This window comes from Sphingomonas sp. (genome assembly GCF_048594985.1).
GTDB lineage: Bacteria > Pseudomonadota > Alphaproteobacteria > Sphingomonadales > Sphingomonadaceae > Sphingomonas_I.
Window position 1 is genome coordinate 1 of the sequence record NZ_JBMDXG010000222.1, and the last position, 45,535, is coordinate 45,535.

Consider the following 45,535-nt stretch of genomic DNA (forward strand, 5'->3'; position numbering starts at 1 on the left):
GCCCGCCGCCATCGAACAGGCGACGCCGATTTCGCCCTGGCAACCCATTTCGGCGGCGGACACCGACGCGTTGCGCTTGTAGAGCAGGCCGATGGCGCCCGCCGCGTAGAGCAGCCGGCGGCTGCCGTCGCGATCCGCGCCCTGCACGAACGTTTCATAATAACGGAGAACGGCGGGGATGACCCCCGCCGCCCCGTTGGTCGGCGCGGTGACGACGCGCCCGCCGGCGGCGTTCTCCTCGTTGACGGCCAGCGCCCACAGGCTGACCCATGCGAACACCATCGAGGGATCGGCCCGATCGCCCAGCGCGAGCAGGCGGGTGTGTAGCGCACTTGCCCGCCGGCGGACGTTCAGGCCACCCGGCAGAACCCCGCTTGCCCCGAGTCCGCGGTCCATGCAGGCCTGCATCGCGGCGCGGATATGATCGACGAAGCGATCCGGATCGGCGTCGGGCCAGGCGGCCTCGTTACGGCGCGCGATCTCGGCGATCGACAAGCCGGTGTCCCGCCCGACGACCAGCAATTCGGCAGCGGAGCGATAGGGAAAGGGAATTGCGACGTTGGCGCGGGACGGCGCCACGCCTTCGATCCGGATCGAGCCGCCGCCGACCGAATAATAACGCCGCGCGTGCCGCCCGCCGTCGGCGGCCCAGGCGACGAATTCGAGTGCGTTGGGGTGCCCCGGCAGCACCGTATCGCGATGCCAGATCAGGTCCGTCGGCTCCACGAAACCGATGGCCTCGTGTCCGCCGAGGCGCAGGGTAGCGTTCGTCCGGATCGCAGCAAGCAAATCGGGCACGCGATTCGGATCCGTCGTTTCGGGACACCAGCCAGACAGACCGAGCAGGACGGCGGTATTGGTGGCATGCCCAAGGCCGGTCAGCGCGAGCGATCCGTAAAGATGGCATTCGACCCGCGCGACCGGCACCGCGCGTTCGTGGACCCACAACGCGAAGTCGCGCGCGGCGCGCATCGGACCGACTGTGTGCGAACTCGATGGGCCAATGCCGATCGCGAACAATTCGGTAAGACTGACCGGCGTCTCATGCGCGGTTGTGACTGACGAGCACATGGTGTTCCTTCCCCGGCTGCGCCGGACCATATGCCCCTTCTGTCCGCTTGCCTGAGATCGCTATCCCGTCGGCGGGCGCGCGAGGCGCCACTCTCCAGAAGTTGATGTCGCCAGCATGGTCCTTCTGCCTGAGAGTTTCCGGGGCGGTTGCTCCTTCGGCGCCGGCGAAAAACCGGTCTCTCCCACGCTGGCAGGCTCCCCGTCGCGGGCGCCCTGAAAATCAGGGATCCGCCGAAAGGTAGAGCGAAGATAAATCGGTATCTCTTACGCCATTGCGACGCTCCGCGTTGGAGGGCGGTGTTTTCCGTTCAGCCGGCCGATCGAATCAGGCGGTCAGGCTATTGCCGGGATAGCCGGGGTCAAGGCGGGTCCCGCGCCGGATTGCTTCTTTCACGCTCCGACGTGGCGCGCCCACCACGAATCGCCTCACAAAAGCGAAACAAAAACCTTTTGAAGCGCTGTCTCGGCCGCTCCGTCTCCATCACGGACGACGTTTTTCCTCACGAAAACGGCAAAACTTGCCGGAATTCGCAACTTAGGGCGCGCGATCGTCCGCATTTTGATCAGATACCCTTAATCTTTTCGTATACGATGCCTTCACAACAAGATCGCCGGAAAAGGGGCCGGCAAGCAATATTAATGCGTCAAAGCGGCGCACAAAGATCTTATAATTATAAAGTGAAGGAAGAGGACCGCCGGAGGCTGTGTTGATCTGCCAGGGGGGTCGTAATGCCAGTTTTCACGAGTGCGCGAACCGTTTCAAAGCCGTCCAGAGGCGGCTTGCTGGCTGCCACGAGTGTGTTGACGCTGTGCATCTTCGCGCAGGCCGCGCACGCTCAGGACGCGGCGGTCGCATCCGCCAGCGAAGAGGCCGCTCTGCTGCAGGTCGCGTCTTCGACCTCGACCGGAGCCGCTGACGCAGAGGTCACGGTCACGGGGTCACGCATCGTTCGCGACGGTTACAGCGCGCCGACGCCGGTGAGCGTAATCAGCACCGAAGAGATCAATCGCGAAGCACCCGCCAACATTTCCGACTTCGTGAACACGTTGCCCGCCGTGCGCGGATCGGCGACGGCGGCCAATTCGAACGGCGCGCTGTCGAACGGGCAGGCGGGCGTGGCGACGGTGAACCTGCGCAATCTGGGCGCCAACCGCACGCTCGTCCTGCTCGACGGCCAACGTTCGGTTGCCTCGACCACCGACGGCACATTCGACGTGAACACGATCCCGCAGGCATTGATCGAGCGGGTCGAGGTGGTGACGGGTGGCGCCTCCTCCGCCTACGGATCGGACGCCGTATCGGGCGTGGTCAACTTCATTCTCAACAAGAAGTTCACCGGCATCAAAGCCGAATATGAATATGGCGTCACCACCTATGGCGATGGCGACAATCACAAGGCATCGCTATCGGCCGGGACCAGCTTCGCCGAGGGGCGCGGACACGTCATCGTCAGCGGCGAATATTTCACGCAGGACGGCATCCAGTCGATCGACCGCGACTGGAACGACAGCGGCTTCTTCCAGATCGACAACCCTGCCTACAGCGCCGCCGCGTGCACCGATAACAATCCCGCGACGGCCTGCGTCAATGCACGCCTGATCCAGAAAGGCATCGGGTCGGGCAACTTCACGCCCGGCGGCCTGATTACCGGAGCGCGCAACGCGGCGGGCCAGACGGTCGCCATACCGTCCGCTCTGACCAACCGCTATTTCGGCACGATCGATCCGGCGACCGGACGCGCGACGGTCAACCAGCTCGCGGTCGGCCCGCGCAGCAGCCAATGGATGATCGGCGGCGATTACAAGCTTGCCAGCCAGGACCATGTCGGCAGCGCGACCCTGCTGCCGTCGGAAAAGCGCAAGAGCGCCTTTGCCCGCGCGAGCTGGGAATTCGCGCCCTGGCTCAATGTCTATGGCCAGTTCGGGTACAGCTATTATCGCGGCGAAAGCTATTATCAGCTGACGCCCTCGCAAGGCACGACCGCCGGCAACACCAGCGGCGTCCCCATCGCGATCGACAATCCCTATCTGCCGGACTCGGTGCGCGCGGCGATGGTCGCGAACAACCTGAGCTCGATCGTGATCAGCACGGGCAATACCGGGCTCCCGCCGCAGGGCAGCGACATGAAGCGGGAGGTCTATCGCTACGTCGCCGGCGCCGATGGCGACTTCGAAGCGCTCGGCCGCGATTGGCACTGGCAAGGCTATTACCAGAAAGGCATCACAAAGACCGACGAGCTGCTGACCAACGCCTGGAATTATGACCGGCTGGCCAAGGCGACCGACGCGGTTTCGGTCAACGGCACCATCTCCTGCCGCGTGAACGTGGACGCCAACGCCGCCAATGACGATCCCGCCTGCCGGCCGCTCAACCGTATCGGTACGGGCGGGATGGATCCGGCCGCGATCGATTACGTGCTTTACAACGGCCAGCAGCCGCTGCGCGAACAGAAGCTTCAGCAGGACATCGTCGCGGTCAGCTTCGCGACCAGCAACCTGTTCGAAAACTGGGCGGGGCCGATCAGCCTCGCCTTCGGCGCGGAGTATCGCAAGGAGCAGGTGAGCGGCACGGTCGACCCGCTGTTCGCGCCCGTGCAGAGCGCGCCCGATGCGAACGGGATCATCAGCCTGACGCCGACATGGCGCTACGGCAATTTCATCCCGACGGTCGGCTCCTACAACGTGAAGGAAGCGTTCGTCGAAACGGTCGTGCCGCTGATGCGCGGCATGGACCTGAACGGCGCGCTGCGCGTCACCGATTATTCGACCTCGGGCCAGGTCGAGACGTGGAAGGTCGGCCTGACCTGGCAGGCGATCGACGACCTCAAGCTGCGCGGTACGATAAGCCGCGACATCCGCGCGCCCAATTTGGGCGAGTTGTTCAATGCCGGCGGCGGCGCCACCAACGCCGTCATCCGCCCCACCGGGACCGGCGGGACGATCTCCGACACATATATCAACTCGCTGATCGGCAACGCCAATCTCGATCCCGAAGTCGCGCGGACGTACGGCGCGGGCGCGGTGTTCACGCCGACGTTCCTGCCCGGCTTCGCCGCGTCGGTCGATTATTACCGGATCAAACTGTCCGGCGCGATAGCGACGCTCACCGCGCAGACGCTGGTCGATCAATGCTATCTGCAGAACGTCCTGGACTCGTGCAATTACGTCGTCACCACGGCCGGCCGTGGCGACCCGACGCCTGGCCTCGACATCACCAGCGTGATCATCCAGCCGCGCAACTTCGTCGAGCGCAAGGCCGAGGGCATCGATTTCGAGGCGAGCTATCGCAGCCGCCTCGGCCCCGGCACGGTGCAGCTGCGGGCGCTCGCCAATTATGCGATGAAGCTGACGACCAACAACGGCGTCGATCCCGTCACCGACATGGCGGGCGAAAATTCCGGCAACCTGCCCGATTGGACATTCCGCCTGTCGGCCGCCTACAACATGGACAACGGATTTTCCGTCCAGGCGATCGCCCGCGGCGTTTCGTCGGGCAAATATAACAATAGCTACATCGTCTGCACCGTCGACTGCCCGCTGTCGACCGTCGCCAACCGTACCGTCAACACCAACCATATCGACGGGGCGTGGTTCTTCGACCTGAACGCCGATTACAAATTCGAGGTCGCGAGCGTGAAGGGCACGGCGTTCGTGTCGATCCGCAACGTCCTGAACAAGGATCCGGTGCTGGTCGCCAACGGCCCGACCGGCGACAACACCGAGGCGTATCCCCAGACCAACCGCAGCCTTTACGACGTCCTCGGACGCGTTTTCCGAATGGGGCTTCGCTTCGATTACTGAGACATGCGGCCGGGCGGGACACCGTCCGGCCGCACCAACATTGGGGCATCTCGCGCCGATACGACACCACGGGCAGATTTGACGTCAGACACGCAATTTTCGGGGGCGGATATCATGCGATCGAAGACTTTGGCTGGCCTACCCATCCTGGCGGTTCTGCTGGCGACGCTGGCGGGATGCGGCGACAAGACCGAGACCACTGCGGCAAAGTCGGGACCGTCGTCGCCGACCGCGAAGTTGGGCATCCGTCCGGGCGGCGACGAGACGGTCAAGGTCGACATGAGCAAGATCCGCAATGCCGATCTGCCCAAGGTGTTCGCCTATATCGACCAGCATATCGACGATCACGTCGTCAATCTGCAGAAGTGGATCCAGCAGCCGTCCATCTCGAACACCGGCGAGGGGATCCAGGAATCGGCCGAGATGGTGAAGGGCTTCTTCGACCAGCTCGGCTGCCAGAAGACGCAGGTCTACGACGTCGGCAAGACCAAGTGGGGCCAGCAGGGCAATCCGGTGGTCTATGCCAAATGCGACGAAGGCGCGGAAAAGACGCTCATCGTCTATTGGCAATATGACACGATGCCGGTCACGCAGCCGGATCTGTGGAAGGCCCCGCCGTTCGAGGGGCGGCTGGTCGAGCAGGCCCCCTACAAGAAGGTTCTGATCGGGCGCGGCGCGGTCAATTCCAAGGGTCCGGAAATGACCTTCCTGAATGCCGTCATGTCGATCAAGGCGGTGACGGGCAAGCTGCCCGTCAACCTGATCTTCGTCGCGGAGGGCGACGAGGAGCGGATGGACATCGGGCTGAACAAGTTCATGTCCGAGCATCAGGACCTGTTCAAGGGCGCGACCGGCGTCTGGGGGCCGGGCGGCTCCGAAGGATGTGTGTTCGTCGAGCTGACCACCAGCGGAAACAAATGGGGCCGCGGCCCCGATTATTCCGACATCCACGGCGCCTTCAAACTGTCGGTCGACGCGCCCGCCTGGCGGCATATCAAGATGCTGTCGAAACTCGTGTCGGACGACGGCAACGAGATTCTGATCCCGGGCTTCTACGAAAATCTGTTGCCGCTCACCAAGGAGCAGGAAGCGGGCCTGCGCAAGGCGGCCGAAACCTACGACCTCAAGAAGGCGGCGCAGAATCTCGGCATCACGCGCTTCCGTTCGGACGATCCGTATGAAGTGCTCAAGATGATGCGCAACGGCACGTCGATGAATCTGGACGGCATCTGGGGCGGAAACATGTTCGCCGGCGGATCGGGCGCGATCCTGCCCAACAAAGTCACGTCGAAGCACAATTTCCGCTACCGCCCGAACATGACGGGGCCCGAGATCGTCGACAAGCTGCGCGCCTATCTCGACAAGCTCGGCTACAAGGATGTCGAGATCAACGTCGTCGGCGATGTGCCCTGGGCCATCCGCGACAATGACAACGATCTCGCGCGATCGAACGCCTACACCCAGCAGATCTTCGGCGTCGGCAGCGGCGTGCCCTTCGCCGGCGGCGGCGGCGGATATTGGCCGGCCTACGTCTTTTCCGGCAAGGAAACCAACATCGACCTGCCGATCAATTCGGCGCGCGGCGGCACCGGCGGCAACGCGCACGCCGCCAACGAATGGTATGTGATCGAGGGGTCGGGCAACCAGCTCGGCATGGCGAGCGCCGAGAAGCTCGTCGCGACCGCGCTCTACAATTATGCTGGCCGCAACGGCCCGATCGAACAGAAACCCGCCAAGCCGGCGGGCGCGGCAGGGAACCCGGGCTCATGAAAATCGCCTCGCTGATTTCGATTCTGTCCTTGTCGATCGCGCTGGCCGCCTGCGGCGAAAAGCAAGCCGACAACACGACAGCGGCCGCGACCGCATCGTCGGGGCCCAAGCTCGGTATCCGTCCCGACGGCGATACCACGCTCAAGATCGACAAGAGCATGATCCACAATGCGGATCTGACGAAGATCTACGATTATATCGACCAGCATATCGACGATCACGTCGTCAACCTGCAGAAATGGATCCAGCAGCCGTCGATCTCGAACACCGGCGAGGGGATCCAGGAATCGGCCGAGATGGTGAAGGGCTTCTTCGACCAGCTCGGCTGCCAGAAGACGCAGGTCTACGACGTCGGCAAGACCAAATGGGGTCAGCAGGGCAATCCGGTGGTCTATGCCAAGTGCGACGAGGGCGCGAAGAAGACGCTCGTCATCTACTGGATGTATGACACGATGCCGGTCACGCAGCCGGATCGGTGGAAGGCCCCGCCGTTCGAGGGGCGACTGGTCGAGCAGGCCCCGTACAAGAAGGTGCTGATCGGGCGCGGCGCGGTCAATTCGAAGGGCCCGCAGATGGCGATGCTCAACGCGCTCATGTCGATCAAGGCGGTGACGGGCAAACTCCCCGTCAACCTGATCTTCGTCGCTGAGGGTGACGAGGAGCGCATGTCGATGGGCTATAACAAGTTCGTCACGTCGCATCCCGAGCTGCTGAAGGATGCCGACGCGATGTACACGTTCGGTTTCCAGCAGGGCGGTTCGGCCGGCCCGCTGTCCGGCTCTGAAGGATGCGTGTTCGTCGAACTGACGACCAGCGGCGAGAAATGGGGGCGCGGGCCGACATATTCCGACATCCATGGCGGCAACAAGCGCTCGGTCGATGCGCCCGCCTGGCGCCACATCATGATGCTGTCCAAGCTGGTCACGCCAGACGGCAATCACGTCCTGATCCCCGGCTTCTACGACAATATGGAGCCGCTCTCGCCCGAAAAGGATGCGCAGCTCCGCGCGCAGGCCAAGGGTATGGACCTCAAGAAGGCGGCCGAGGGCCTGGGCGTCGCGCGCTACATTTCCGACGATCCGTACGAAGTGCTGAAAATGGCACGCTACGGCACGTCGATGAACATCGACGGCATCTGGGGCGGCAACATGTTCGCCGGCGGATCGGGTGCGATCCTGCCCAACAAGATCACGTCGAAGCACAATTTCCGGTACATCCCCAACATGACGGGGCCCGACATCGTCAAGAAGCTGCGCGCCTATCTCGACAAGCTCGGCTACCAGGATGTCGAGATCAACGTCGTCGGTGACGTGCCGTGGGCCAAGCGCAACACCGATAACGAGATCGGCCACGCGGTCTATGCGGCTTTCGACCAGTTCGGCGTCAAGCATGCGCCGATCAGCTCGATTGACAGCATCATGGGCGGCTATTGGCCCGCTTACCTGTTCGCCGGGAACGGCGCGCCGTTCGACATTCCGGTGGTCGGCGGCATGCTGGGCAATGGCGGCAACGCGCACGCCGCCAACGAATATTACGTCATCGAGGGCGCCGGGCCGGTCTACGGCATGGCCGGCGCTGAAAAGTCGGTGGTGGCCGTGCTCTACAATTATGCCGGGCTCAACGGCCCGACGACCAAGCCCGCCAAGCCCGCCAAGCCGGACTGAGCCACCCCGCCCCCTCCCGCACGCGAGACGCCGATGTCGATCATCTCACTGCAAGGCCTGACGAAAACCTACAAGCTCGGCGACAATGTCGTGCACGCGCTGGCCGGGGTCAGCCTCGACATCGAACAGGGTGAATTCGTCGCGATCACCGGCCCTTCCGGCTCAGGCAAATCGACCATGATGCACATCCTGGGCTGCCTGGACCGGCCGACCGACGGCAAATTCCTGCTCAACGGCAAGGACGTGTCGGCGCTCCCGCGCGACGAACTGGCGGACATCCGCAACAAGCAGATCGGCTTCGTCTTCCAGGGCTTCAATCTCCTACCCCGAACCACGGCGGTCGAGAATGTCGAAGTGCCGTTGCTGTACACGCGGCCGGTGATGGCGGCGTCCGAACGCCGCGAACGCGCGATGAAGGCGCTCGCCGCGATGGGACTGGAGAACCGGTACGACCACCATCCCAACCAGCTTTCGGGCGGCCAGCAGCAGCGCGTCGCGATCGCGCGCGCGCTCGTCAACGAACCGACGTTGATCCTGGCGGACGAACCGACGGGCAATCTGGATACGAAGACCTCGATCGAGGTGATGCGCATCCTGCAGGAGTTGCGCGAACGGCGGAACATCACGATCGTGCTGATCACGCACGAAGCGGACATCGCCGCGTACGGCACGCGCATCATCGCGGTGCGCGACGGCAAGATCCTGAGCGACACGCCCAACACGCCGCGCGACACGCTGCAGGAGGAACTCACGCACACGATGGCGACGGTGGGCTGACCGCGCGCCATGATCCTCCGCCACTTCCTGACGATGGCGTTCCAGGCGTTGGTCCGTAACCGGATGCAGACCGCGCTGGCGATGCTGGGCGTGATGGTCGGGGTGGGGGCGCTGGTGACGAGCATCGCTCTCGGCCGGGGCGCACAGCAATCGGTCGAGGATCAGCTGCGCGCGGCGGGCGCCAACCTGATCGTGGTCACGGCCGGCAACTATGCCAAGGGCCGCGAGGAAATGAGCGATCCGGATGGCAATATCGGCCATACCGCGATCGAGCCCGGCGATCTGGCCCCGCGCATCCCCGGCATCGGCGGCGGTCCGATCATGCATGTCGCCTGGGCAGCGGATGGCGAAGCCGCGCCCGGGCTTTATTACCCCATGCCCTATGGCAACGTTCCCGCCGACGGCTCGCGGGTCGAGGCGCCGGCACCTTCGGCAGCGCGCCTGCGGCTTGCGCATTTCGAGGACGATCCGCTCGCGATGCACGATCACCCGACCGCCAAGGACCGGCTGGGCGACGTGACGGCGGGGCTCGGATCGGCCGCCACGCTGACGCGCGATGACGCTGCCGCGATCAGAGGGATGGCGGGTGTCCAGCATGTCGTGTCCGGCGTGCACGAAAATGCGCACATCTTCGTCGCAAACGATCCGAAGAAAACGCAATGGTTCACGCGGCTCCACGGCACCGAATGGGCGCTGCCGGAAATACGCAGTGGCTGGACGATCACCCACGGCCGCTTCCTCAATGCCGCCGACGCGACCGACAGTGCGCAGGTGATGGTGCTCGGCCGGGTTGCCGCCGACAAGCTGTTCGGCGAAGGCGTCGATCCGGTCGGCCGCACCACGACCCTGTGGAACCAGCCGTTCAAGGTGATCGGCGTCGTCGGCAGCCGCAGCTGGGCAACGCAGCCCGAGCCCGGCGACGACCAGTTCGACGCGGTCTATGTGCCCGTCACGACCATCAATCGCCTGCTCAACCTCAGCAAGCTCAACACCATCGCGATCACCGCCCAGTCGGCGGGGGACGTCAGCCGGCTGTCGAAAGAGATCAAGCTGCTGCTGCGCAAACGGCACAAGATCGGCGAGGAAGCGCCCGACGACTTTACCGTGGCGACGATCGCGCAGCAGGCGATCGGCAAGGGCATTCCACCCCAGCTCGCGCGGATCATCAGTGGCAATCTTGAGCGTGTCGACCAGCTCACGATCGAGCAGCTGTCCTCCTCGCTGCGGCGGACCAACGTCATCATGCTGGCGTTGCTCGCCAGCGTCGCGGCGGTGTCGCTGCTGGTCGGCGGCATCGGCGTGATGAACCTGCTGCTGCTGTCGGTCACGCAGCGCACGCGCGAAGTGGGCCTGCGCATCGCGCTCGGCGCGCGGCGCAGCGACATCGCGCTACAGTTCGTGCTCGAAGCACTGCTGCTGTGCGTGATCGGCGGCGTGCTCGGCATCGTCTGCGGCGTGGTGGCATCGGGCAGCCTGCAGCGCTTCTTCCAATGGTCGACCGTGATTTCGCCCTGGTCGGCGCTGGCTGCGCTGATCGTGGCCGCGCTGCTCGGTATCGCGTTCAGCGTCTATCCCGCCCGTCGTGCCGCGCTGCTCGACCCCATCGAGGCCCTTCGCCATGAATAAGCTTGCCTTCGTCGCCTGCTCCTTCCTCGCGCTCGCCGCCCCCGCGCTCGGCCACAACGGCGTGATCCACGAGGCGCCGCACGGCGGCATCATGAAGGCGGTCAAGAACGCCGATCTGGAAATCGTGCTCGCGCCGGCCGGCGGGGTCCGCATCTACCTCGTCGATCCGGCGGGCCGGCCGCTGCCGGCCTCGGCCGCGACCGACCTGAGCGTCGAGATCGACCGGCCGGGCGCCAAGACCGAATATGTGACGATGCGCCCCGATCCGACGGGCACGTTGTGGACCGGCGCCAGCAAGCCTGTACCCGATCCCAAGAGCGTCATTCGCGTCGGGACGGTCATTCGTGGCGCCTCCGCGCTGATCGAAACGCCGCGCGCGCAATTCCCGGTCTACGGCAAGCCCGCCGCGAAGGGGAAGGCGCATGCTCACTAACATCCGCATGGCGCTGAAGGCGCTGGCGCAGAACAAGCTGCAGGCGCTGCTCACCCTGCTCGGCATGAGCGTCGGGGTCGCGATGGTGGTGATCGTCTCGGGGCTCGGGCGCGGCGCGCAGCTTCGGATCGAATCGCAGATCGAGAGCGCCGGCCCGACCCGCATCACCGTCCGCTCGGGCAATTTCGTGCCGTCGGCGATCGATACCGGCGGCCAGCAGGACAGCGGCGGCGGTGAGCCTTCCGAGGGCAGCATGCCCGCCGGCGGGGGCGAGGACGGCATGGACATGCCCGACGTCGAAAAGGACGCGGCCGCATCGGATGCGCGCCGGCGGATTCGCGCGGTGCGGCGGACGCAGTACAAGTCGCCACCGACTCCCTTGAGCAGCGCTGAGATCACGCTGATCCGGAACATGCCGGGCGTCCGCGCGGCGGCGGGCGAGGTGAGCGGCAATGCCAGCCTAGACCCCGCCGCCAATCTGCCCGTCGCGACGCTGCGTCTGGCGGGGTTCGATCCCGCATGGCCCGACATGACGGGGTGGAAGCTGGTCGAGGGGCGCCTGCCCAGCACGCGCGAGCATGAGAGCGGCGCGCTGGTAATGCTCGTCACGCGCGCGGTCGGCCATCAGCTCTGGCCATCGGCAGCGACGCCGGTCGGCCAGACCGCGGCCCTGGGCGGAAGCATGGTTCGCGTGGTCGGGCTCATCGATGCGGCGGGGGATACAGGCGCCGGCACGATCGTCCCGACCGTCCACGTGCCCAACGGCATCGCGCAGCGCCTGCTCCGTCGCAACGCCTATGATGCGATTACCGTCCGCACCGCGTCGATCGGCGTGACGAGCGGCGTCGCCCGCGATCTGGGCGAACGGCTGCGCGTCCTCCACCGCCTGCCCGAGAACATGGCGAACGACTTCCGCATCGAAACGCAGAGCAATGCGGCGCTGCCAATGATGGGATCAGACCCGCGACTGGCGCGCGCGGTCCATTCCAATTCGAAGGAATTCGAGCAGGCGTCGTGGGAGGAGATGGCCAAGAGCCTTCGCCGCGCGGGCCGGACCTTCACCTATCTGCTCGCCAGCGCCGCCGCTGTCTCGCTGCTGGTCGGCGGGATCGGCGTGATGAACATCATGCTCGTGTCGGTCGCGGCGCGCACGCGCGAGATCGGGCTGCGCATGGCGCTCGGCGCGCGCACGCGCGACGTGATGCTGCAATTTCTCGTGGAGGCAGTGACGCTGGCCGCGCTCGGCGGGCTGATCGGTCTCGTCCTCGGCGGCGTGGGCCTGTTCGTCACCGAACATGGCTTCCACTGGGCGACGGCGGTGTCGCCGGTCATGCTGGTCGTCGCGGTCGCGATGGCCGCGATCACCGGCGTCGTGTTCGGGCTGGGTCCGGCACGCCGCGCCGCGCAGCTCGATCCCGTGATCGCGCTCCGCTCCGAATGATCCGCCCCCCGCTTCCCTTCGCCGACCGACACCCTGACTGGAGGTTCCCATGTTCGCGCTGATGCCGGTCAACATCCGCCTCGCGCTCCGTTCGTTGAGCCGCAACCGGCTGCGGACCTTGCTCACCATGCTGGGCATGATCATCGGCGTCGCGGCCGTGCTGACGATGGTCGCGCTCGGCACCGGCGCGCGCGCCTCGGTCGAGGGCGAGGTCGGGTCGGCGGGCACCAAGCTCGTCTTCGTCAAATCGGGCAATTACACGCGCGGCGGCGAAAGCGTCGGCATCGATTCGGGCATGGGGTCGGCCGACACGCTGACCGTGGCGGATATGAACGCGATCGCGGACGAGGTGTCGGGCATCAAGCATGTCAGCCCGCGCCTCGGCACGCGCACCAGCATCGCCGCCGGCGCCAAGAAAGCCTTCGCCAAGGTCGAAGGCGTCGCCCCTTCTTTTGCCGAGGCCTATTCGTGGGATCTGACCGGCAAGATGTTTGCCGATGGGGCGGCCGAAGCCGTCATCGGCCGCGCGCTGGCCGACCAATTGTTCGGCCCAGGCATCGATCCCGTAGGCAAGACGATCGAGATACGCGGCGAGAATTTCGCGATCGCGGGGCTGACGCCGGGCGGGTCCGACGGACAGACCGAGACGGCCTTCGTGCCCTACACGAAGCTTCAGACGATGCTGGGCAAGCGCAACATCGACGGCATCGTGATCGCGGCGGAAAAAGCGGGTGACGCGTCGCGCATCGCCGAGGACGTGAAGAAACTGCTCCGCACGCGCCACGGCCGGGGCGGTGGGGCCGCGAACAATTATCTGAGCGCGCAGGCCGGCGCCGGCGGATCGCCCGACGACTTCACGGTCGAGACGCAGGCGGCGCAGGCGCTGACGCAGGGACTCTACACGCCGGCCGCCGCCTTCGCACTGGCCAACCTTCCCAAGCTCGACGAGGTCAATCTCGAGGAGATGGCCGACACGCTCGACCATGCCAGCGACACGATGACCGCGCTGCTCGCCAGTATCGCGGGCGTGTCGCTGATCGTCGGCGGGATCGGCATCATGAACATCATGCTCGTTTCGGTGACCGAGCGAACGCGCGAGATCGGCCTGCGTGTCGCGTCGGGCGCGCGCTCCGGCGATGTCGCGATGCAGTTCCTGATCGAAGCCGTCACGCTCAGCGTGATCGGCGGGATCATCGGCCTGATCCTGGGGCTGATCTCCTCCCGGATCATCGGCTGGGCGTTGGCCTGGCCGGTGTCGGTATCACCCGGCGCAATGGCGCTCGCGATGGGGATCGCGACGGCGGTCGGCCTGGTCTTCGGCAGCTATCCCGCGCGTCGCGCGTCGCTGCTCGATCCGATCGATGCGCTGCGCACCGAATAATCGACGGGATGGCTCCGCGCGATCCTGCACGGTCGGGCATATCGCGCCGATGGATCGGGACTGGCGCGATCGTGGCGGCAGCGATCCTGCTGGGTATGTGGATATGGGGGGCGCCCCACATCCATGCGGGCTCCTCCGACGATGGCCTGGAGCAGTCGGCGCGTCGCTTCGTCCGGCTTGGATTGGCGCTGCGGCAGATCGCGCCGGAGGAGATCGACGGATATTTCGGCTCCCCGCCCAACGAGGCGCCGGCCGACGAGTCCACGCCAAGGCTTGCCACCATGGATGGCAAGATCGGACAGCTGATGGAGACGCTGCGGCAGCTTCCCGCCAGCGCGCGACGCGACCGGCTGCTCCTCCGTTCGCAAGGGCTCCGCACGCTCGTGGGCTTGATCGAGCGTCCGGGGTCGATGCCGTTCGAGGAGGAGCAACGACGGCTGTACGGCATCGCCACGCCCCCACTGGATCAGGCGGCGTTCGCGCGCGTGCGCGCCGAGCTGAACCGGCTGCTGCCCGGGGAAGGATCGCTCGGTCGTCGGATCGAGGCTTATCGCCGGTCGCTGATCGTACCGGAGGCTGCGCGCCCGGCGCTGTTCGCGCGCGCGCTGGCCGAATGCCGCCGCCGCACGCGGCAGCATTGGTCGCTGCCCGCCAACGAGCAGACCGACGTCGAATGGACCGGAGCGGTGGACGCCGCCTGGCACAATTATCAGGGCGAGTATCGCAGCACGCTGCGCGTCAATCCGCAGGCCGTCGCCTTCATCGGCTCGGCGGTCGATGTCGCGTGTCACGAGGGATATCCGGGCCATCACACCCAGTTCGTCCTGGCCGAGATGGGCGGGCTGCATGTCGAGGATCGCCTCGTCTTCCTTCGCTCGGCGGGGTCGGCGCTGCGCGAGGGCGCGGCCGAATATGGCGTTTCTCTGGTCTTTCCGCCCGACGAACGGCTGGGATTCGAGCGCGACGTGCTGTTTCCCATGGCGGGGCTGCCCCCGGCCGAAGCCGCGCGGTTCGAACGCGTGCGCCAGCTTTCCTATGCGCTTGCGCCCGCCGCGCTGCCGATCCTGCGCGCTTATCGTGACGGCCGGATCGACAGGGACGAGGCGGCGGACGCGCTGGAACATGACGCGCTGATCGCCAGCCCGCGCGCACTGATCGCGTTCGTCGACTCACTCGGCGCGTACTCCGCCGGCTACACTGCCGCGCGCGTGCGGGTGCAAAGCGCGGTAGAGCGCGGCGCCCCGACCCTGGCCGCACGATGGGATCGACTGGCCTGCCTGATCCGCGCGGCCGACGATGCGCCCCTGCGCCGCCCCACCGCCATACCCTGTTCTCCCGCCGTCACCGGCGGCCCCACCATCAAGGAGGTCGGATAATGCCGCCATTCCATCGCCACGTATTTCCCGCCCTCATTGCATTGCTGCACGCAACGGCGTCGAGCGGAGCCGGCGCGGCACCGCCGGCCAAGCCGGACCCGAACGCCGCCGCCTTCCTCAGGGAAAACGCCGTCGCGATGGACCGGATGATGGCCGAAATGCACGTGCCCCCAACCGGCGATGTCGATCGTGATTTCGCCGTCATGATGATCCCGCATCATCAAGGCGCAGTCGACATGGCGCGGGCGCTGCTCCGGCACGGCAGCAACCCCGAGCTCAAGGCGCTTGCCCGGAACATCATAGCCACGCAGCAGAAGGAAATCGCGCTGATGCAGCGCGTTCTCCGGGAGAAGGGCGTCTCCCCCGCCCCGGCAAAGCCCCAGGCCAGCCATCACCATCACGGCGTGAATTGAGCGCCGCCCCTTTGCTTCAAGCCGGCGCGCCCCGCCCGCCGGCACCCCTCACCCGATCGGCGGCCCCGGAGGCAACGGAAAGCGTGAGCGGGGCGAATCGCCCCATTCGGGCATGACGTGTTTCGGCATGTGCGCTCCCGGGTCTTCAAGGTAGCGTTCGATGTCGCGGCCTGACTGGCGATAGAAAGCGGCGGTCAGCGCATCCGCGTCGCTCCGCTTGCGCAACTGCTCCGCGAGCGTGCCCAGCCGGTCCAGCACGAACGCCCGGGCCTCGGGCGCGGTATCCTCGGCCACGCCGAGCGTCATCATCGAACGCAGCGTGACCTCCTGGACCGCGCGGAGGAGCGCGCGATGCTGCACGCTGCCCGCCGGCGTCCGGCCCCAGCTTGCGGCGAGCACCGTGTCCACCATTTGCGGGAAGGTCAGCGTGTCCGACGTGCGCGCAGACAGCGCGACCATCCGTGCCGCACGGTCGGGCGCGAACAGCGGCTCGACCACCATCGCGGCGAGAATCCGCGCGGCGCGAAGCTGGTCGAACACGTCGTCGCGCGACAAATCCTCCAGATTGCGCTCGGGATCGGGCGTGAGCTGGATGAGGAGCGATTCCGGAATTTCCAGATTCTTCGGATCGATCGCGTCCATCAGCAGGTCGAGGATCGCGCGCTGGCGCGCCGCCGGAATGAATTCGGTCGGGGGAAGCGGGTGCGCTTCGTCCTTCACCGAGATGTTCTGCAGCATGCCGCCGATATAACGGATGCCGGATTCGATCGCGTAACGCTGCTGCAGATAGACGATCCACAGGCGCATGTCGCGGAGCGCCCCGATCGGCTCGCCCGGCTTCAGCATCTGCGGGCCGAAAGCGTCGAGCGCGATCTTACGCACCGCCGCCGTCTCGCGCAGATTTTCCTCGGGCGACTCGCGGTCGTCATACCAGGTCCAGCGCGGATCGGTGCCCTGCGTGAACACGATCCCGTGGTCGCGCATATCCTTGACGACACCGTCGAGGCCCGCTTTCTCCCGACCTTGCGCGAACGGCGTATAGGCGTAGCGCGTCATGTAGGTGTCGTACGCGCCGACCGACGTCATGAACGATTCGGACAGGTCGAGCTTGCCGTTGGTCACCTTCACGCGCGGCGTCGGATATTCCATCACCGACGAGCGGTTGTTGAGGTTCGCCGCCCAATTGTGCTGGAAGCCCAGCGTGTGGCCCAGTTCGTGCGCGGTGAGCAGCGCCTGGCGCAGATAGGCCATGTCGCGCTGCCCCTTGGGCATGGCGTTGAACTGATCCGCACTGGTGATCGACGGATCGGCGATCGTCAGCCCCGATCCATCCGCCGGCAGACCGCCGCTATAGGCATCGTAATAACTGGCGATCGTGCGCAGCCGATATGTGTCCATATGCGTCTTCGAACCCAGCACCTCGCCAGTGCGGGGATCCAGATAATTGCCGCTGGACGAAAAGCCGCGCTCGTCGCGGTGGATCCACAGGACATAAGCATAACGTATGTCCATCGGGTCCATGTCGGCCGGGGCGTCCTTCGCCTCGATCGCATTCTTGAAGCCGGCCGCCTCGAACGCCCTGTTCCACCATAGCAGGCCTTCCTTCATCGCCTGGCGGATCGGATCGGGAATGGCGGGGTCGAAATAATAAACGATCGGCGTCTTGGGTTCGCTGAGCGGCGCCGAGGGATCCTTCTTCTCCAGCCGCCACCGCGTGATCCATTTGGTCATCGGATAGTCGTCGATCGGCTTGGAGAAATCGTGGAAGCGGATCGCGCTCACGCCGATGCGGGGGTCCGCCTCACGCGGGACATAGCCCGTCGGCGCCTTCAGGAAGCTGTGGTGGATCCGCAGCGTCAGCACGCCGTCCGCGGGCGTCACGTCGCTGATCGCTTCGCCCGGCGCGTCGGAGGTGAAGGTGGCGATCGTCTCGATCTCGGTATTTTCCGGAAACGCCTTCATCCGCTTGGGGTAGAAGCTGCTGCGCGCCGGCTCGAAGCGGAACGTGCCCTGCTTCGCCCGCTTGATGCGCGGAATGACGTTGCCGGCGTCGCGCATGAAAAGCGGGGTGCCGTCCACCACCACCTTTCCGCCCGCTTCGGACACGACCGGCAGGACGGCGAGGACCGAAGTAGGGAAGGAGTCCGCCACCCCCTCCTGCGTCTTGGCCGCCGCGCCGGGCGCGCGATAGTCCATGTTGATCTGGTTGACGACGACCTTGCCGCCCGCACGCTGGAAGTGGATGACCGAACTGGAGATGATCCCGCGATCGAACGGCACCTGCACCGATCCGGGATTGGTCGCCGCCGAGACGTAATAGAGCACGTCCTGATCGAAGACGGGCACCTCGATCAGGACACGCCCTTCGGCGGCGTCCCAGTAGAAGGGAACGTAGCCATCGGCGCGGGGCAGTCCCGCGAGCGACTTGGCCGCCGTTGCCGATGACCCCGCCGGCGATGGCGCGGCGAGTGCCGCGACCGGGGACAGCGCCGCCACCATCGCCGCCGTCGACGCCCACCGCATCCAGTCGCTGGCCTTCATATCATGTCCCCCACCCGTGGCGGCACCCCGCCAATATCCGTCAGATCAAGCGTACCGCGTTGCGGACGACGTCCTCATCCGCCGACATTGGGATATTTGATGCCCAGTTGGTCGAGGTAGGTCGGGTATTTGTCCGCATCGTAATAATATTTGCTCATCTCCGGACGCAGTTTGTCCATCAGGTCCTTGTTGAGCCAGATTGCGGGCTTGTCGTTCGGTCCGATCAGCGGTGCGTAGGTATCGCTCTTGAACTGGACATTCTGCTGATACGCCTTGGCGTCCGCGATCAGCTTCGGCGTGGTCATCAGGTCGAGGACGGTCATCGATACCGCCTTCGCGCCCGCCACCACGCCCTTGTGCGCGATCGGGGTCGCCATCGCGATCGCCGCCAGCTTGTTGTGGCCGATCATGTTGGGGATGTTCGACGGGAAGCGGATGGTGATCGTCGGCACGGTCCACATCACGTCGCCGATATCGTCCGAACCGCCGCCCATCGACGTCGGGCGCGTCGCCGGATCCTGCAGCGGCTTGATCTCGGTCGCCAGCGGCTCGACCTTGCGCCCGTTGGCGACCTGGACCGCCTTGGCGAAGGCCTGATCGTCCGGGGTCCATTTCGGCTGGCCGACCGCGCGGATATTGGCATAGGCCGCCTCGGCCATCGGCTTGTTGCCCCAATTCGGCGCGGCATAGCCCAGGATGCGATGCGACACGGTGGTGCCGCTCTGCCTGGCGGCCGCTTCCGAAATCTCGTTGCCGATCTCGTACATGTTCTTGACCGCGGCAAAGGTCCGGTCGCGGAAGTAGTACCAGACCGACGCCACGTCGGGCACGACGTTGGGCTGGCCACCGCCGTTCGAGATCACGTAATGCGACCGCTGGGTGACCGGCAGATGCTCGCGACGGAAATTCCAGGCCGCGTCCATCAGCTCGACTCCGTCGAGCGCGCTGCGCCCCTCCCACGGCATGCCGGCGGCATGCGCCGTCTTGCCGCGGAACGTATATTCGACCGAGACCATGCCGTTATTGCCGCCCTCGCCGTAGCTCGTGCCGAAATCGTTGGCGACATGGAGGAAGATGGTGGCGTCGACATCCTTGAAGAGGCCGTCGCGCACATAATAGGCCTTCGTGCCGAGCAACTCCTCCGCCACGCCCGGCCAGATCATCAACCGACCGGGGATCTTGTTCTTCTCCATGACGTGCTTGGTGGCGATCGCCGCTGCGATGACGAGCGGCATGCCGGCATTGTGACCCTCGCCATGCCCGGGCGCGCCATCGATGATCGGCTTCAGCGTCGGACTGCCCGGCACCTGGCTGAGGCCCAACAGACAGTCGATGTCGCTGCCGATCGCGATCAGCGGCCCGCCGCTGCCCCAGGTTGCCGTCCACGCGGTCGGCGTGCCGGCGACGCCGCGCGTGATCGTGAAGCCGTTCTTTTCGAGGATCGAGGTCAGATATTCGGAGGTCTTGACCTCCTGAAATCCCGGTTCGGCGAAGGCGAAGACGGTGTCGACCATCACCTGCACCTGCTTCGCCTGGGAATCGACATCGGCGATTGCGGCCTGCTTCAGCTTGGCCGGCGCCGCCGCCGCGCACGGCGCGGTCAGTGCGATGCCGAGCAAGCCACCCAGCAGATGTTTGTGCACACTCTTCTTCATTCTCGTCGTCCCCCGGTCCCACGCACGATCATCTTGCTGCAGCCGCGATGCGGCGGCGCGGCAACAGCGTAACAGAAAGAAAGGACAGGGTTCCTGCAATATATTGCCCGCGGGGGCGGGATTTTGCCGGAAAACGTCAATCAGGCAGATTTAAACGCGAGTTTTCGGTAGCAGGCAACGGCCAGAAAGCCTGAATCACGCTCCGTTGAATACGACCGGGGGGATATTCCGGTTGGCGACCTGACGCATCACGAAGCTCGATCGGATGCGCGCGACATGCGGCAGCGTCGACAATTCGCTCCGGTAGACGCGGTCATAATCCTCGAACGACCGGACATGGACGATCATGAGGAAGTCGGTATCGCCCGAGACGAAGCTGCAAAACGACATCGAGGGGCACTTGATCACCGCCGTCTCGAACTCGTTCAGGACCTGCTCGGTCTGGCTGGTCAGCTCGATCGCGACCATCGCCATGATCGCGAAGCCGAGCTGGGAAAGGTCGAGGTCGGCGACATAACCGCGAACGACGCCGCGCTCCTCGAGGATCTTCCGCCGGCGCGCCGTCGCCGTGCTCGAAAGATGCACGCGATCGCCCAGGGCAACATCGGACGCCCGGCCGTCGCGCATCAGTTCACGCAGGATCCGGTAATCGATGGGATCGATCGAACGGTTGGAATCGTCCGTACTCAATGCCTTCCCCCTTGTCAGCGCTCGTCAGGCTAGGCGGAAAGCCTTCGCCCGCGCAATCGCCGCGATGCAACATAGGGATAGCCGGGAGCCCGGAAGTCGCGTCCGGTTCCGATCGTTCAGATTGGATGAGCATGATATCGATCACGCTTCGACCGGGCCGGAAGCGGATGGTGACCCCTACGGGACTCGAACCCGTGTTTTCGCCGTGAGAGGGCGACGTCCTAGACCGCTAGACGAAGGGGCCAGCGCTGGCGCGAAGGCGGGCGTCTATGCGGGTGGGGGCGCGGCGTCAAGCGAGACGTGGCGTCACGCCGCCTCGGCCTCCGCGGCTTGCTCCGCCGCGCGCTGTTCGGCCTGCTGGCGCGCCCACATTTCGGCATAGAGGCCGCCTTGCGCGACGAGGCCGGCGTGCGCCCCGCGCTCGACGATGCGGCCCTTGTCGAGCACGATGATCTCGTCGGCGTGAACGATGGTCGACAGGCGATGCGCGACGATGACCGTGGTCCGCCGCGCGGCGATCCGTTCGAGCGTATCCTGGATCGCCGCCTCGGTCCGGCTGTCGAGCGCGCTGGTCGCCTCGTCGAGGATCAGCAAAGCCGGATCCTTGAGCAGGGTCCGCGCGATCGCGACGCGCTGCTTCTCGCCCCCCGACAATTTGAGCCCGCGCTCGCCGACCTTCGTGCCGTAGCCGTCGGGGAGCGCCATGATGAAGTCGTGGATCGCGGCCCCGCGCGCCGCCGCCTCGACCTCCGCCTGGGTGGCGCCGGCACGGCCATAAGCGATATTGTAGCCGATCGTGTCGTTGAACAGCACGGTATCCTGCGGGACGATCCCGATCGCGCGGCGGACCGAAGCCTGCGTGACGCCCGCGACGTCCTGCCCGTCGATCAGGATGCGGCCGCCGGTCACGTCGTAGAAGCGGAACAGCAGCCGCGCGAGCGTCGACTTGCCCGCGCCCGACGGCCCGACCACCGCGAGCGTGCCGCCGGCTGGGACCGCGAAGCTCACGTCGCGCAGGATCCGGCGTTCGGGATCATAGGCGAAGTCGACATGCTCGAACGCGACCGCGCCGCCGCGCGGCACGAGATCGGGTGCGCCGGGCGCGTCGACCACCTCCTCAGGCGTATCGACCAGGCCGAACATCGCCTCCATGTCGATCAGGCCCTGGCGGATCTCGCGATAGACCATGCCGAGGAAATCGAGCGGGCGGAAAAGCTGCGCCAGCATCGTGTTGATGAACACGACGTCACCGGTCGAGAAGCGCCCATGGCTCCAGCCCCACACACTGTACGCCATCGCGCCGGCCATCATCGCGTTGGTGATGAAGGCCTGGCCGATATTCATCCAGGCGAGGCTGGTTTCGACCTTGACCGTGGTGTCGATCAGCCGCGTGACGCTTTCGCCATAGCGGCGCTGCTCGACGCCCTCCGCGCCGAAATATTTGACCGTTTCGTAGTTGAGGAGCGAATCGACCGCCTTCTGCGTCGCCTCGCCATCGGTCGCAGTCCATTCGCGACGCAGCGCGATGCGCCATTCGGTCATGCGGCGGGTGAAGCCGACATACAGCACCACCATCGCGGCGGTCGCGGCGACGAGCCCGGGGCCGAACTTGACGAGGAAGATCGCGCACACGGCGACCAGCTCGAAAATGGTCGGCGCGATGTTGAACAGGAGGAAATAGAGCATCGTGTCGATGCTCTTGGTGCCGCGTTCGATCACGCGCGTGAGCGCGCCGGTGCGGCGTTCGAGATGGAAGCGCAGCGAGAGACGGTGGAGATGGGCGAACACCTCCAGGCTCAGCCGCCGCGCCGCATCCTGCCCGACACGTTCGAAGATGGCGTTGCGCAGATTGTCGAACAGCGTCCCGCCGAAGCGCGCGGCGGCATAAGCGACGACCAGCGCGATTGCGAGGCCGGCGGCCCCCTCCATCCCCGGCGCCATCCGGTCGATCGCAGCCTTGTAGGCGAAGGGCATGGCGAGCGTGAGCAATTTCGCCAGCAGCACCAGCACCATCGCGAACGTGACGCGCGCGCGCAAAGCGGGCCGGTCCTTCGGCCACAGATAGGGCAGAAAGCGGCGCAGCGCGGCCCAGCCGTCGGCGGGCGGGGCGGGGAGTTCGGACGAGGAGGGGGGCATCGCCCCCTTAGATAGTGCGCGCGGCGCGCGGTGCCAGCGCCCGCCGCCCCGGCCCTGCCCACCGGCATTCGGAAGTTTACACCGACTCGCGGAAAGTGATGCCAAAGCAGGGGTATGCGCACGCATCCGGGCGCGGGCCAGAGCGGGCAGGAAGAGGCCGAGCGCTCCATCGGCCACCCCCAGATCCGCCAGCCCCTGCATGATGATCCATGTACATGTTTTGTTCCATTCGATCAAGCTGCGCAACGATGTGAACCGCGCCGCGGGCGAACCGTTGGGGCGGCAAAGGAGACAGACGATGGACAGCCAGCCGCCGCAGCCGATGATCCACGAAGACGCTTTGCCGGGCAGCGAGGCGAGCCTCGATCCGCGTCCCGAATACATGCCCCGTTATCCGGGATCGGGCCGGCTGGCGGGCAAGGCGGCGATCGTCACCGGCGGCGACAGCGGGATCGGCCGCGCGGTCGCGGTGCTCTACGCGCGCGAGGGCGCCGACGTCGCGATCGTCTATCTGTCCGAGCATGAGGATGCCGAGGAGACGAAGCGCGCGGTGGAGGCCGAAGGGCGCCGCTGCGTGACGATCGCGGGCGACGTCGGCGACAAGGATTTCTGCCAGAAGGCGATCGACCAGACGGTCGAGGCGTTCGGGCGGATCGACATCCTCGTCAACAATGCCGGCGAGCAGCATCCCGATCAGGACATCGTCGACATCACCGAGGAGCAATTGCGCCGCACGTTCCAGACCAACATCTTCGGCATGTTCTTCATGACGCAGGCGGCGCGCCCGCACCTGAAAGCGGGCGCCGCGATCGTCAATTGCACCAGCGTCACCAGCTATCAGGGTGAGAAGGAGCTGATCGATTACAGCTCGACCAAGGGCGCGATCACCGCCTTCACCCGCGCGCTGAGCGAACAGCTGGTCGGTGAGGGCATCCGCGTCAACGCGGTCGCGCCGGGGCCGATCTGGACCCCGCTCAACCCGTGCGGCGGCGCGAGCGAGGAGAAGCTCGCGCATTTCGGGGAGGGCACGCCGATGGGCCGCCCCGGCCAGCCGAACGAGGTCGCGCCGAGCTTCCTGTTCCTTGCGTGCGAGGACAGCAGCTACATGTCGGGGCAGGTGCTGCACCCGAACGGCGGCACCGTCGTCAACGGCTGAGCCATGTACGAACTGTGGTACTGGCCCTCGCTGCCCGGGCGCGGGGAATTTCCCCGGCTGGCGCTGGAGGCGGGCGGCATCCCCTATCGCGACATGGCGCGCGAGGCGGGGGAGGAGGGATTCGCCGCGCTGGAGGCGGATATGGACCGCACGCGCGGGGACCCGCCGTTCGCGCCTCCCTATCTGATCGCCGACGGCATAGTGATCGGCCAGGCGGCGAACATCCTGCTGTTCCTGGGCGAAAGACATGGGCTTGCCCCCAGCAATCCGGCCGGGCGGCTCTGGGTCCATCAGTGCCAGCTCACCATCGCCGATATGGTGACCGAGGCGCACGACACGCATCATCCGGTATCGATGGGGGACTATTACGAGGACCAGAAAACCGAGGCGAAGCGGCGCGCGGCAGACTTTCGCGATGCGCGCATTCCCAAATTCCTCGGCTGGTTCGATCGGATCCTGGCGCAGCGCGGCGACTGGCTGGCGGGTGGAGGCTGGAGCTATGCCGACCTGTCGCTGTTCCACCTGATCGCCGGGCTGCGTCATGCCTTTCCCCGGCGGATGGCGACGGTCGCGCGCGACGTGCCGCGCGTGATCGCGCTGCACGACCGGGTGGCGGCGCTGCCCGCGCTGGCGGACTATCTCGCGAGCGAGCGCCGGCTGCGGTTCAATCAGGAGGGCATCTTCCGCCATTATCCCGAACTCGACGGCGAGTGAGCGGCGGCCGATGCACGATGTTCCCCTGCAACATACCGGCGTCGCGATGCCGTTGCGCCGCGCCGCTTATGCTTTCCTGATCCTGACGCTGGCCGCCTGCTCGCCGGATCACGCGCCGACCGCGAACAAGGCCGATCCGGCGGTGGGCGGCCCCGCGCTCGACGGGACGTTGCGCGACCCGAGCGAGGAAGGCCAGGGTCTGCATGAGGAACGGAACGCGCTGGGCCGCGTCGTCACCGTGCCGGGCGACCTGCTGTTTGCCGGCGGCTCCGCCACCTTGAGCCCCAAAGCGGGCGAGTCGCTGCTCACGGTCGCCAACATGATCCGGGCGGCGGGCCCCGGCGCGGTGCAGGTGGTGGGGCATGGCGATACCACGAGGGACGAGGGCGCGAACCAGCGCCTGACCGCACAGCGAGCGCAGGCGGTTGCCGACTGGCTGGGGCGCCAGGTCGGATTGGAGCGGCGGCGTTTCGTCGTGCTGGGCCGGGGGGCGGCCGATCCGGTGGCGGAGGATACGCGGCTGAACGGGCTGGACGATGCCGAAGGGCGCGCGCGCAACCGCCGCATCGAGATCGCGATCCCCGAATAAGGGCCGATCCCCGGCTCGGCAGGCCACCACCCCATCCCGCCGGTTGCCCGGTCGGGGCTTCCCCCCTAAAGCCCGGCGCGCCATGGCCGCCCCGCCGATCACCATCGCCGTTCCGAAAGGCCGCATCCTCGCCGAGGTGCTGCCGCTGTTCGCGCGCGCCGGAATCGAGCCCGAGCCCGCCTTCGCCGACGAAAATAGCCGCGCCTTGCGCTTCGCCACCAACCGGCCCGACATCGGGCTGATCCGGGTGCGCGCGTTCGACGTCGCGACCTTCGTCGCGCATGGGGCCGCGCAGCTCGGCGTGGTCGGATCCGACGTACTGATTGAGTTCGATTATTCGGAGCTCTACGCGCCGGTCGACCTGGGCATCGGCCATTGCCGGATCGCGATCGCCGAACCGCGCGCGATGGCCGAGGCGGACGATCCGCGCGGATGGAGCCACGTCCGCGTCGCGACCAAATATCCCAACATCACGCGCCGCCATTTCGAGGCGCGCGGCGTGCAGGCCGAATGCGTCAAGCTGAACGGGGCGATGGAGATCGCGCCCGTGCTGGGCCTGTCGAGCCGCATCGTCGACCTCGTTTCGAGCGGACGGACGCTGAAGGAAAACGGGCTGGTCGAGGTCGAGACGATCGCGGAGGTTTCGGCGCGGCTGATCGTCAACCGCGCCGCGTTCAAGACGCAGGGCGAGACGGTGATCCCGTTGGTCGAGGCGTTCCGCGCGGCGGCGGAGGAAGCGGCGCATGCGGCTTGACGCATCCGATCCGGGGTTCGCCGAAGCCTTCACCGCGCTGGTCGAGGCGCGGCGCGAGGCCGATGCCGACCTGTCGCGCGATGTTGCGGCGATCGTCGCGCGCGTCCGCGCGGAGGGCGACGCGGCGCTACGCGAACATACGCAGCGGTTCGACCGCCACGACCTCGATCACGGTGGGTGGGAGGTTTCGAAGGCCGAGCGGCAGGCGGCGCTGGGCGGGCTGGACGCGGAGTTGCGCGCGGCGATCGAGCTCGCGGCCGAACGGATCAGCGCCTATCACGCGGCACAGAAGCCCGAGGATCGCGACGCGACCGACGCGGCGGGGGTCCGCCTTGGCGCGCGCTGGCGCGCGGTCGATGCGGCGGGGCTGTACGTGCCCGGCGGGCGCGCGGCCTATCCCTCGACCGTCCTGATGAACGCGATTCCCGCGCGCGCGGCGGGGGTCGAGCGGCTGGTGATGGTCACGCCGACGCCCGACGGGATCGTCAACCCGCTGGTCCTGGCGGCGGCCGAGATTGCCGGCGTGGACGAAGTGTGGCGGATCGGCGGCGCGCAGGCGATCGCCGCGCTCGCCTACGGCACGGAACGGATCGCGGCCGTCGACGTGATCGTCGGGCCGGGCAATGCCTGGGTGGCGGAGGCCAAGCGCCAGCTTTACGGCGTGGTGGGGATCGACATGGTCGCGGGTCCCTCCGAGATCGTCGTGGTGGCCGACGGCGCGAACGATCCCGAATGGATCGCGGCGGACCTGCTGAGCCAGGCCGAGCATGACCCGACCAGCCAGTCGATCCTGTTCACCGACGACGCGGATTTCGCGGACCGGACGGCGGCGGCGGTCGAGCGGCAGCTGGGTGCGCTGGCCACCGGCGCGACCGCGCGCGCGGCGTGGGAGGCGAACGGCGCGATCATCGTCGTGCCGTCGCCGGATGCGGCAATGCCGCTGGTGGACCGGCTCGCGCCCGAACATCTCGAACTGGCGGTGGACGATCCCGAGGCGCTGTTTGCCCGGGTGCGCCATGCCGGATCGGTCTTCCTCGGCCGCTATACGCCCGAGGCCGTCGGCGACTATATCGCCGGTCCCAACCACGTCCTCCCGACCGGGCGCCGCGCGCGCTTCGCCTCGGGGCTTTCGGTACTGGATTTCATGAAGCGCACGAGTTTCATCGCCTGCGACGCGGGCAGTCTTGCCAAGATCGGGCCGGCGGCGGTCGCGCTCGCCAAGGCCGAAGGCCTGCCCGCGCACGCGGCGTCGGTGGCGGTGCGGCTGTGAGCGCGCGCAAGGGGCGGACGCAGGCGCGCTCGGCAGCGCGGCTGGCGGCGGTGCAGGCGCTGTACCAGCAGGAGATGGAGGGCACGCCGATGGCACGCCTGCTCGACGAATTCCACCGCCATCGGCTCGGCGCGACGATCGAGGACGTGGCCTATGCCGATGCCGAGGTCGCCTTCTTCGACGACGTGGTGCGCGGGGTCGACGCACGGCGTGACGAGATAGACACGCGCATCGCCGCCCGGCTGGGCAAGGGCTGGAACCTCGCCCGGCTCGACCGGCCGATGCGCGCGATCCTGCGCGCGGGCGCCTATGAACTGATCGCCCGCGCCGACGTGCCGACCGCGAGCGTAATCAGCGAATATGTCGACGTCGCCGATGCCTTCTACGACCGGCGCGAGACCGGCTTCGTTAACGGCCTGCTCGACGCGGTCGCGAAGGACGTGCGGGCATAGCACTCCGTTCGGGCTGAGCCGGCCGAAGCCCTGTCCTGACCTTTCGCGACGGTGCGAAGAACGGCCCTTCGACAGGCTCAGGGCGAGCGGGCCGGGGGTCCGCATTAGGCCGCGAGGGGGGCGCGGGGCTCCATCCGTTCGGCGCTGACCACCGCGTCGGCGGCGCGGAGTGCGGCGAGGATGCGCATCAGGTGCGCCACGTCGTCGACCTCGATCACTGTCTGGAAGGTGTGGAAGCTCGCGTCACGCTCGGCGAGGTTGAGGTTGACGATGTTCGCGCCCTGCCCGCCGAGGATGCTGGCCATCACGCCGAGCGAGCCCGGCTGGTTGCGGACGATCACGGTCAGCCGCGCGGTGCCGCCCTCGCTGCCGTCGCCCCAGCCGAGATCGATCCAGTCCTCCTCGGGCGCGGCCTGCAGCACAGGGCATTCGATCACGTGCACCTCGACCGGCGCGTCGGCGCGGCGCACCCCCACGATGCGGTCGCCCGGCACGGGCGTGCAGCAGGAGGCGAGCGTGAAGCCGATGCCGGGCGTCAGGCCCTTGACCGAGATCGGGCGGCGAGGGCCGGCGGGCGCGGGCGCGGCCTCACCCGACGAGCCAGGCATCACCGCTTCCATCACCGCCTGATCGGAAATGTCGCCGCGGGCGATCGCCTCCATCAGGTCGTCGGGCCGATCCATGTTGAGCCGCCGCACCGCGTGATCGAGCGCGTCGGGCGCGAGCGCGGTCGGCAGGCGCGCGACGATCGCATCGTAGAAGCGGCGGCCGAGCGCGACCATCTCGCCCTGTTCCTTGTTGCGTACGAAGCGACGGATCGCCGCGCGCGCCTTGCCGGTCGCGACGAAGTTGAGCCACGAGACCTGCGGCTCCTGCGCCTTGGAGCGCAGGATCTGAACCTGATCGCCATTCTGGATCAGCGTGCGCAGGGGCACGACCCGCCCGTTGATCTTGGCGCCAACCGTCTGGTCGCCCAGATCGGTATGGACCTGATAGGCGAAGTCGACCGGCGTCGCCCCGCGCGGAAGCTGGATCAGCTCGCCCTGCGGCGTGAAGGCGAAGATGCGATCCTGATACATCGCCATGCGGGTATGTTCGAGCAGCTCCTCCGGGCTCGCCGCATGTTCGAGGATCTCGACCAGATCGCGGATCCAGCGTGAATTGACGTCGGGCTGGATCATTCCGCCCGTCTTGTATGCCCAGTGCGCGGCGACGCCGAACTCGGCCTCGGCATGCATCTTGGCGGTGCGGATCTGGATCTCGATCCGGAAACGCTCGCTGTGCATCACGCCCGTATGGAGCGAGCGGTAGCCGTTGCGCTTCGGCGTCGAGATGTAATCCTTGAAGCGGCCGGGGATCATCGGCCAGCGCTGATGCAGCACGCCCAGCGCCTGATAGCATTGTTCGGGATCGTCGACGATCACGCGGAAGGCCATCACGTCGGACAATTGTTCGAAGCTGATGTGGCGCTCGCTCATCTTGCGCCAGATCGAGTAAGGATGCTTCTCGCGCCCCTCGACCTCGGCCTTGATCCCCTTCTGGCCGAGCAGCAGGCGAATGCCCGACGCGATGCGCGAGACCTGGTCGCCACCGCCCTTGCGGAGCTGTTCGAGCCGCTTGGTGATCGAATCATACGCCTCGGGCTCGAGCTCCTGGAAGGCGAGCGTCTGCATCTCCTTCATGAATTCGTACATGCCGATCCGCTCGGCGAGCGGGGCGTAGATATCCATCGTCTCGCGCGCGATGCGGCGGCGCTTCTCGGCCGACGGAATGAATTTCAGCGTCCGCATGTTGTGGAGCCGGTCGGCCAGCTTGACCAGCAGCACGCGGATGTCGCCCGACATGGCGAGCAGGAACTTGCGCAGATTCTCCGCCGCGCGCTCGTTCGCGCTCTGCGCCTCGATCTTGCTGAGCTTGGTAACCCCGTCGACGAGGCGCGCGACCGAGGGCCCGAACGTCTTTTCGATCTGCTCGGGCGTGGCGAGCGTATCCTCGACCGTGTCGTGGAGGATCGCGGTCGCGATCGTCTCATCATCGAGGTGCAGGTCGGTGAGGATGCCCGCCACCTCGATCGGGTGGCTGAAATAGGGATCGCCGTTGGCGCGCTTCTGGCTGCCATGCGCGGCCATCGAAAAGACGTAGGCGCGGTTGAGCAGGGCTTCGTCCGCATCCGGATCGTAGCCCAGCACCCGATCGACCAGTTCATATTGGCGCAGCATGCGGCCAAGATGGCGGTCTGACGCCAGGGATTGCAAGGCGCACCGCCCCTTAAGGCCATTCCAATCATAACTTTTTTTATTGCGACGGGTTCGCATCATGGTTGACGCTGCGATCGATTCTCATTAGCCGCCCGCTCGACGGATCGAAACGATCGACAAAAGGGGCAAATTGACATGAGTGACCGGCGGACACCGGCTTTCCTCGCGCTGTCGTGCGTGGGTTTCATCGCGAGCGGGCTGGCCACGCCAGCGCTGGCGCAGGATGCGACCGAACTGGACGGCGCGACCGTTACCGACACCGCCATCAGCGAGGACGTGAAGGTCGAGCGGCTGGAGTCGCCGAAATATAATCAGCCGCTGCTCGACATTCCGCAGACGATCACCGTGCTGACCGCCCAGACATTGCAGCAGCAGAATTTGCTGAGCCTGCGCGATGCGCTGAGCACCGTCCCCGGCATCACCTTCGGCGCGGGCGAAGGTGGCGGCGGCGTCGGCGATTCGTTCAACCTGCGCGGCTTCAGCGCGCTGACCGACGTGACGATCGACGGCGTGCGCGACAGCGCGCAATATACCCGATCGGACACGTTCAACATCGAGCAGATCGAGGTCATCAACGGCGCCAATTCGGTGTTCGGCGGATCGGGATCGATCGGCGGCACGATCAACCTCGTCACCAAGCGGCCGAAGGCGACCGACGCGGTCGTCGTGCAGGGCGGCGTGGGCACCGCCGATTACTGGCGCGGGACCGCCGACGCCAACATCCGCCGCGGCAACGTCGCGGCGCGCCTCAATCTGCTCGGCCACAAGAACGACATGCCCGGCCGCGATTTCGAGCATAGCAAGCGCTGGGGCATCGCGCCGTCGGTCACGGTCGGGATCGAGCAGCCGACGCGCGTGACGCTGCAATATCTCTACCAGCGCGATCGCGGCATCCCGGTCTACGGCGTGCCCTATTACAAGAACGCTTTGTATGACGGGATACTGCCCGGCGTCGATCGGAGCGGCTATTACGGCTACGAAAACGTCGACCGGACGCGCCAGTCGATCAACCAGGCGACGATCATCTTCGAACATGATTTCAGCGATCGGCTGTCGCTGCGCAACCTGAGCCGCTGGCAGAAGGTCTCCTACGATACCTACGTCAATCCGCCGCAGGGCACCTTCTGTCTCGCCAACGGCCAGACGCCGACCGGCGCGGCCTGCGCGGCGGGCCAGGTGCCCGGAACCTATTACCCCTCGGGCCCGCGCGGCACGACGCGCCTGACCGAGACGTCGATCTGGTACAACCAGCTGGACCTGCGCGCCGAATTCGGAATCGGCGGCATGACCAACACGATGACGCTCGGCGGATCGTTCGGCCAGGAGGATTATCACATCCGCAACGGCAACGTGCTGCGCAATCCGGGCGGCGCGCTGCCCAACCCCGCGCTGGACCCGATCAACATCGCCAATCCGAACGCGATCTATACCGGGCCGATCAACTTCGTGCAGACCGGCTATTCGGACGGCGATACGTTCAACAAGGCGATCTACCTGTTCGACACGCTGGCAATCACGCCGCAGATCGAGCTCAACGGCGCGATCCGCTACGAAGGGCAAAATACGGTGTTCCGCGCCGACACGGTCGTCGCCGGCGCGACGCTCGGCCAATATGTGCGCGGGCCCGACCAGGTGGCGGACGACAATCTGTTCTCGTACCGCGTCGGCGCGGTGTACAAGCCGGTGCCCAACGCCAGCCTGTATATCGCCTACGGCAATTCGCGGACGCCGGTCTCATCGGGCGTGCGCAGCGGGTGCGGCACGCCGGGCACGCAGACGCTGAACACCGATCCCTGCACCGCCAGCCCGCAGGAAGCGGTCAATTACGAGATCGGCGGCAAGATCGACCTGTTCGACGCCGCGCTGCAGCTGACCGCCGCTTTATTCCGCAACGACCGCACCAACTTCCCGGTCGCGAGCAACGATCCGTCGCTCGGCACGGTGCAGATCAACGACGGGCGCAGCCGCGTCGACGGCATCGCGCTCGGCGCGACGGGGCGGATCACCCCGCGCTGGACGATCTTCGCCAATTACACCTACCTCGACAGCAAGGTGAAGCAGAGCATCTCGAACTACTGCCTCGCCAATCCGGGCGCGAGCTTCACGCCGCCGGGCGGGACGGCGCTGACCTGCCCGACGAGCGATCTGCAGGCCGGCAATCCGCTGGTCCAGGCGCCGAAGCATGCGGGCAGCCTGTTCACCAGCTACACGCTGCCATTCGGGCTGCAGCTTGGCTACGGCTTCACCTACACGGGCAGCTTCCTGGTCAACAATGCCGCCCCGCCGCACTATAAGACCGACGACTGGATGACGCATCGCGCGATGATCGCCTACCCGGTCACCGAGCAGCTGACCGTGCAGGTCAACGTCCAGAACATCTTCGACAAGAAATATTATACGGGCGTGCGCAACAACGGCTGGGCGGTGCCGGGCGAAGGCCGCTCGGCGGTCGCCTCGCTGATCTACAACTTCTGATCAACGCTCCCCTAACGCGGCCAGTATGCGATTGATTCGCATTATTGGCTGCGTTAGGGGATGAAGCCGAGGACGGGCTCGGGCGATGTACATGTCTTCCTTCAGCGAGGGGCAGCCATTGGCGCTGCCCGGTGCGGCGCGCGGCGGCGAGGAACGATGCACGTTCCACGATCCGCGCCGCTGCAGCTGGAGCACGCTGGCGGCGATCGCGCTGGCGCATGTTGGGCTGATCGCCGCGCTGGTCCTGTTCGATGTCATCCCGATCGGTCCGGCCAAGCCCGAGCCGCTGGCGGTCACCATGGTGCCGCTGGAGATCGCGCCCCCTCCGCCGCCGTCGGCCGCGCCGCCGCCCCCGGACCAGAAGCAGATGGTGCAGCCGACGATCGTGGCGCCTCCGCCGATCGTGCAGACCCCCGCCCCGCCCGCCGCCGTCGCGGTGACGGCGGTGGCCTCGCCCGAACCGCCCGCTCCGGCCGCAGCGCCGGCGGCGGTCGCGGCCCCCTCTCCCACGCCGGGGCCGATGGCGATCGGCAAGCTGTCGCCGCTGCCCGGCAACCCGCCGCTCAAATATCCCGCGTCGGCACGCCGGCTGCATCAGCAGGGCGTGGTGCGGCTGCGCATCCTGATCGCGACCGATGGCAGCGTCACCGACATCGCGGTGGCGCAATCGAGCGGTTTCGACATCCTCGACAAGGCCGCGATCGACGTCGTCCGGCGCTGGCGCTTCCAGCCGGCGACGCGCGACGGCATGGCGGTCGAGGGCATCGGCATCTTCCCCGCCTCCTTCAAGCTCGCCTGACGGAGCCGCGGCGATGATGCTCCAGATTCCCGGCGTGCTGACGCCGGACGAGGCCGCCGCGATGCGCGCGGCGCTGCGCGCGGCAGACTGGGTCGACGGCAACGTCACCGCCGGCCGCCAGTCGGCACTGGCCAAACAGAACCGTCAGTTGCCCGAGGATTCGGCCACCGCGCGCGAGCAGGGCGGGCGCGTGCTCGACGCGCTCGGCCGTGCGCCTTTGTTCGTCGCGGCGGCGCTGCCGAGCAAGATCTATCCGCCCTTGTTCCACCTTTATGGCGTGGGCGAGACATTCGGCGACCATATCGACAACGCGATCCGCTTTCGCGCGGGCAGCGAGTTCCGGCTGCGCAGCGACCTTTCGGCGACGCTCTTCCTCAATGATCCGGATGAGTATGACGGCGGCGAGCTTATCGCAGAGGGATCGCCGCCGGTGAAGCTGCCCGCCGGCGACCTGATCCTCTACCCGGCCACCACCGTGCATCGCGTGACGCCGGTGACGCGCGGCGAGCGGATCGCGAGCTTCTTCTGGATCCAGAGCATGATCCGCGACGGCGCGGCCCGAGCACTGCTGCTCGACCTCGACCGATCGGTCCAGGAGCTCGGCGCGCGCGCGGGCCAGGACGATCCGGCGATCGTGCGGCTGACGGGGGTCTATCACAACCTCCTGCGGCGCTGGGCCGAGCTGTGATGCGGATCGAGCTCGCCAAGGAGGAAGCGCCCGCGCTGGCCCCGATCGATCCGGTGCGGCCGGCAACGCGAGCGCCGCGCAGGAAGGCCAAGTCGAAGCTCAAGACCTTTTATCTGAAGCAACTTCACACCTGGCACTGGGTGAGCGCGGCGGTATCGCTGGTCGGCATGATGCTGTTCGCGGTGACGGGCATCACGCTGAATCACGCCGCCGCGATCGACGCCACGCCCAAGGTCAGCCAGCGCAGCGCAACCCTGCCGCTGCCGCTCCTGCGGCTGCTCGCGGCGGCCCCGGCCAAGACCGACGCGCCGCTGCCGGAGGCGGTCGCGGCGCAGGTTGCGGCATCGGTCGGGATCGATCCGCGCGGCAAGGCCGGCGAATGGTCCGAGGGCGAGGTCTATGTCTCGCTACCCCGCCCCGGCGGCGACGCGTGGGTCAGCATCGACCGCGCGAGCGGCGCAATCAGCGCCGAGCTGACCGATCGCGGCTGGGTCTCCTACCTCAACGACCTCCATAAGGGGCGCAATTCGGGGTCGGCCTGGTTCTGGTTCATCGACATCTTCGCCGCCGCGTGCGTTGTCTTCACGCTCACCGGGCTGCTCCTCCTCCAGCTTCACGCCCGCAACCGGCGGTCGACCTGGCCGCTGGTCGGGCTCGGCCTCGCCCGTCCCGTCCTGATCGCCCGCCTGTTCATCCCTTGAAGGCCCGCCGCTGACCCGCACGCCGTTCCTGATCGCCGGCCTGATCGCCGCCCCGGCCACCGCCGCCGGCACGATCAGCGTCACCGTCCCCCGATTATCAGTCGCCGAATATCACCGGCCCTATGTCGCCGGCTGGATCGAGCCGGCGGGCGGCGGCGCGGCGCGCACCCTGTTCGTCTGGTACGACGTCAAGAAGGGCGGCGGCGAACCCGGCACCAAGTGGCTGGCGGACCTGCGCACCTGGTGGCGCAAGGGCGGCCGCAGCATGCGCCAGCCCGTCGACGGCGTGAGCGGCGCGACCCGGCCGCCCGGCGTCCATCGCATCGCGCTGCCCGACGGCATCGCGCCGGGGCAATATACCCTGTTCGTCGAGGCCGCGCGCGAAACCGGCGGCCGCGAGATCGTCTCCACCCCGCTCACCGTTCCGCTCAAGCCTGGCTCCGCCGCCGGCAAGAGCGAGCTCGGCGCGATCGCCGTCTCCCCCCGTTGAAAGGACGCCTGATGACCTCCGCGTTCCGCACCCTCCTGCTCGGCGCGCTCGCGCTCGCCGCGAGCCCGACCTTTGCGCATCGCCAGTGGCTGCTGCCATCGGCGACGATCTTTTCGGGCGCCAACGATACGGTGACGGTCGATGCCGCCGCCTCGAACGACCTGTTCTTCCCCGATCATCGCCCCGCGAACCTCGCGACGATCAAGGTCTGGGCGCCCGACGGCAGCGCCGGCCAGATCGAGAATGGCGCGAGCGGGCGCGTGCGATCGACCTTCGACGTGACGCTCAACAAGCCGGGAACGTGGAAGATCGGTAACGCCAATGAAGGCGTGATGGGCAGCTTCAAGCTCAATGGCGAGGAGGTTCGCGTAGGCGGTCGACCGGGCGGACCACGGCCGGGGGGGCCGGGTACGCCGCCTGCCGGGGTACGTCCTGCCGCCCCGAATGCGGATGCGGGTGGCCCGCCCCGGCCGCGCTTCGTTTCGGCCGACCAGATCCCAGCCGAGGCGACCGAGGTGAAGCTGATCCAGACGTCGAGCCGCAACGAGATCTTCGTCACCGCCGGCGAGCCGACCACGACCGTGTTCCAGCCGACCAACAAGGGGCTGGAGATGGTGCCTGTCACGCATCCGGCCGAACTGGTCGCGGGCGAGCCCGCCGAATTCCGCTTCCTCGTCGGCGGCAAGCCGGCGGCGGGGCTGAAACTGTCGGTGCTGCCCGGCGGCAAGCGCTATCGCGACGGCGACGGGATGATCGAAGTGACGACCGGCGCCGATGGCGTGGCGACGGTCACCTGGCCCGAGCCGGGCATGTACTGGCTGAACGCCACCTATAGCGATACGATCGCGGACGGGCGGATCACGGGCCACCGCATGAGCTACACCACCACGCTCGAGGTGATGGCTCCCTGACACCACGCATCGCGGTCCCCCCGCTCGATCCACACGGCTTCCAGCGGCACGATCCTCAGGCAGCGATCGTCACGCTGGAGGGCGTGACGATGGGGACGGTGTGGCGAGTTTCGTTGGCGGCGCCGGTCGGTTTCGATACCGCCGCGCTGCGCACGGCGATCGTGGCGCGGCTCGACGCGATCATCGGTGAGATGAGCCACTGGGACGCGGGATCCTGGCTTGGGCGGTTCAACACGCTTCAGCCGGGACGCTGGATGGCGCTGCCGCCCGACTTCGCCACCGTGATAGCAACCGGACTGACGGCGGCCACGCGATTGGGCGGGGCCTTCGATCCGGCGATCGGCGCATTGGTCGATCTGTGGGGGTTTGGACCGCCCGGCCCCCGCCCCCACCCTGATGAAGCCGAAATCGCGGCGGCGCGCGCGTGCTCGGGATGGCAAAGGCTGGCCTATGATCCGGCGGCGCGGCGGCTGCTGCAGCCGGGCGGATTGCGGCTCGATCTCTCGGGCATCGCCAAGGGCTTTGCGGTCGACGCATTGGCGACCCTGATCGCACGGCAGGGCCATGGCCACTTCCTGGTGGAGATCGGGGGCGAGCTGGCAGGTCGGGGGATGCGGCCCGACGGCGATCCGTGGTGGGTGGAGTTAGAGACGCCGGGCGACGGGCTCGCCCCGATCCGCGTCGCGCTCCACCAGCTCGCGGTCGCGACCTCGGGCGATTATGTGCGTGGTGCGCATACGATCGATCCACGCAGCGGCCACCCGGCGCAGGCAGGTGTCGTCGCGGTCAGCGTGCTGCATGCGTCTGCCATGTGGGCCGATGTCTGGGCGAGCGCCTTGGCGGTGCTGGGGGCCGACGACGGCCTTCGCCTGGCGGCCGACGAGGGACTCGCGGCGCGGATCGTGACGCGCGCCGAGGACGGGCTGCACGAGACAATCAGTCCGGCGCTGGCAGCGATGCTGTGACGCCGTCCCTGATGCGTCCGGTCTAGAGCGGCTCGCCGCTGAGCCGCTGGCAGACCATGTCGAGCTGGTCGAGCGAGGCATAAGAGACCGTCACCGTGCCGCCCTTCGGCCCATGCGCGATCGCGACCTTGAGACCGAGCTGGTCGCGCAGCTGACGTTCGAGCATCGCGACGTCGGCATCGCTGCCTTTATATTCGATCGGCGGTTCGCGCCGGCGCGGCGCCTTGCCGCCGCGCGCCAGCGCCTCGGTCTCGCGCACCGACAGGCCGCGCCGGATCACCTCTTCCGCCAGCGCCTCCGCATCGGGCGCGGATACGAGCGCGCGGGCATGACCCATGCTGAGCCGCCCGTCGGCGACCGCGTCGCGTACCGCCTCCGGCAGAACGAGCAGGCGGAGGAGGTTGGCGACATGGCTGCGCGACTTGCCGACGATCTTCGCCAGCGCGTCCTGCGTATGCCCGAATTCATCGATAAGTCGTTGATAAGCGGCCGATTCCTCGATCGCATTGAGATCCTGGCGCTGGACGTTCTCGACAATCGCCAATTCCATAGTCTCGGCATCGCCGAGCTCGCGGACCAGCGCCGGCACCTCGTGCAGCCGCGCACGCTGCGCGGCGCGCCAGCGCCGCTCACCCGCGACGATCTGATAGCCGTCGCCATGCGGGCGAACCACGATCGGCTGGATCAGGCCGCGTTCGGTAAGCGAGGCAGCGAGTTCGTCGAGCGCGGCCTCGTCGAAATGTCGGCGCGGCTGATCGGGGTTCGGCGTGATCGTGGCGATCGCCAGCATGCGGATTCCGGCCGGACGCGTGGCGTCGGCGGCGATCGGCTGCTCCGCCGCCGCCTCGCCCAGCAAGGCCGACAGGCCGCGTCCGAGGCCACGGCTACGCGGATTGACACTCATGCCGCCACCGCCGGAGCGGGCAGACGCGCGATCAACTCGCTCGCCAGCGCGATATAGGCCTCAGATCCGGGGCAGCGATGGTCGTAGACCAATGCGGGCAGGCCATGGCTGGGGGCTTCCGACAAGCGCACATTGCGCGGGATCACGGTCCTGAAGACGAGGTCGCCGACCACCGCGCGGACATCCGCCGCGACCTGTTCCGACAGACGGTTACGGCGGTCATACATGGTGAGCGCGACGCCGACGATCGACAAGGATGGATTGAAACGCTTGCGCACCAGTTCGACCGTGTTGAGCAACTGGCTCATCCCCTCAAGCGCGAAGAACTCGCACTGCAGCGGCACGAGCAGGCCGCGCGCCGCCACCAGCGCGTTGAGCGTGAGCAGGCCGAGCGAAGGCGGGCAATCAATCAGGCAGATCTCCCACCGCGCGGGGGCCGCGGTCATTGCAGCGTCGAGGCGGTGCGCGCGGTCCGGCATGTCGGCAAGCTCGACCTCGGCCGCCGAAAGATCCTGCGTGGCCGCGACGATGTCGAGACGGGGCACGGACGTCGCGATGGCCGCGTCGGCAAGCGACACGTCGCCACCAAGTACCTGATAAACCGACCTTTCACGGGCATTGCGGGCAACGCCAAGCCCGGTCGAAGCATTACCCTGCGGATCGAAATCGATCAGCAGGACGCGGAAGCCGCTCGCCGCCAGCGCGGTTGCCAGATTGATCGCGGTGGTCGTCTTGCCGACCCCGCCCTTCTGGTTCGCAATGGCGCTGCGGATCATTTCGACCTCCCCGGGGCGACGCCGCGCGCGATCAGGATCGACGAGTCGGCATCCGTGACGCTCGGTACGAGCGCGAAGTCACCCTGCCACTTTTGTTGGGCTTCGGCCAGTTCTGCCGCGGCATTTCGCCCCTTGGGCAGCAGCCAGACCGTATCGGCGCGAGCGAAACGGCGCCCGATCTCGAAGAGGCGCGGCAAGGGGGCGAAAGCCCGCGCGGATATGACATCGTAGGTGGTCGCGGCCACGGCCTCTGCTCGTCCCGACAGCACGCGTACGCGGCTGTCCAAGCCAAGACATGTAATCGCATCGTGGAGAAAGCCGACCCGCTTCGCCCGGCTTTCGACGAGATCGACGTGGTGCTTTCCGAAAAGCGCGATCATCAGGCCTGGAAATCCAGGTCCGGAGCCGAGGTCGACCCATCGTCCCAGAGGCGGTGCATGGTCGAGCAGTTGGACCGAGTCAGTGATATGCCGGCTCCAAACCTGTGGGAGGGTGGAAGCCGCAATTAGATTCTGTTCGGTGTTCGCTTTTGTGAGCAGGTCGATGAACCGGCTGACATGGTCGAGTGTTTCACGTGGAACAGACCGACCGGCGAGCCATGTCTGCGCTTCGTCCTCGGTCATGCCGCCCGACGACGAATGGCGACAAGGATAGCGCTGAGCGCAGCCGGGGTGATCCCGCGGATACGCGCCGCGTCGGCAAGGGTCGCAGGGCGGGCGCGATCCAGCTTCTCGATCATCTCCTTCGAAAGGCCGCCTATGTCGCGATAGGCATGGATCGGCGAGAGGCTGATCTGGCCCTCCTGCTCCAGCCGCGCGACTTCGGCGCGCTGGCGGTCGATATAGGGTGCGTATCGGCAATCGTCGGCCAATTCGGCCAGGAGCGTATCGGATACGCCGTCGGCCTCCGGATCGATCAGGCTGCGGATTTCAACGGTCGTCATTGCACGCTGGCGCACAAGGTCGGCGGTGCTGATTGCCGCCCCCTCGCGCCTCACCGGTGGCAGCGGTCGGGAAACAGCCTGCGAGAGGCGCGTATGCTGAGCAAGGTGGTCCGCGATCCATACCTTACGTGCTTCGCCAACCGCTTCGCTCGCGAGGGCAAGCCCGCCCAATCGGGTCGCGGCATTGTCGGCACGAAGGGCGAGCCTGAACTCGGCGCGTCCGGTGAGCATGCGGTACGGCTCGCTGACCCCCTGAAGAACGAGGTCGTCGACCATCACGCCGATATAGGATTGCGTGCGGTCGAAGAGGATCGGCGATCGACCCAGCGTCTGCGCCGCCGCGTTGAGGCCGGCGACCAGCCCTTGGGCCGCAGCTTCCTCGTAGCCGGTCGTCCCGTTGATCTGCCCCGCGCAATAGAGACCGGGGATGGCGCGCAGGCCCAGCGATGCGTCAAGCGCACGTGGGTCGACATGGTCATATTCAACCGCATAACCTGGCGTGACGATCTCGACGGACCCCAGCCCGGCGACACTTCGCACTAGATCGCGCTGCACGTCACGCGGGAGCGAGGTCGAGATGCCGTTGGGATAGACCAGCGTGGTGCCCAGCCCTTCGGGCTCCAGAAAGATCTGGTGGCCGTCGCGATCCCCGAACCTGACCACCTTGTCCTCAATGGACGGACAGTAACGCGGCCCCCTCCCCTCAATCGCCCCGGAGAAGATGGGCGATCGATCCAGGCCCGCGCGGATGATGTCGTGCGTTTGCTGGTTGGTGCGTGCGATCGCACAGGCGAGTTGGGGAAGCGTCCGTCGCCCCAGGGGAGACATCGTCCAAGGATCGCCATCCGATGGCTGGCGCTCGAGCCGTGCCCAATCGATCGTGCGCCCATCGAGCCGCGGTGGCGTGCCTGTTTTTAGCCGGGCCATGGGGAGATCCAGCGCACGTAATTGCTGCGCGAGAATGGTGGCGGCACTCTCCCCGACACGCCCGCCCTCGGTGGCATCGGCACCGCAGTAAAGCCTTCCTCCAAGGAAGGTGCCAGTCGCGAGGATGACCGCAGACGCGGTCAGTATCGTTCCGTCAGCAAGTTCCAGCCCCGACACGTATTCTGATCGAAGCAGGAGCCGGTGGGCGTGGCCCTGAACAACCGTAAAACCCTGCTGCGCCGCCACGGCTTGCTGGATCGCGCGCGCGAAATGCTTACGGTCGGCCTGCACACGGGGGCCTTGAACCGCGGTGCCCTTGCTCCGGTTGAGCATGCGATAGTGAATCGCGGCCGCATCGGCAGCGCGACCGATCAGTCCGTCGAAGACGTCGACTTCACGGACGAGGTGGCCCTTACCCACACCGCCGATCGCGGGGTTGCAGGACATCGCCCCAATCGTATCGATCCGGTCGGTGACCAACGCCACGGATGCGCCAATCCGCGCGGCAGCGGCGGCCGCCTCGCAGCCGGCGTGGCCGCCGCCCACCACGATGACCTGATACTGGCTCATCCGCGCGCTATCCGGACGATAGGAGGCCAAGTCAATTGTTCCACGTGGAACATCACTTGCCGATGCAGAATCGGCCGAATAGGCCGTCGAGCATATCCTCGATACCGGCATTGCCGACAATCCGGTCGACGGCTGCGCGCGCGGTGGCGAGATGGACGGCGACGAGAACGGGATCGTCGCATTCCTTTGCCTGCGCCAAGGCGGCGGCGACCTCCCCGATCAACATTGTCTGGCGCGCGTTGATCGCGACCTGATCCTCGCCGGGTAGCATTTCGGAGGCGCGTTCAGCGAGCAGCGATCGCAGCGCGGCCACGCCCATGCCGGTTTCCGCCGAGACGGCAAGATCGGCGCCATGCGGCATAGTCTGCCGATCGGGGAGATCGGCGCGGCCGTGGACGACGATTGCGCCCTCGGGTCTCTCCGCTGGATCGCCGAGCCACAGCACGAGATCCGCTGCGGCGAGTGCTCGCTGCGCTCGGTCGACACCGATCCGCTCCACCGGGTCATGGGTGTCACGCAGTCCGGCCGAGTCGATCAGCACGATCGGCACGCCGCCCAGCTGGATCGGTGCCTCGATCACATCGCGAGTCGTCCCCGCATATGCCGAGACAATCGCGGCATCGCGTCCGACCAGAGCGTTGAAAAGGCTCGACTTTCCTGCGTTGACCGGGCCTGCGAACAGCACCCGTACGCCATCGCGAAGGCGCTCGGCGGGGGGCTGGGCCTGCAAATCAGACAGCTCGTTGTGCAGCGCAGCAATAGGCTGTGCATGTGCAGCATTCCATAGAGGGACATCGTCCTCTTCTTCTCCGAACTGCAGCGCCGCTTCGACCTGCGCGGACAGCGCAAGGATCGTTTCGCGCCATCGTTCGACCAGCCGACCCATCGCGCCCTCGGCCTGACGCAACGCCTGTCGTCTTTGCCGTTCGGTCTCGGCCGACAGCAAGTCGGCCAGCCCCTCGACCTGTCCGAGATCGAGCCGGCCATTGTGAAAGGCGCGGCGGCTAAACTCCCCGGCCTCCGCCGGACGCAGCCCGGGCAGGGTCGCCAGCGCCCCCAGCACCGCCGCCGCGACCGCGCGACCACCGTGCAGATGGAACTCGGCCAGATCCTCGCCCGTCGCCGTCTCGGGCCCCGGAAACCACAGCAGCAGCGCCCGGTCGAGCATGGCCCCCGCAGCATCGCGCAGGACCGCGACCGAGGCACGGCGTGGCGGCGGGCAGCGTCCGGCCAACGTGCGCAGGGCCATCGCCGCCCCCGGTCCGCTGACGCGCACGACCGCGATCGCGGCGGGGAGCGCGCCGCTCGACAAAGCGAAGATCGTGTCGGGCGCCGGCGGCGCGTCGCTCACCCCTTGGACGTCCCGGCCCTCTGGCCGGTCATCTGGTCCACCAGCTGGCGCCATGCGTTCATCCCCATCTCCCCCATCGGCGACCAGGTGCGCACCATCTGCTCGAACATCTCCGGCGTCAGGCCGGTGGTCATCGCCTCGCGGAACTTGTCGAGATAGAGGTCGTGGATCGGCGCCATGTCGGGCAGCCCCATCAGCCGCCGCGCCTCCTCGGGCGTGCATTCGATGTTCATCGTGATGTTCACCGAGGCATGCTCCTGTCATTGAGAGGTCCGGCCGGCGACGGTAGAGCAAGGCCACGGGAGCGTCCATGCCGCGCGGCGGACGTCCGGCGACGATCATGGGAGATGAAGCATGGGCGAAACGATCAGCATCGCGGCGCTGGACGGGAGCGGAGCGTTCGATGCCTATCTCGCGCGGCCGATGGGCACGCCCAAGGCGGCGATCCTCGTCATCCAGGAGATTTTCGGGGTGAATGCCGGCATCCGGCGCAAGGTCGATGATTGGGCGGCGAAGGGCTATCTCGCCGCCGCGCCAGCCCTGTTCTGGCGCTTCGCCCCCGGTTTCGATGTCGATCCCGACGTTCCGGAGGAGATGGAACAGGCATTCAAAATCCGAACCCAGTTCGATCCCGCCAAGGGGATCGAGGATGTCGAGGCGACGATCCGCACGCTCCGCGCATCGCTGCCCGCCGGCGGCAAGGTCGGCGCGGTCGGCTACTGCATGGGCGGGCGCGTCGCCTATCTCACCGCCACGCGAACCGACATCGACGCGAGCGTCGGCTATTATGGCGCGGGCATCGACGCCGCGCTGAACGAGGCGCATGCGATCGCGCGCCCGCTGCTGCTCCACTTCGCCGGCAACGACCACTTCATTCCGGAGGAAGCGCAGGCGAAGATCGGCGAGGCACTCGGCCCCAACCGCCACGTCACGATCCACACCTATCCGGGCGTCGATCACGGCTTCGCCACCGCGTCAGGCAAGCGTCGCGACGATGCGACCGCCGAGCTGGCGGATGCGCGCACCGAAGCCTTTTTCGCGGAGCATCTGGCGTGAGCGAGGATTATCGCATCATCCTGCGCCGCACCGGCGGGCCCGAGGTGCTCGAGCGGGAAAAGATCGACCCGCCGCAACCAGCGCCGGATGAGGTAGTGGTGCGGCACAGCGCAATCGGCCTGAACTTCGTCGATACTTACCATCGCAGCGGGCTCTACCCGACCACCCTGCCCAGCGGGCTCGGCACGGAGGCGGCGGGCGTGATCGAGGCGGTCGGCGAGAATATCGACGGTTTCGCGCCGGGCGACCGCGTCGCCTATGCCGGCGGCCCGCTGGGCGCCTATGCGACGGTGCGCGCGATCCCCGCCCATCTGCTCATCAGGCTTCCCGACGGGGTCGACGATCGAACGGCGGCGGCATCATTGGTGAAGGGACTGACCGCCGACATGCTCGTCGGCCCCTGTGCCAAGGTCCAGGCAGGCCAGACGGTGCTCGTCCATTCGGCGGCCGGCGGGGTCGGCTCGTTCCTCGTACCCTGGCTCAAGGCCATCGGCGCACGCGTCGTCGCGCATGCGGGCAGCGCCGAGAAGGCGGCGCGCGCCAAGGCGGCGGGCGCGGACCACGCCCTCTCCTGCCCTTTCGACACGCTGGCACAGGAGGTGCGCACGATCACCGAGGGTGCGGGCGTGCACGTCGTGTTCGACGGCGTGGGACAGGCAAGCTGGGATGCCTCGGTGGGAGCGCTCGCCAAGCGCGGGCTGATGGTCAGCTTCGGCAATGCCTCGGGACCCGTCGCGCCCGTGGCGCCGCTTGCACTGGCCCGCGCGGGTTCGCTGTTCCTGACCCGCCCGACCCTGTTCGACTATATTGCCGCGCCCGAGGAGCGGGATGCCGCGACCGGGCGCCTGTTCGCGATGCTCCGGTCGGGCACCATCACGGCGGATATCGGCCAGACCTTTCCGCTGAGCGCCGCCGCCGACGCGCATCGCGCGCTGGAGACGCGGGCGACGACCGGATCGACTTTGCTGATCCCCTGACGCCCGAAAGCCGTCAGAACAGCGTGAGCAGCCCCGTATCGCTGCTGACCAGCCCTTCGTAGATCATCTTACCCGCGACGTAGACGATCACGACGAGGCCGATATAGGCGATCCAGCGGTAGCGTTCGATGTAGCGGGCGATGACGTTCGCGGCGAGGCCCATCAAGGCGACCGACAGCAGCAGCCCGACCATCAGGATGCCGGGATGCTCGCGCGCGGCGCCCGCCACCGCCAGCACATTGTCGAGGCTCATGCTGACATCGGCCACAGCAACCGCCCAGGCGGCGGCGGCGAAGGTCTTGGCGGGGCGCACGCCCGAATTCTCGTCGCCCGCGACCTCGGGCGATCCGCCGCCGGCGTCGTGCCGCAGCTCGCGCCACATCTTCCACGACACCCACAGCAGCAACAATCCGCCCGCAAAGACAAGGCCGACGATCTGGAGCAGCTGGGTCACCGCCAGCGCGAAGACGATACGGAGAATCAAAGCGGCGAGGATGCCGATCAGGATGACCTTGCGGCGCTGCTGGTGGGGCAGGCCCGCCGCGAGCGCGCCGACGACGATCGCATTGTCGCCCGCCAGCATCACGTCGATCATCAGCACCTGGCCGAAGGCGGCCAGCGTGGCCGGCGAGCCGAGGTTGGAGAAATCGGCGACGATGTGCTGCCAGAGCTCGTTCATTCCCACCTGATATGGGGGACGCGGCTACGTGTCGACAGAAACCGGGGGGCAGCCCCCGCCGGTCCTACTGATTCATCGAGTCGAAGAAGTCCTCGTTGGTCTTCGAGTCCTTCATCTTGTCGAGCAGGAATTCCATCGCGTCGGTGGTGCCCATCTGCATGAGGATGCGGCGCAGCACCCACATCTTCGACAGCTTGCTCTTGTCGAGCAACAGCTCTTCCTTGCGGGTGCCGGACTTGCCGACGTCCATCGCCGGGAAGATGCGCTTGTCGGCGACCTTGCGGTCGAGCACGATTTCCGAATTGCCGGTGCCCTTGAACTCCTCGAAGATCACCTCGTCCATGCGGCTGCCGGT

Annotated in this window: 38 protein-coding genes, 1 tRNA gene, 1 pseudogene and 1 riboswitch; of the genes and pseudogenes, 25 read left to right on the forward strand and 15 right to left on the reverse strand. The window is 66.9% G+C overall.

Annotated elements, in window-relative coordinates:
• Positions 1-1,071 (reverse strand): L-serine ammonia-lyase (locus ACOJSF_RS08655; RefSeq protein WP_420141810.1); only part of this gene is annotated, 1,071 nt, incomplete at its 3' end.
• Between the two features lie 106 nt (positions 1,072-1,177).
• A riboswitch (glycine riboswitch) is annotated at positions 1,178-1,266 on the reverse strand.
• 585 nt (positions 1,267-1,851) lie between these two features.
• Here ACOJSF_RS08655 and ACOJSF_RS08660 point away from each other — a divergent pair.
• The 10 genes from ACOJSF_RS08660 (at position 1,852) to ACOJSF_RS08705 (ending at position 15,753) form a co-directional block, all read left to right on the forward strand.
• A complete protein-coding gene (locus tag ACOJSF_RS08660; RefSeq protein ID WP_420141811.1) occupies positions 1,852-4,872 on the forward strand; it encodes a TonB-dependent receptor plug domain-containing protein in 3,021 nt (1,006 codons plus the stop codon).
• 114 nt (positions 4,873-4,986) lie between these two features.
• Positions 4,987-6,642: a M20/M25/M40 family metallo-hydrolase gene (locus ACOJSF_RS08665; protein WP_420141812.1), complete on the forward strand. Its 1,656-nt coding sequence runs from the start codon at positions 4,987-4,989 to the stop codon at positions 6,640-6,642.
• Positions 6,639-8,306 carry a M20/M25/M40 family metallo-hydrolase gene (locus tag ACOJSF_RS08670; RefSeq protein WP_420141813.1) on the forward strand — a complete coding sequence of 556 codons (1,668 nt, stop codon included), beginning with the start codon at positions 6,639-6,641 and terminating at the stop codon, positions 8,304-8,306. Before ACOJSF_RS08665 ends, ACOJSF_RS08670 begins: the two co-directional genes overlap by 4 nt.
• A gap of 33 nt (positions 8,307-8,339) precedes the next feature.
• Positions 8,340-9,083 (forward strand): ABC transporter ATP-binding protein, encoded by a 744-nt coding sequence (locus ACOJSF_RS08675; protein WP_420141814.1) that lies wholly within the window; start codon positions 8,340-8,342, stop codon positions 9,081-9,083.
• Positions 9,084-9,092: 9 nt separating this feature from the next.
• A complete protein-coding gene (locus ACOJSF_RS08680; protein ID WP_420141815.1) occupies positions 9,093-10,709 on the forward strand; it encodes an ABC transporter permease in 1,617 nt (538 codons plus the stop codon).
• Positions 10,702-11,142, forward strand: a complete 441-nt coding sequence (locus ACOJSF_RS08685) for a hypothetical protein (RefSeq protein WP_420141816.1) — start codon at positions 10,702-10,704, stop codon at positions 11,140-11,142. The genes ACOJSF_RS08680 and ACOJSF_RS08685 overlap by 8 nt, the downstream gene beginning before the upstream one ends.
• Positions 11,132-12,583, forward strand: a complete 1,452-nt coding sequence (locus tag ACOJSF_RS08690) for an ABC transporter permease (RefSeq protein WP_420141817.1) — start codon at positions 11,132-11,134, stop codon at positions 12,581-12,583. The genes ACOJSF_RS08685 and ACOJSF_RS08690 overlap by 11 nt, the downstream gene beginning before the upstream one ends.
• Positions 12,584-12,632: 49 nt before the next feature.
• Positions 12,633-13,964, forward strand: a complete 1,332-nt coding sequence (locus ACOJSF_RS08695; protein WP_420141818.1) for an ABC transporter permease — start codon at positions 12,633-12,635, stop codon at positions 13,962-13,964.
• 71 nt (positions 13,965-14,035) lie between these two features.
• Positions 14,036-15,340: a hypothetical protein gene (locus ACOJSF_RS08700; RefSeq protein WP_420141819.1), complete on the forward strand. Its 1,305-nt coding sequence runs from the start codon at positions 14,036-14,038 to the stop codon at positions 15,338-15,340.
• The gene (locus ACOJSF_RS08705) at positions 15,340-15,753 is read left to right on the forward strand and encodes a DUF305 domain-containing protein (RefSeq protein ID WP_420141820.1); all 414 of its coding nucleotides are present in this window, start codon (positions 15,340-15,342) and stop codon (positions 15,751-15,753) included. The genes ACOJSF_RS08700 and ACOJSF_RS08705 overlap by 1 nt, the downstream gene beginning before the upstream one ends.
• Before the next feature lie 48 nt (positions 15,754-15,801).
• Here ACOJSF_RS08705 and ACOJSF_RS08710 read toward each other — a convergent pair whose 3' ends face one another.
• From ACOJSF_RS08710 to ACOJSF_RS08730, 5 genes are all read right to left on the reverse strand, one after another.
• Positions 15,802-18,294, reverse strand: coding sequence for a zinc-dependent metalloprotease (locus ACOJSF_RS08710; RefSeq protein WP_420141821.1), 2,493 nt, complete (start codon positions 18,292-18,294; stop codon positions 15,802-15,804).
• A 74-nt stretch (positions 18,295-18,368) separates the two neighbouring features.
• Positions 18,369-19,949 carry an amidohydrolase gene (locus ACOJSF_RS08715; protein WP_420141822.1) on the reverse strand — a complete coding sequence of 527 codons (1,581 nt, stop codon included), beginning with the start codon at positions 19,947-19,949 and terminating at the stop codon, positions 18,369-18,371.
• 195 nt (positions 19,950-20,144) lie between these two features.
• On the reverse strand, positions 20,145-20,639 hold the full coding sequence (locus ACOJSF_RS08720) for an Lrp/AsnC family transcriptional regulator (RefSeq protein WP_420141823.1): 495 nt from the start codon (positions 20,637-20,639) through the stop codon (positions 20,145-20,147).
• 168 nt (positions 20,640-20,807) lie between these two features.
• A tRNA-Glu gene (locus ACOJSF_RS08725) sits at positions 20,808-20,883 on the reverse strand.
• A gap of 62 nt (positions 20,884-20,945) precedes the next feature.
• Complete coding sequence (locus ACOJSF_RS08730; RefSeq protein ID WP_420141824.1) at positions 20,946-22,775, reverse strand: ABCB family ABC transporter ATP-binding protein/permease; 1,830 nt, start codon at positions 22,773-22,775, stop codon at positions 20,946-20,948.
• Positions 22,776-23,073: 298 nt separating this feature from the next.
• Here ACOJSF_RS08730 and ACOJSF_RS08735 point away from each other — a divergent pair, with 298 nt between their 5' ends.
• The 6 genes from ACOJSF_RS08735 to nusB all read left to right on the forward strand — a co-directional run bounded on the left by ACOJSF_RS08735 (position 23,074) and on the right by nusB (position 27,710).
• On the forward strand, positions 23,074-23,931 hold the full coding sequence (locus ACOJSF_RS08735) for an SDR family oxidoreductase (RefSeq protein ID WP_420141825.1): 858 nt from the start codon (positions 23,074-23,076) through the stop codon (positions 23,929-23,931).
• A gap of 3 nt (positions 23,932-23,934) precedes the next feature.
• Positions 23,935-24,645, forward strand: a complete 711-nt coding sequence (locus ACOJSF_RS08740) for a glutathione S-transferase (protein WP_420141826.1) — start codon at positions 23,935-23,937, stop codon at positions 24,643-24,645.
• Between the two features lie 10 nt (positions 24,646-24,655).
• On the forward strand, positions 24,656-25,234 hold the full coding sequence (locus ACOJSF_RS08745) for an OmpA family protein (protein WP_420141827.1): 579 nt from the start codon (positions 24,656-24,658) through the stop codon (positions 25,232-25,234).
• An 82-nt stretch (positions 25,235-25,316) separates the two neighbouring features.
• Positions 25,317-25,988: an ATP phosphoribosyltransferase gene (hisG, locus tag ACOJSF_RS08750; RefSeq protein WP_420141828.1), complete on the forward strand. Its 672-nt coding sequence runs from the start codon at positions 25,317-25,319 to the stop codon at positions 25,986-25,988.
• Positions 25,978-27,258 carry a histidinol dehydrogenase gene (gene hisD, locus ACOJSF_RS08755; RefSeq protein ID WP_420141829.1) on the forward strand — a complete coding sequence of 427 codons (1,281 nt, stop codon included), beginning with the start codon at positions 25,978-25,980 and terminating at the stop codon, positions 27,256-27,258. Before hisG ends, hisD begins: the two co-directional genes overlap by 11 nt.
• A complete protein-coding gene (gene nusB / locus ACOJSF_RS08760; protein ID WP_420141830.1) occupies positions 27,255-27,710 on the forward strand; it encodes a transcription antitermination factor NusB in 456 nt (151 codons plus the stop codon). The genes hisD and nusB overlap by 4 nt, the downstream gene beginning before the upstream one ends.
• Positions 27,711-27,814: 104 nt before the next feature.
• Here the strand turns inward: nusB and ACOJSF_RS08765 are convergent, their stop codons facing one another.
• Positions 27,815-29,929, reverse strand: a complete 2,115-nt coding sequence (locus ACOJSF_RS08765) for a RelA/SpoT family protein (RefSeq protein ID WP_420141831.1) — start codon at positions 29,927-29,929, stop codon at positions 27,815-27,817.
• Positions 29,930-30,103: 174 nt separating this feature from the next.
• Between ACOJSF_RS08765 and ACOJSF_RS08770 the strand changes: the two genes are divergently transcribed.
• The 7 genes from ACOJSF_RS08770 (at position 30,104) to ACOJSF_RS08800 (ending at position 36,997) form a co-directional block, all read left to right on the forward strand.
• Complete coding sequence (locus tag ACOJSF_RS08770) at positions 30,104-32,443, forward strand: TonB-dependent receptor (RefSeq protein ID WP_420141832.1); 2,340 nt, start codon at positions 30,104-30,106, stop codon at positions 32,441-32,443.
• A 91-nt stretch (positions 32,444-32,534) separates the two neighbouring features.
• A complete protein-coding gene (locus tag ACOJSF_RS08775; RefSeq protein ID WP_420141833.1) occupies positions 32,535-33,242 on the forward strand; it encodes a TonB family protein in 708 nt (235 codons plus the stop codon).
• A gap of 13 nt (positions 33,243-33,255) precedes the next feature.
• Positions 33,256-33,930 carry a Fe2+-dependent dioxygenase gene (locus ACOJSF_RS08780; protein WP_420141834.1) on the forward strand — a complete coding sequence of 225 codons (675 nt, stop codon included), beginning with the start codon at positions 33,256-33,258 and terminating at the stop codon, positions 33,928-33,930.
• Positions 33,930-34,631, forward strand: a complete 702-nt coding sequence (locus ACOJSF_RS08785; protein ID WP_420141835.1) for a PepSY-associated TM helix domain-containing protein — start codon at positions 33,930-33,932, stop codon at positions 34,629-34,631. Before ACOJSF_RS08780 ends, ACOJSF_RS08785 begins: the two co-directional genes overlap by 1 nt.
• A 10-nt stretch (positions 34,632-34,641) precedes the next feature.
• Entirely contained in the window at positions 34,642-35,121 is a 480-nt protein-coding gene (locus tag ACOJSF_RS08790) for a DUF2271 domain-containing protein (RefSeq protein ID WP_420141846.1), read from the forward strand.
• 11 nt (positions 35,122-35,132) lie between these two features.
• On the forward strand, positions 35,133-36,032 hold the full coding sequence (locus ACOJSF_RS08795; RefSeq protein WP_420141836.1) for a DUF4198 domain-containing protein: 900 nt from the start codon (positions 35,133-35,135) through the stop codon (positions 36,030-36,032).
• An 89-nt stretch (positions 36,033-36,121) separates the two neighbouring features.
• Positions 36,122-36,997, forward strand: a complete 876-nt coding sequence (locus ACOJSF_RS08800; protein WP_420141847.1) for an FAD:protein FMN transferase — start codon at positions 36,122-36,124, stop codon at positions 36,995-36,997.
• A 22-nt stretch (positions 36,998-37,019) separates the two neighbouring features.
• On the opposite strand, the gene ACOJSF_RS08805 is transcribed toward ACOJSF_RS08800, so the two are convergent.
• The 6 genes from ACOJSF_RS08805 to ACOJSF_RS08830 are packed head-to-tail and all read right to left on the reverse strand — an operon-like array spanning position 37,020 to position 42,713.
• Entirely contained in the window at positions 37,020-37,901 is an 882-nt protein-coding gene (locus tag ACOJSF_RS08805) for a ParB/RepB/Spo0J family partition protein (protein ID WP_420141837.1), read from the reverse strand.
• Entirely contained in the window at positions 37,898-38,677 is a 780-nt protein-coding gene (locus ACOJSF_RS08810) for a ParA family protein (RefSeq protein ID WP_420141838.1), read from the reverse strand. Before ACOJSF_RS08810 ends, ACOJSF_RS08805 begins: the two co-directional genes overlap by 4 nt.
• Positions 38,674-39,300, reverse strand: a complete 627-nt coding sequence (rsmG, locus tag ACOJSF_RS08815; RefSeq protein WP_420141839.1) for a 16S rRNA (guanine(527)-N(7))-methyltransferase RsmG — start codon at positions 39,298-39,300, stop codon at positions 38,674-38,676. Before rsmG ends, ACOJSF_RS08810 begins: the two co-directional genes overlap by 4 nt.
• On the reverse strand, positions 39,297-41,117 hold the full coding sequence (gene mnmG, locus ACOJSF_RS08820) for a tRNA uridine-5-carboxymethylaminomethyl(34) synthesis enzyme MnmG (protein ID WP_420141840.1): 1,821 nt from the start codon (positions 41,115-41,117) through the stop codon (positions 39,297-39,299). The genes rsmG and mnmG overlap by 4 nt, the downstream gene beginning before the upstream one ends.
• 52 nt (positions 41,118-41,169) lie before the next feature.
• Positions 41,170-42,468, reverse strand: a complete 1,299-nt coding sequence (mnmE, locus tag ACOJSF_RS08825; protein ID WP_420141841.1) for a tRNA uridine-5-carboxymethylaminomethyl(34) synthesis GTPase MnmE — start codon at positions 42,466-42,468, stop codon at positions 41,170-41,172.
• Positions 42,465-42,713 (reverse strand): DUF6489 family protein, encoded by a 249-nt coding sequence (locus tag ACOJSF_RS08830; protein ID WP_420141842.1) that lies wholly within the window; start codon positions 42,711-42,713, stop codon positions 42,465-42,467. The genes mnmE and ACOJSF_RS08830 overlap by 4 nt, the downstream gene beginning before the upstream one ends.
• Before the next feature lie 109 nt (positions 42,714-42,822).
• On the opposite strand from ACOJSF_RS08830, the gene ACOJSF_RS08835 reads away from it, so the two are divergent.
• Both ACOJSF_RS08835 and ACOJSF_RS08840 read left to right on the forward strand, forming a co-directional pair.
• On the forward strand, positions 42,823-43,524 hold the full coding sequence (locus tag ACOJSF_RS08835) for a dienelactone hydrolase family protein (RefSeq protein WP_420141843.1): 702 nt from the start codon (positions 42,823-42,825) through the stop codon (positions 43,522-43,524).
• Positions 43,521-44,501, forward strand: coding sequence for a quinone oxidoreductase family protein (locus ACOJSF_RS08840; protein WP_420141844.1), 981 nt, complete (start codon positions 43,521-43,523; stop codon positions 44,499-44,501). The genes ACOJSF_RS08835 and ACOJSF_RS08840 overlap by 4 nt, the downstream gene beginning before the upstream one ends.
• 13 nt (positions 44,502-44,514) lie before the next feature.
• Here ACOJSF_RS08840 and ACOJSF_RS08845 read toward each other — a convergent pair whose 3' ends face one another.
• Positions 44,515-45,180 carry a TerC family protein gene (locus ACOJSF_RS08845; protein WP_420141845.1) on the reverse strand — a complete coding sequence of 222 codons (666 nt, stop codon included), beginning with the start codon at positions 45,178-45,180 and terminating at the stop codon, positions 44,515-44,517.
• A 64-nt stretch (positions 45,181-45,244) separates the two neighbouring features.
• Positions 45,245-45,535: pseudogene (locus ACOJSF_RS08850) on the reverse strand (transcription termination factor Rho); the annotation flags it as partial.

Coding starts and splice junctions, on each gene's coding strand:
- ACOJSF_RS08665 (WP_420141812.1), top strand. CDS start 4,987: ATGCGATCGAAGACTTTGGCTGGCCTACCCATCCTGGCGGTTCTGCTG.
- ACOJSF_RS08670 (WP_420141813.1), top strand. CDS start 6,639: ATGAAAATCGCCTCGCTGATTTCGATTCTGTCCTTGTCGATCGCGCTG.
- ACOJSF_RS08675 (WP_420141814.1), top strand. CDS start 8,340: ATGTCGATCATCTCACTGCAAGGCCTGACGAAAACCTACAAGCTCGGC.
- ACOJSF_RS08680 (WP_420141815.1), top strand. CDS start 9,093: ATGATCCTCCGCCACTTCCTGACGATGGCGTTCCAGGCGTTGGTCCGT.
- ACOJSF_RS08685 (WP_420141816.1), top strand. CDS start 10,702: ATGAATAAGCTTGCCTTCGTCGCCTGCTCCTTCCTCGCGCTCGCCGCC.
- ACOJSF_RS08690 (WP_420141817.1), top strand. CDS start 11,132: ATGCTCACTAACATCCGCATGGCGCTGAAGGCGCTGGCGCAGAACAAG.
- ACOJSF_RS08695 (WP_420141818.1), top strand. CDS start 12,633: ATGTTCGCGCTGATGCCGGTCAACATCCGCCTCGCGCTCCGTTCGTTG.
- ACOJSF_RS08705 (WP_420141820.1), top strand. CDS start 15,340: ATGCCGCCATTCCATCGCCACGTATTTCCCGCCCTCATTGCATTGCTG.
- ACOJSF_RS08710 (WP_420141821.1), bottom strand. CDS start 18,294: ATGAAGGCCAGCGACTGGATGCGGTGGGCGTCGACGGCGGCGATGGTG.
- ACOJSF_RS08715 (WP_420141822.1), bottom strand. CDS start 19,949: ATGAAGAAGAGTGTGCACAAACATCTGCTGGGTGGCTTGCTCGGCATC.
- ACOJSF_RS08730 (WP_420141824.1), bottom strand. CDS start 22,775: ATGCCCCCCTCCTCGTCCGAACTCCCCGCCCCGCCCGCCGACGGCTGG.
- ACOJSF_RS08735 (WP_420141825.1), top strand. CDS start 23,074: ATGGACAGCCAGCCGCCGCAGCCGATGATCCACGAAGACGCTTTGCCG.
- ACOJSF_RS08740 (WP_420141826.1), top strand. CDS start 23,935: ATGTACGAACTGTGGTACTGGCCCTCGCTGCCCGGGCGCGGGGAATTT.
- ACOJSF_RS08745 (WP_420141827.1), top strand. CDS start 24,656: ATGCACGATGTTCCCCTGCAACATACCGGCGTCGCGATGCCGTTGCGC.
- hisG (WP_420141828.1), top strand. CDS start 25,317: ATGGCCGCCCCGCCGATCACCATCGCCGTTCCGAAAGGCCGCATCCTC.
- hisD (WP_420141829.1), top strand. CDS start 25,978: ATGCGGCTTGACGCATCCGATCCGGGGTTCGCCGAAGCCTTCACCGCG.
- ACOJSF_RS08765 (WP_420141831.1), bottom strand. CDS start 29,929: ATGCTGCGCCAATATGAACTGGTCGATCGGGTGCTGGGCTACGATCCG.
- ACOJSF_RS08770 (WP_420141832.1), top strand. CDS start 30,104: ATGAGTGACCGGCGGACACCGGCTTTCCTCGCGCTGTCGTGCGTGGGT.
- ACOJSF_RS08775 (WP_420141833.1), top strand. CDS start 32,535: ATGTCTTCCTTCAGCGAGGGGCAGCCATTGGCGCTGCCCGGTGCGGCG.
- ACOJSF_RS08780 (WP_420141834.1), top strand. CDS start 33,256: ATGATGCTCCAGATTCCCGGCGTGCTGACGCCGGACGAGGCCGCCGCG.
- ACOJSF_RS08785 (WP_420141835.1), top strand. CDS start 33,930: ATGCGGATCGAGCTCGCCAAGGAGGAAGCGCCCGCGCTGGCCCCGATC.
- ACOJSF_RS08795 (WP_420141836.1), top strand. CDS start 35,133: ATGACCTCCGCGTTCCGCACCCTCCTGCTCGGCGCGCTCGCGCTCGCC.
- ACOJSF_RS08800 (WP_420141847.1), top strand. CDS start 36,122: ATGGGGACGGTGTGGCGAGTTTCGTTGGCGGCGCCGGTCGGTTTCGAT.
- ACOJSF_RS08805 (WP_420141837.1), bottom strand. CDS start 37,901: ATGAGTGTCAATCCGCGTAGCCGTGGCCTCGGACGCGGCCTGTCGGCC.
- ACOJSF_RS08810 (WP_420141838.1), bottom strand. CDS start 38,677: ATGATCCGCAGCGCCATTGCGAACCAGAAGGGCGGGGTCGGCAAGACG.
- rsmG (WP_420141839.1), bottom strand. CDS start 39,300: ATGACCGAGGACGAAGCGCAGACATGGCTCGCCGGTCGGTCTGTTCCA.
- mnmG (WP_420141840.1), bottom strand. CDS start 41,117: ATGAGCCAGTATCAGGTCATCGTGGTGGGCGGCGGCCACGCCGGCTGC.
- ACOJSF_RS08835 (WP_420141843.1), top strand. CDS start 42,823: ATGGGCGAAACGATCAGCATCGCGGCGCTGGACGGGAGCGGAGCGTTC.
- ACOJSF_RS08845 (WP_420141845.1), bottom strand. CDS start 45,180: ATGAACGAGCTCTGGCAGCACATCGTCGCCGATTTCTCCAACCTCGGC.